Raw genomic sequence first — 57,671 nt, 5'->3', positions numbered from 1 at the left:
GCCACTACCATTCAAACCCTTAACAACGTTTTTCCCGATCTTTCAAGCGGGACAATTTGTAACTAGTACGGCTAAAACAACGATGCCACTCAGCATTACAATCAACCACGCTACAGCGGATGGTTACCATCTCAGTAAATTCTTTAATGATTTACAAACGATGTGGTCGCAACCAGAACAATACTTGAATTAACCTTCTAAGTAGTGATAGGCCACCACAATCAAGCCAAACGAATTGTGGTGGCCTATTACCATTATTTCAAGCAGTCAAACGTATAATCAGGCTTTCTAAGAAAATCTTAGATGCTCCTTATCAAAACCCAGTAGTCCCTCATCCTGTTTCCGACTAAACTTAGGTTATTCAATCAGGAGAGGAACTGATACCATGCAAAAATCATACGAACTCGTTAACACTAATCATCCCCAGACATCAATCCGAACCAACGTCATCAACTATGTTCCAGATAAGCATCCGTACTGGCTCTGGCAACTAACTAATTAGGCTTATTATTAAAATCACGTTTCAAATCGTAGTGGGCTTGTCACGTGACAATATTATCCCGCTTAGATCAGCTATTTAAAGACTGATCTAAGCGGGATAATTTGCTTTTAAACAGGCCCTTCGCTACACTAAAAGTATCTAATACTGGAGGATACGCCAATGACAACTGATTTAACGGACGACTTACAAGTTTTTGCCCCTTTTTTAGCGACCATCGACGATGCAGATCATCAAATCGCTTTTATCACCGTGCTCAACTGGGTGCATACCACGTTTCCACAACTAAAACCGAAGTTAGCCTGGAATCAACCAATGTTCACTGACCACGATACGTTCATCATTGGTTTTAGCGTTGCCAAACCACACTTCAGCGTCGCACTCGAAAAAGTCACGCTCGATCACTTCCATGATCAAATTGTGGCTGCCGGTGATGAAACCACTAAGATGCTTTGGAAAATCAGTTTTACTAAGCCCGTTAACTACCCCTTATTAACACAAGCAATCCAATATAATCTTGATACCAAAATCAATACCACGACGTTTTGGCGTAAGTAATAAAACCGGCTACCCAGCAAAAAGATTGGGTGGCCGGTTTTAATTATTCAATCTAATCAGTTTATGATATAGTCTCGCAGAATCTAGTTTACATAATTTTAATTTTTAACAGTTGTTGCAGTCTCTAGTTGTGGTAAATTATAAATCCCGGCAAACGTGAAGACTCCCGCATCATATTGATATTTCAAGACAGCACAGTTATCCAGCTTAATCCCCTGCTGTTCAATCGCTTCAACTGATAACCAGCGCCGTAAGAACATGAAGCTAGCACCACCATGACTAACCGCCAAAACTTGTTGGTTATCAGGACGTTCCATTACCTTAGTTAGCGTTTCAACCACCCGTTGCTGCACCTGAAGATCATTTTCACCGCCATACTGCAAAAAGAAATCGCCGTGGCTATGACGAACGGGGTCTGGTTGAGGGTTTAGTGTCTCACTCTCACCTTCAAAGATCCCAAAGTTCCATTCCTTGATTCCTTTTAAACGTTCATATGGTTGATCCGTCACTAGTTCCAACGTATCACTAGCACGTTCCTGAGTTGAACAATAAGCATGATCGAAAGTAATCCCCTGTTCATCAAAGTAGGCACCAATCCGTTTAGCATCCGCGATTCCCTTCGCAGTTAAAGGTGAATCACACCAGCCCTGAATCTTTTTTAGCTGATTGAATAAGGTCTGTCCGTGGCGCATCATATATAAGGTTTTAGTCAATGTATTTAGCCAACTTTCTCGATAGTTAATTGCTTAAATAAAGCATAACACACTTGTAAGCGCAAACATAAACTGGAATATAAAAAACTGGTCAACTAAATTTAGTTGGCCAGTTCTTGACATTACACCTATTTAATTCATGATAGCCTAGCTTTGTTCACTTTTTTGACGTTTAAAACCACGTCCCAAAGCAACTACTGCGACACCAATCCACACAAGTATCGAAATCCAAATGCCAAGAATACTGCTCTTGCGTGGTGTATAGACTATTTTCAACGTATTTTTACCATGCTGACTTTTAACTTTAATTGTCCCAAGTTTTGTTGGCTTAAAGCTACTGTGTTTCAGCACCTTACCATTCAAGGTTACTTTAGTCTGCTTGTATGCAACTATCGGAATCTGTTGCCGCTTAGCCCGACCTTTATTCGTCCAAGACATGGTCATGATGCCGCCCTTTTTAACCGTATGCTTGTACTTACGATACTGCTTAACCACATATTTATTGTAACCATTATAGTAAGAATAGTGGTTATCAACTTTTTTGACCGGCACATAATCAGGAGTTGTTCGAGCAACGATCCGAATTAGCGTGGATAAGTTGCTTGTATGGAACGCTGGCTGAATTTGAACAATATTAGTAATTTTTTTACCCTGATAAACGACGCTATTCACATTAGTATCAGTGGTTCCGAGTCCCTGAGATAACTTGACTGAGGGATTCTGGTACATGCCAACCGTATTAGCAGTCGCAATCGCTAATGAGAGTACGGAAGCAATTGCCATTACACTGGCAATTAATCCAACCCGATCATTAAGCTGTTCTTCAGAATCTGTATCTAAAATATCGCGGAATAGGCTTGCCGCACCTAAAATCAAGAATGAGATCCCGATAATTGTAAACCGTCGTGGTAATTGGAGGTAGCGACCTAGCATTGGCCACGAATCATCAATCTGTTGCCAAGGAACTAGCGTCGTCCCCAATACGATATAAATTGTTGCAATGATCAATAGTAATCGTGACATCCAGGTCGCCTTTTTCCAGAAACAAATGAGACCTGCCATCGCAAAATAAAACACTAAACATAGAATTGAAATGCTGAGTGGCGTACTGTGATCAACAAATGGAACAACAAGATTAGTGACACCCAGAACTAAAGGTAGCTTTGTTGGTGGTAATAACGTCTCACCACCAGTAACTGCTAAATATGGCATGACGACGTTCAAACTAAGAATTAACGCTAAGCCAACGGCAACTAATAAGTAACCAAGACTACGAAGTTTGCGTTGTGATTTAACCAATCCGATAACAAAGAATGGCACTAATATTGGTAGTACTAACGCTGTTGTCATGATCTGTGCTTGCGTAATAATCCCCACAATCACACCCAGCGATAGCATTGAGCCTAGTGACCAATCACCCTTATAAAAATCAACAATTGGTCCGATCAATAATGGTAAGAAAGCCAATGCTATTGCTCGCCAGTTAGATCCAAAGATAAAACTATAAATTGAGAAAGACGATAAGTAAACAACGCCTAATGCAATTGAAGTTTTAAACGGTAAGTCTAATCTACGCGCACCATGATACAGTGAATAGCCAGCAATAAAACTGACTAAAACAATCGAGATGATCTGAAAACGAAGCCAGTTACCGGCTAGTAAGAGTATCCCCCCACAAATATACGTGATTAGCGGACTATACAATTGATTGATAATCCGACCTGATTGTTGAAACGAATACAAATTTAAAAAACTAAAGTTATGGTGTCGAATCTGCATTGCTGCTTCATAAATTCGGTTATAGTGGAAGTAACTATCTACACCTAGAACTGCCGTTTTATTTAGTATAATCGGTGAAGCCACAATCAGTGCGGCAATCAATATAATGATTGGTGCCCACACATTCCTTCTTACTCTCATCTGCTAACTCCCTTAAATAATTAATGATTAAAAATCAGTATCCTCATTGCCCGCGTTCAATGCCGCCAAAGCAGCTTTCAATGTTTCCCCATGAGCAATGACTGATCCAGTTGCATGACCTGGTTCTCCCGTAATCTCATTCTCATCATACATCTGTAATTGATTGTACGGAAAAGTATTCGCCTGCACGAAAATCGTCTTCAACTTACTACTATCCGGATAATCATACATCACTTTAGACAATGGTTCGCCCAACTTAACGTGCAACAACAACCGGGTGACACTTGAGCCGCTTGCCTTGCTGATCAAGGCCATCATAGCGATGCTCATTGGTTCAATCGTCGCCAACTTGAGCTGTTCATCAGCAATCGTCAAACGTACGGTATACAGCCCTGGTAGTCCTAACGCTAGTACCCGTTGTTCAATTTCTTTGCTTAAAGCCACAATCGCTTGGTTTTCAGCCTTATCCTGAATTGGAAAGACCTCAATTGATCCTCTAACATTAGCTCGTAGATTATTACCAGCAATAATTTCACTGATCCCAAATATTTGAACCGTGGTTCCATCAGAAATAACCTCTACGGCTGGCGAATCATTAGTCTTAACCTGTTCCCGTGGTAAGCTGTTGTTGATCTGGATCACTTGATAGTCCAATGATTTCAATAACTGCCCCAATCGGTAATCGTGGTACGTCGTCAAGATAATTTCGGGTTTCTCAATATCCAAGACATTCAAAATATCTGAGTACTGTTTAGGTTCCACGTAACGTTTAGTCGCCAATTGTGGTGTCATTGCAACACTGTTAGGATTGGCATTAATGAGGATAGGCTGATAATCCGCTTTTTTTAAGTAGAAAAGCAGTTGCGAAACCATATAGTCATTACCGTGGTTGGTTCCGATGCGGTTTGCACCGGTCCCAATTACAACGGCGCGCCGTCCTGTCTGCTGCTGACTCTCATTATCAAGTTCATAAGTTGAATAGTAGGTGTTGGTTTGTTCGACAAACTCTCCAGCCGTTGATTCAACTTCCTTAAACGTCGGTTGAATCTCATTCTCTAACGCAAACTGCCGGACCTGTTTAGTATCCGTTTGCCAAGCATCAGCCGCATCTTCATCAGTAAAGCCAAAATACTTGGCTCGCCCTAAAGCATGAACGTCAAATGGCCGATCGCGCAAAGCTTGTTCAATCTCTAAAATATGACTTAATTTATAGAAGTAAAATGCATCGATCTTCGTTAGTTCGGCCAACTCATCAATCTGATAACCCCGGTTAAGGGCCTCTAAGAGAACTAACATCCGCCCAGCTTGTGGGTGAATCAAGCGTTGGATCAGTTCACCTTCCGAATAATCCTGTGGTTGGTTGGCAATCACGTGATAACGCGATTCATCAGTTGAACGCAATCCTTTCAATAGGGCTTCTTCTGTCGAACGGCCAATCCCAATCACGGAACCGGTTGACTCCGTAACGGTATCCAATTGATGACTGACTTTATTCAGCACGTTAAATGGCCAGGCTGGAATACGACAAACGATGTGATCCAAAACTGGTTCGATCAACGCCGTTTGCTTACGATAATTTCCTAATAACTTAACTTCAGCCAAACTCATGCCGGCAATCAGATTAGCGACGACTTGTGCTAGCGGATATTCCGTTGCTCGGGCCGCTAACGCCATGGTGCGATCAAAATAAGGCGTGACTTTAATCACGTAATAGTTCTGCGTCGTTGGATCTAACGCAAATTGTACGTGACACGAACCACTCAGATGTAAGTTACGCATAATCTTCAGCGTTGTTACTCGAAATTGTTGATATTCCTGATCAGTAATGGTTTGCGTCGGCGCAAAGACGATTGAATCTGCCGAGTGAATCCCAACCGGATCAAAGTTCTCCATCCCACTGATTAGCAAGGCCGTGTCCTTATGATCGCGCACGGCAACAAATTCAAGTTCCTTATAGCCCACGATACTCTGTTCCACAATACATTGTTTGGTTCCCGAAACTTTAAAGCCCATCGTCAATGCGCGTTGTAGATCGTCCTCGTCTTCACAGAGTTGCCGACTGGCTTCAATACGGGGCGCAACGGATTTTACAATGACAGGGAAACCGACGTTACGTACGACAGCCATTGCCTCGGCTTCACTCGCAACCACTTGTGACGAAATAACAGGTTCGTGCATCGCCTTCAACCGGTTACTCATTAATGCTGGGTTAACGATCATATCAACCGTATTCTGATCCCATTGTAAAAGTCGGACATTATTATTTTTGAGCACATTATTACTAATTAAACTCTGAATCAGATTAACACCCTGAATCCCACCTAATGATGGAATCAGTCCATCCGGTTGTTCAATCTCAATGATCCTTGATAAGGATGCGACCGTCAACGGTTCAATGTAAACCTTATCCGCAAACCGGTTTTCGGCAGCAACTGAATAAGCGTTATTATCAACCAAGACGACCGCAATCCCGAGACGACGAATAGTCGCCCCAATCTGCGTAACAGCAGCATCATGCTGGCCCTCACGACCGATATCATTATGACCCGCACCGATGATTAATACTTTTTGTAGTACCTGATTGTTCACCAGATTGGCCCCCTTGCTTGTTGCATAGATTCAACAAATTCATCGAAGATCCCGCGTGTTTCAGTCGGACCCGGCGCTCCATCTGGAAAGAATTGAACGGAGAATGCTGGAAAATCACGGAAACGTAGTCCTTGAATCGTACCGTCAATTAGATCCACATAAGTTGTGATCAGCTTATTGCGATCAATCGTTGCGGGATCAACCGCAAACCCTTGACCTTGTGACGCATAAATAATCTGATTAGTAATCACTTCACGAATCGGATGATTAGCCCCGTGGTGTTCTGGTGAAAGCTTCATAATTTGAGCACCATTTGCCATAGCAAATAACTCATGTCCGAGACCAATCGCAAACATCGGTACCCGTGTCTGAATACCTTGAATCATTTGAATGACACTTGTCGGCAAATCTTGAGGTTTACCAGGACCAGTTGATAACACGACGCCATCTGGATCAAGGTTGATAATCTCTTCAGTTGTAGCGGTATAAGGTAGCACTGTAACGTTACAGGCCCGCTTACTGAGTTCGCGTAAAATACCGTGTTTGAGACCAAAATCAATCACCACGACGTTGAGTCCAGTTCCTGGATTAGGAAATGGTTTTGGCGTGGCAACTGCTGCAACCTGCTGATTTGTCAGGACGGTTGCACCCAATTGGTCAAAAGCATGCGCATCCGCAACGTCAACGATACTTGCTTTCATCGGCCCGCTTGCTCGTAGTTGTTTGGCTAAGTGCCGGGTATCAATATGACTGATACCCGGAATGTTTTGCTGCTTTAAATACTGGTCTAATGACCAACGCCGCTGCCGATTAGTTGAAATACTTGCAACATCACGGACAACGACTCCCTTAACGGTTGGTAAGATCGACTCATAACTATCATGATTAATGCCGTAACTACCAATGGTTGGCTGAGTAAACGCAATAATCTGGTTATGATAAATCTGATTCGTAATGATTTCTTGATAACCAGTCATACTCGTATTGACCACGATTTCCCCAGTAGAAACCGCTGGTGATCCAAAGCCTTCACCTAAGTAGACGCTGCCATCTTCAAGAATTAAATAACGGTCTGCCATTGCGATCCCTTCTTATCTGCTTTTTTATTCAAGCTAGTTAATAATCTCAATACTATCGTGACCGTCAATCTCTTTAACGGCAACTTTGATACGTTCTTGGCGAGCTGTTGGAATATTCTTACCGATAAAATCCGCACGAATCGGTAATTCTCGGTGACCACGATCAACTAGTACTGCTAATGCAATACTTTGAGGTCGGCCACCACCCATGAGGGCATCTAAAGCCGCGCGGATTGTCCGCCCAGTAAAGAGGACGTCATCAACTAAAATCACACGTTTATTTGCTACCGTAAACGCCAACTGATAACCAGCTGGTGCACTAGCTTGATCCAGCGGCTGATCATCACGAAAAGCCGTAATGTCTAATTCGCCTACCGGAATGACTGTATTTTCAAGCTGTTGTAGTTGGGCCGCAATCCGTTGAGCTAAGTAAACACCCCGCGTTTTAATGCCTACCAATACCACGTTCTTAATCCCTTTATTTTGTTCGATAATTTCGTACGTGATCCGGGTCAATGCCCGTTTCATCGCCATTGAATCAACAACTTCTTTTTGCATGATTGCCTCCCAAGGATGATTTAAGTGTCATTTGAGCCACCAGCATTACAAAGAAAGACGGCCGGACATAGTGTCACGACCGTCGATGAAAAGTCATTGTTAACGTTCACCTTTCAGTCTCTCAGGGCCGGATTAAAGGACGCTCATTACTGTTAGATTAATGATTCAAGTCGGTTTTGTCAAGCTTCGCTAAGGTCGTTGTAAAAATTGACGGTAGCGGTGCTTCAAAGGTTAACTGTTCACCCGTTACTGGGTGTTTAAAACCGAGTAACCGGGCATGCAGAAACTGCCCCCGACCCTTTAATGTTTTCTTAGGGCCATACAACGGATCGCCTACTAACGGATGACCAATTGACTGCAAGTGCACCCGAATTTGGTGCGTCCGACCAGTCTCTAGTCGACAGCTGATCAACGTATAGTGTAAGTAACGTTTTAAAACCTTGAAATGGGTTACTGCAGGTCGGCCGTCCTTAACAATCGCTTGTTTCTTACGATCTTTAGGTGACCGTCCGATAGGTGCATTGATCGTTCCCGTTTCTTCCTTAATCACACCATGTACTAACGCCACGTACTCACGCAGATTAGTCTTGGCTTTTAATTGAGCAGCCAAAGATTGGTGCGCTTGATCATTTTTAGCAACCATCAACAGACCTGATGTATCCTTATCAATCCGGTGCACAATACCCGGTCGGAACTCACCGTTGATCGTTGACAGTGGACTGTGATAAAGCAGCGCGTTGACCAACGTCTGGTCCGGGTGTCCAGGAGCCGGATGAACGACCATTCCCTGTGGCTTATTGACCACAATAACGTCTTCATCCTCGTAAACAATATCCAGTGGAATATTTTCCGGTTCAATCGTCGTATGCTGCACCGTTTGGGCTAGCACGACGATTTGGTCACCAGCCTTAACTGGATACTTGCTGGCTTGAATTTTGCCATTAACGGTTACTTGGTCCGTCTTGATTAATTTATCAACCTGCGAACGCGTCCATACTGATTGAAGACTCGCTAAAACTTTATCCAACCGACCAGTTTGGTCAGTAATTAAAAACTGCTGTTCAGTCGTCGCACCTGCCACGATATCACCTACCCCTTTTTGCTATTTATCAAAACTATCATCCCGTAAAACACCAATTAGAATGACGATCACACCGACAGTTAAACATGAATCGGCAAAGTTAAAAATTGGAAAATTAATGAAATCGAGCTGGAACATGTCTACCACATAACCAATTCTTAATCGGTCAATGAAATTGCCCAGTGTGCCCGCGATCATTAGGGTAATCCCAAGCTCATAGAGCCACTTATCACGCAGGCGCCACAGTAAGTACACCATGACGATCAGTGCAACCACAGAAATAAGGTAAAAGAACCACATTTTACCTTCTAGAATGCTCCATGCAGCTCCGTTATTATGTAAATTAGTTAGTGATAATAGTCCTGGTACTACGGTCGTACTTGCCCCTAGTGCAATATGGCTAACAATGGCTGCCTTGATCACTTGATCAATCGCAACCAGGCCAACCATAACAATCAAATAAATCCACATATCGTGACCCTCACAATTCGCTAAACTTGTTTAAGTATACCAGATTATTAGACATTCGTATTGTTGGTGTGTTAGAAACTTATCCTAACTATCGCTACACTACATTTGATAGTTAACAATAGACTTTCGTATTGAATCTGTCTTTATAATCGAATTCAACATAAAAAAAGTCGATGCGCTTCACATCGACTTTTAACGTATATATTAAAATAACCCAGAAATTCGACCATCATCCGCAATATCCATATCTAAAGCAGCTGGATGTTTTGGTAGCCCTGGCATCGTTAAGACATTGCCAGTCATGGCAACAATAAAGCCGGCACCTAACTTCGGTACAAATTCACTGACGTTAATCGTGAAACCAGTTGGAACACCCAACAATTTAGGATTATCACTCAAGGAATACTGCGTTTTCGCCATACAGATAGGAAGTTTATCCCAGCCCTGCTTAGCAAATGTCTTCAATTGACGTTTAGCCTTAGTTGAGTATTCAACTTGTGCACCACCATAAATCTTCGTGACGATTGCTTGGACCTTGGCTTCAATCGAGTCCTCTACTGAATATAAAGGCTTGAATTCACTAGGTTGATCTGCTAATTCAACAACCGTCTGTGCTAATTCAACGGCCCCATCGCCACCTTGACCCCAGACGTCAGCTAAAATAGCTTTAACCCCTAAGTCAGCACAATAGTCCTTAACTGCTTGAATTTCAGCCGCTGTATCAGCCGTAAATTCGTTGATAGCAACCACGACTGGTACACCGTATTGTTGCATGGCCTGAACGTGGTGACCTAAGTTAGCCATCCCAGCCTTCAGCGCTGCAATATCTTCAGTTCCTAAGTCTGCTAATGCCATGCCACCATGCATCTTCAGAGCACGAATAGTCGCTACGATAACCACAACGTTTGGTGCTTGACCCACAGCCGCCGTGTTGATGTCCATGAACTTTTCGCCACCGAGATCGGCACCGAAGCCAGCTTCGGTTACGGTATAATCAGCTAAATTCAGACTAGCTTGCGTTGCTAACACACTATTACAACCATGTGCGATATTAGCAAATGGCCCGCCGTGCACTAACGCTGGCGTATGTGCTAGTGTTTGGACAAGGTTTGGTCGTAAAGCTTCCTTTAATAGCAGTGCAATCGCACCACCAACTTGTAAATCAGCAACGGTCACTGGTTGGCGATCGTGAGTATAGCCAATCAAAATCTTGTTGATCCGACGTTTTAAGTCCGCAATGTTTTCTGATAAACAAAGAATCGCCATCAATTCACTAGCGACGGTAATATCAAAGCCGTCTTCACGCGGCACACCAGAGGTAGCCCCACCTAGGCCAATCACCACGTGACGAAGAGCGCGGTCATTAATATCTAGTGTCCGTTTCCATTGAATTCGACGTTGATCGATTCCTAAAGCGTTGCCTTGTTGGATATGGTTATCGATCAGCGCAGCCAACGTATTATTAGCAGCAGTTAACGCGTGCATGTCACCCGTAAAATGTAAGTTGATGTCTTCCATAGGGATGACTTGTGAGTAACCACCACCAGTGGCGCCACCCTTCATACCCATGACGGGGCCTAAAGATGGTTCTCGTAGCGCAATCATCGTATTTTGACCATTTTTAGTCAAGGCGTCACCTAAACCGATTGTCACAGTTGACTTACCTTCACCAGCTGGTGTTGGGTTGATTGAAGTTACTAAAATTAACTTACGCTTAGTATCTTTGACAGGTAATGGTAATTTTAGTTTAGCTTTCGTACTACCATATTGATCAATTTCGTCTGCCGTCAGTCCGGCCTTAGCCGCAATTTCAGTGATTGGTGCTGGCTCTACTTGTTGTGCAATTTCAATATCTTTCAATTTAAGTCCGCCCCTTTAATTATGATAGTTTTATTATACCCGTTTTGCTGTAAAAATGAACTTTAAATGTTGATTATGCATTTAAAGTTCGTGTATTTGACGATTTAGACTAATTCAAGTAGTGCTTGACGCGCTTTCTTCAGCATTAAAAATTGATAGCTGTTCCCGTCGATTTGTACTTTGATACCGCCACGGACTGGTTCCATTGATTCCAATTGATCACGGGGAATCACTAACCAAGACCGATTTAAAACCGTACTAAAAATAATCAAATTACGGTCAATAGAAACTCGACGCAACCCAATTTGTGCGACACAAAGGGCAATAAACACAAATCCAATGAGTAAGAACCACCATTCGAATTTTAATATTTCAAGCCAAACAACGATACCGAGAAATAGGATCAGTAGCGTCCATGACCACACAATCATGCTAGAAACTAGATTTGGTTGATATCTAAAGGTATGCTTAGTATTATTCACAGAACTTAAATTCCTTTCATACTGGAGCTAATTATATGCAACTATACACCGATGCTGCCACTGCAGCAGATCACCACAGCGCAGCGGGTATTTTATTAATTAATAATGGCAAACAACAACAATATCACTCACCGTTACCTGTGAGTGATAACCATACCGCTGAATTTTTGGCTGCAATTGCGGGTTTTAAAACCTTAATTGATACTTTTGGTCCGCAACAGACCGTCTTTTTTTACACAGACAGTCAAATCGTAGCTGAAAGTGTCGACAAAGCTTACAGCAGTCACTTCGCTATTGAACTAGCCATACTGCTGAATCTGCAAGATCAGTGCCAACTTGTCGTAACGCAGTGGATTCCAGAAAGTCAGAATCACGGCGCTCACGAACTTGCACAGCAAGGCTTACATTCAAAGAACGACTAATCGGCCTCTTCCAGATAGTTCTCAACTGGTTTCGTGTACCTAGCCCAATCTTGTTGACCCGTTTGGACGTACTCAGCTAACAACTTTCCAATCATTGGCCCCGTTGTTAACCCTGATGAACCCAGTCCACTGGCAACTAAGATATGCGGATTATCTGGTAAGGGACCAAAGAATGGGGCAAAATCACGGGTATAGGCACGTGTGCCCACTTTCACTTGCGTAATTTCATCCTTATTTAGATCTTGGTCAAGTTTTAACCCACTGGCGAATAAGTCATCCTCTATTAAGGAAGAGACTTGCAAATCGTAACCCATATCATCTTCGTGAGTTGCACCAACAACGAGCTTATTGCGCGTAAACGGAATAAAATCACGTTCACCCTCAGGCATCAGTACGGGAACGTTATCACCCCATGTTTCGGGTAACTGCAGTTCAATTAACTGTCCTTTTTGTGGGCGAACATCCGCAACTAGTTTCATTGGCAATAACAGTGGTTTTAACCACGCACCGACAGCCAATATCAAGGTATCATAGCTTTGTTGACCGTGCGTCGTTAATAATTGCCCTTGATCCCCTAGCGTAACCTTCCCCTTATGGCGAACTAAGTTACGTTCTTCAGCGTATTTCAGTAAGTTATGTGCAAATTTATCACCGTCAACCCGAGCTCCACCACTGATGAAGACACCCGGTTGTGGATTAGTTAACAGTGGAATACGATCTTGAACTTCCGCAGCGGTCAACGTTTCAATATGGCCGATTTGAGGTGCTTGTTGCTTACGTTCATTGGCAAGATAATATAATGCCTGTAAGTCATCCGGATTCTCACGAGTCACAATCGTTCCGGCTTGTTGGTAGACTGAATAGCCCATCTGAGTCGCATCAACGATTTCAGGATAGAGTGCAGCGCCATCCTTAGCGAGTTGATACCAGCGCTTATTTCGACGCTTAGAAAGCCAAGGTGAGATAATCCCCGCCGAATTCTTGGTCGCTTGACCGATACCTTCATCATAGATGGTCACATCTAGTGTTGGATCAGCACTCAAATAGTACGCCGTTACGGCTCCTACAATACCACTACCAATAATCGTTACTTGCTTTTTCATTTTAACGCCTCCACACTATTCTGCTTCCATTTTAGCATACTGCGAATTTGTTGCGCAGGCGAACCAATCAGATGTTCTTAAAAAAAAGATACGGTTTTAATCTGACAGTCTGTTAAATCACTCGCTTACGTCACACTTCTAAAACATCCAATTAAAATCTTAATTATTGACCGCGCATAAACTAGTTTATGCGTTGCCTATTTCACCCCTAAAAACTCAATAATTTAAGCGTTATTGCCATAACTAGATAAATAATTAAAATTAATTCGTTTTATCTCAAATAAACTGTTCTAAACAGTTTATTTCCTGACCAAAACAGGTTACAATTGAGTGTAAATCCAAAGGCGTCTCGTACGTCTAAAAAGTGAGGCTTTCTTAATGAAAGATGTTAACGGTAAGCCATTTAACCGAACCTGGTTAATGGTGACCCTGATGTTCGGAACCTTTTGTACTGCACTAACGACCAACATGTTAGTAACTGCCTATCCGACCCTAATGAGCGAGTTCAATATTACGAGCGCAACCGTTCAATGGTTAACGACCGGCTTCTTACTGGTGATGGGGATCATGATTCCTATCAGTGCTTGGTTGATCAATAACTTTAGTCTCCGGTCAATTTATTTGGCTGCACTATCGTTTTTCTTAGTTGGTTTAATTATCAGCTACACCGCTAATAGCTTCTCAATGATCTTTATCGGTCGTTTGATTCAAGCTGTTGGTGTTGGGATTACCTTCCCTACAATTCAAACGGTCCTACTCGTAACCTTCCCAGCTGACAAGCGTGGGGCAATGATGGGACTCGGTGGGATTGTGATTGGATTAGCACCAGCCTTAGGACCTACCTTATCTGGTTGGATCCTAGATAACTCAACTTGGCGTAATATGTTCGGTATTATTATTCCACCAGTTATCTTAGTACTGATTCTTTCTTTGATCTTTGTACGACCAGTTATTCCTGTTAAAAAATCACCAATCGACAAGATTGCCATTATCCTTTCGACAATTGGTTTCGGGAGTTTACTCTTCGGGTTTTCTGAAGTTGGTTCGAACGGCTGGGGTTCACCTTCAGTTATCGGCGGCTTCATCGTTGGTTTGATCTTCATCGGACTCTTTGTTCGTCGCGAATGGCCAGCCAAAGATCCATTCTTAAATGTTCGCTTATTAAAGATTCCATCATTTACCATTGCTTCCCTAATTACGGCATTTTCTAACACGACCATGATTGGGATCCAAGTTGTTCTACCAATGTACTTACAACAAGTTCGTGGCTTATCACCATTCCATTCTGGACTAATGATCTTACCTGGCGCCCTTGTTTTCGGTATTGTCAGTTTAATCAGTGGTAACTTGAATGATCGTATGGGTGGTCAGCGTTTAGCCTTGATTGGGACGTTCCTATTAACCTTAGGAACGTTACCATTCTCCTTACTAACTCAGACAACGCCATACAGCTATATCATCTGTGAATACACGATTCTTATGATTGGGGTCGCACTCGTTACGATGCCCGTTACGGCTGCTAGTTCAGTTGATCTTACCGGACTTCAGTTAAGTCACGGAACGGCTGTTAATAGCACCATGCGCCAAGTAACCACTTCAATGGGGACTGCCGTTTTAGGGAGTGTCTTAGCAAATGTCATGTCAAACGATGCTCCTGCTAAAGCCCTTTTAGCTAGTGCACCCTTAGTCTATCAAAGCCAAAGCTACACTGCCGCTATGAACGGTTTCCACGCCGCTTTCCTAGTTGCAACTGCCTTTGGGATCATTGATTTATGCTTAGCATTCTTCGTTAAAAATCAAAAACAGGAGGCGGCGGCATGATTTTAATCGTTTTATTCATCGGTATCGTCATCTTCGTCTGCGGTTTGCTCTTCTTGGAGACCAAGATGCAACGAAGTATTGTTGGTAGCATTGGTTTCATTATCTTAATCGCCAGTGCTGCACTAATGCTTGGTAACGACAACTGGCATTGGGGCATGCATCAAGGCAGCACCACCAAAACCGTTAAGATTGCTTCTGTTTCAACCAGTAAAGAACTAAGCGTGTTAGTTTATCAGCCTATTAAAAAGGCCAAAACTGAACGCGTCTACGTCTATACTTTAAAAGGTCAATCCAAACAACGTCATACACCAGCTAGTCTTAAGACAACTAATCGCGTGACGTATCGCAACGTTGATCAAGCTAGCATGGCTACCAAGACAACAACTTGGCGCTATGATAACAGTTTTTGGAAGTTCCTCTTCTCTTGGACCGGGACACATCACGAATTAGTGAGTCGTCAAGTTACCTTTACTTTACCTAAGGACTGGGTAACCCTCAGTACAAGCCAAGCTAAGTGGTTAGCCACAACGGCTGCTCAAAAGGAAAAGACTGCTAAGACGGCAATTGCCACAGCTGTTGCTACCGAAGTGAAAACAGCCGTAGCTGCGGACCCAACGATGACAACTGCAGAAATTGCACAAGTAAAATCTAAGGCCGAAGCTGCTGCTGAAAAGCAAGCAGAACAACAAACGGCTTCAACCCTTGCTGCTTTGATCAAACAAGCAAAACAGCGATCAATTTACTAAGTTAGTTACTACAACGAGTATTAACTAACTGTTGAATCAAAAATAAGAGCGCAAAACCAAAATTTGGTTTTGCGCTCTTATTTTCATTTAACTATAAATACTAATGATTCGTTTCTTGAACTGCGGCTGTAATGTAACCACCTGAACTGAGTTTAATACGATATAGCCGCCCTGATTGAACAACCTTCCCGCTAAACTTAGTCCCGTTCTTAATGGTTTTGCCTGATCTATGACTCAACTTAACATCACTGTAAACATTGGCTGTCCCATATTTCATGGTGAATTTTCCAGAAGAACCTAATGGCCAATAGCCACCAATATCTTGAGCAAGTAACCACTTGTTGAGACCTGAAACGTAGACAATCTGTTTAGATCTGGACTTGGTAACCGACTTAACCGCCGTAATTCTGTACATCTTTTGCCGAACCGACTTTGGAATTGCAGCACCACCGTAATAATTAATTGCACCACTTGAAACATACGCAGACTGGCCTACTTTATAGCTGCTGTAGGCATAAACGATTGGTTTCGGTTTTGCCATCGCAGTATAGGTCGATGCTGTTACTAGACCAGTAATATATCCACCGTTATCCAATTTGACTTGATACGTATTGCCGGATTGATGAACAACCGTTCCTTTAACTGAGGCACCCTTAGCAACTTGCTTACCGGTTTTGCTGGTTAACGCTGCATTATTATAAATAGCCGTATTGGCTGTTACCTTAAAAGCACCATACGCCCCATTAGCCCAGTAACCATTGATATCTTGAGCATACAACCATTTATTGAGACCAGCAACATAGACAATTTGTTTTGATTTAAACCTAGTCAATGCCTTTACTGCCGTAATTTTATACATTTTCTGCCGTGCAGAAGTTGGAATTTTTGTAGAACCATAATACCCAGTCGCGCTATTTAACACGTACGCATACTGGCCAACTTTATAGCTACTATAAGCATACGTAACAAGTTTGGCTACTGGCTTAGTCACTGGTTTAGCAGTTGTCGTTGTTGATGCAGATGACGTGCTCAGCCACCAACTCAGTGGATGATAATTAGTCACCGATGAACTATCGGAAAGACTATTATCAACGTTTTGACCCAACGCCTTCAAGTAGTAAGAACTAGTATACTGCCATAATGAATAAGAAATTGTTGGCCGGTTAGAATAGTTTGCAATCCACTGAGCATCAAAAATCTGGCGTGAACTATTGGCATACGTACTAGCAAATGATTGGTAAGAATAGAAGATCAACTTTTTACTCGTCAACGAGCGCATCTCACTGTACCAAGCCTTAACCGCCGCATTTGATGTGCTGCTATTCATCGAAGTGGTTTCAAAGTCCAAGACATAGAAACGCGTGTTTTTATTTGCCCGCGCGTAGAACTTTTGAGCCTCCGCCTTAGCACTTGCCACATTCGTAAACGTTGCAAAATCATACGAGCCAAATGGCACACCGTATTTAACATATAAGTTTTCATTACTAGTGTGATATAAATCTTCATACCCCGAACCATATTGAACCCGGTTGATAACAAAGCTGACCTGCGACTTAAGACTGCTAACCTGGGTACTCGTCAGACGCCCCTGCCATTCTGAAATATCAGGAATAGCTGCTGAAGCTTTCATTGACACACCAAAGGTAAACAACACCCCAACGGTCGCCAATATTAATCCCCATCTTTTTTTTATTTTCACTTTCCATACACCTTTCCGTAATGGATTTAGCACTTAAAACACTCGTAAACAGTCATAATATGTAATTCACTTAAATATTCAACGGAATATCAAGATGACTATACCAATCAATCTAATAACAATGTTTAGACGTATTAACAGTCGGTTCATAAGTATGATTTTTAACATTATTGCTGCTTACAATTATCTTCAATTACTAATCAAAGACTAATGTACCATAGAAAACTGTTACTCACAGTTACAATTCAATTACAAAGAAACCTTAAAGATTTCATCTGTAACTAGACTAACAACAATAATTGCTATATCACCTGTTTTCCATTCGATCGATATCAGTCATGCCATCGAATAAATAGGTTGATTTACGCCGTTAACTTAAGAAACTTCACAAGTTTTAAACTATCGTCACAATTTGACCACAATTGCGTTTTACACTAGTATAAGTAAGCACGACTATATTTTGTTAAAGGACTTATGCCATGTTAATTATTTGTTTGATTCTCCTGGTCCTACTAGGACTCGTTTGTTGGTTAGGTTACCGTAACCTCAACCAGCCCTACGTGAAAGCACCCAAGGCATTGCCATTGAAAGCCCAATTGAAGCTTCAATCGCAAGCACGTCGTCAAATTACGGAACAAGCCCCACACCTCAAATGGTTATACTACTGTCTACAAGCTTGCTGGTGGATCGGTGTACTCTGTTTGCTAGTCAGCAGCTACCTCGTTGCGACTAAGTTACCACTTTTGATCTTCCCAATCTGGGCCGTGGTCACTAGTGTCATCTTGCTAATTGTCGGGATTGTATTATTAATGATTCCAGCATTAGTATGGACAACGCAGAGCTATGATTACCTGATCAGTCATGAATCATCACAAGCGTCATTTACACTTGCAACGACCCATGACTTTCAACGTTACCGTCGCCAACAACTCTGGCAAGTATTAGCACTGGATCTCCTAATCTTAGTTGGTTGGATCAGCTGGGCTTACCGCGTTAGTATGGTTCCCGTTGCTACGATCGAATACCTAGTGATGGTCGCAATCATTGCGATTCCAGTAGTAGCTTTAATCGGCTTGCTGGCACAACTACCTTACTTGTATCAGAATCGTTATTTAACTAGTGACACTGCTCGTTTTGGGACTTTACACTACCAAGCTAACCGTGCATTAATTAAACAACAGCCTGATCTGAAGGTACGTGTCATTACCGTCAATGTTATTCGCATTATTGGTTATCTGTTAGGCTTAACCTCATTCTGGTTACTCTACACTAACATTATTGCACCAGCATTTACGGTCAATACTGCTATCGTATACCCAGCAGGTGTAGTTGCACTGATTGCGCTCGTAATTGTGCAAACCGTTAGCATCTTGTGGCCTACTAAGCTGTATGATTATCTACAATTATTAGACACTAGCAAGCTTTCATTCAAACTTGCTGGTAGCGATCGTTTCCGTAAGTTCCGCTATCATTTAACTTATTTCCAACTAACATTCAGTATTCTCTGGATCGTTCTTTGGGTCATCATTATCGCTTACCATTACTACTTCGGTTAGTGACTAAAACCGCTAGTTCAGATAAATTCTGAATTAGCGGTTTTTTTATTCAGCTTTAAACGCGGTGATAAAAGCCCACTGTTGATTGTCCGAGCGTTCAAACTCACCCTTGGTTAGGGTTGTCATCTGGCGGTCATGTAACCACAACACCCGATAATCATCGAAAGCCTGAATATCACGGACGTCATGCGTAATCATCAAGTAAGTTCGCTGTGGATGGGCCTGCATTACTTCGAATAATAACTGCACATTCTGACGGTCAACCGCAGCAGTTGGTTCATCCAGTACCACCAGTTGCCGATCAACTTGCATAAACAGTAGTAACTGAACCAATTTGCGCTGACCACCCGAAAGCTGACCGTAATGTTGTTCCCAAATGGGCTTCAAAAACCGATAAGTAGGTGCGTCAACCCACGACTCAAACTCTGTTAGCTGAAAGTGTAATCGCCCCCGCTCAATCCCCAACACCAGCTTAGCAACGTCACAAACTCGAATCGACGTTAACATCGGTAACTGTTGGTTCAAGTAAATAGCATCCTGTGGGCAGTCAATCGTTCCAGTCGCTGGCCGTAAACCCGTAATGATATCCACTAAAGTAGTTTTACCCACGCCGTTTTGACCAATCAAAAAGTTCACACCAGGGCTCTGTAATTGAAAGTTTAGATCCGTAAACAGGGCTTGTTTGGCCTTAGGAAATTGATATGATAACTGTGTTACTTGCATCTTACAATCCCTCCGTAGGTAAAATTTTTAAGTGCCGGTAACTCCAAGCGCCCACAATAATCAAAATAACTAAGCAAATTGAATAAGTTAGGATGTACTGACTAGCCGTTCCTACTGTCAGCATTCGAAATAAGTTACTTATCAAGTACAGTGGACTGAGCACATTGCTGAAAATATTACTCATTCCTAGTACAACCAAATTGCTAACCGCTACCGAACCAACAATGATAATCAACGAGATCGCATTCACCATCGTGTTTAGCGTTTTTTGACGCATGTTGACTGCTAGTAGCGGTAAACAGTAACAAATGACAGGAATATAAGCTAGTCCCAAGGTTAGCCAGAGCCAGCCGATTAATTTAAGGAACGGCAACTGAAAGACCAAACTACTCAATCCAGCAATTAACGTTAAAGTTGTTAGTAACAAGATCAGGTTGACTATGGCTTCACTGACAATCAAGACCGATACGTTCACAACCAACGTCCGGTACTGTTTTAAGTAGCCTTGTTCCCGTAGCTCACCAATACTAGCCACCGTTACTAAGCAATTAGTGAAAATCATCCAACCGATGAACGGAATAACTGAATTCGCATACTGCGTTAATGTTAATTGTTGGAAAAAGTGATCCTTAGTATTCAAGATCAAAAACACTAGTGGCAAACAGACCGTATAGATTAACACACCTGGATTATCCCACGCTACCTTTGAAAAATATTGCGTATAGATCAGAACCTGCTGCCAATATTTACGCATGCTATCACTCCCAATAAATAATATGATCGTTTAATCTAAAAAAACATCAAATCTGTTCTGTTATATAAATATTTTTAATCATTCATAAATTGACATTTTAGCAATATACGTCTTATTATTGAAAATTAAAAAGTAAGTTTTGGAGGACTTCACATGATTCGAAAAGTACTACTCAAAGATGCGCCAAACATTCAACGAATAAATAAACTTTCCCTTGGATACGACTACCCAATAACAGCTGCCACACAGCAATTACAGCAGTTATTAAGTGAACCTCAACACCATCTATTGTTAGCCGCTGTTGACGACGATGATCAATTGATAGGATATGTGCATGCGGAGGTTTACCTAGAAACCTATGCACCGAAACTGTTCAATGTTTTAGCACTAGCAGTCGATCAAGACAGCCGCGGACAGGGTCTTGGAAAAGCTTTAATGATTGCATTAGTTGGTAAGGCCTCTGAATTCCAAGTCCATGGTATTCGACTGAACTCCGGTAGTGAACGTACGGCTGCACATCAATTTTATGAACATTTAGGCTATACCACCACTAAAATGCAAAAACGATTCTTTCTAGAATTACCATAAGCTCTACTATATTTTAGTAGAAAACCAATTTAGAATTCACTAAATGACACCGTTTGTTCGACCGCGTCAATCCGTACTTGTGCTCCTAATGGTGTGCTGATCATTGGTACCGTGTGACAGCTATCATAATCGTAAATAATCGGTAGCTCCTGACCATTCAGGACTTCTAATAAAATATCGATTGGCCGCCGATTAGTTCCCTGATCATCGAATAAGGCATGCTTACCTAAAATAATCCCCTTAACTTGTTTAAATATGCCCGCTAACTGTAGCATCACAAAGTTCTTTTCAAGTGTGGCTGCATCTTTCTCCGCGTCTTCAATAAAAAGAATATCATCAGCCGTCAGCTGCGGAAAATAAGGTGATTTCAAAAAGCCGTACATGGTGTTCAAGTTACCACCGATTAACCGCCCCGATAATACTGGTTGCGTCGTATAGTGCCACTCATTAATCTGCATCTGCTTGGGATAATCATAAGTTTCCCAATTAGCTGCTTCGTCGGTCCACTCTGTAGGTGCAGCAACCGTTACCACCTGCTGCATCGGCGTTTGATAAACAGCTAAAAAATTACGCCAGGTCATTTCCACTAGTGGTGACCATTCGCCCAGCGATGCAACCAGTGCTGGACCATAAATAACACGGCAATTAGGTGCTTTAGTCTGCACTGCCAGTAGTAACGCCGTCGCATCTGAATAACCCACAATGGTCTTAGGGTGCTGATTCAAATAGGCATAATCTAAATACGGCAGTACCGCATTGGTATTAGTTCCCCCAATCGTAGCCATAATCACATCAATTGTCTCATCATAAATTAATGTATTCAATTCACTAACGCGTTGCTGGATAAATCCAGAACGGTAGTGATCCTGTTGATTAGTCAAAACACCCGCAACTAATTGAACGTCCTGCGCCTTCAAGAAACGTTTGGCTCTGGCAAAACGCTGCGGTGATATAGCCGTAATTGGCGTTGACGCTGAGTAGTAACCAATTTTCATTGTCGCTCCTCCTAATAATTAAAATTTGATTAAAATTAACTATATCACTTTTCATAATTATCCGCCATTCAAGTTTCAAGGCAGCAAAAAAGCTCCCAATTACGGGAGCTTTTTACATTGTTATTGCGTTACCACTAACGAACGGTTAGCCGTGACATAGTTGCCTTTGTTTGTCCTGTAATAACGTGAGCCACCAGATCTTGAATAGATCGCTGTTACTTTGATTCGGTCACCCGCAGCGTGATAAGCGTTACGGTTCGACTTCACAAAATTGCTGGACTTGTACGTATATAATCCAGTCTTCGTCTTAAGCCACTTACTACTTGGTAAGGACTCATAATACCAATGATCTGACTTCGAAACTTTGGCTGTAATATAGCCACCATTAATTTTAATCCGATAAAAATTACCGCGTTTAACTAACGTTCCGCTATAGATACCATTCTTTTTCAAAGTTGTCCCAGACTTAGTCGTGAGATCAACATCTTTAAACAGAGTACTATCTTCTCGCAGTTTATAGACCCCATGTTGCCCAACCCAATAGCCGGTTACATCCTGTGCCAATACCCACTTATTAAGCCCACTTAGATAAACTAATTGTTTAGAGCGACTCGTCGTTACTGATTTAACAGCCGTGACCTTATAATACTTTTGCTTGGCACTACTTGGGACCGTGGTCTTATCATAATATTTACTAGCACCACTATTCAAATACACGTGTTGCCCAGACGTGTAGCTGCTGTATGCATAACTTGTCGCAGCTGGTGTAGTTGTCGTAGTTGAGTCTGACGTGGAAGCTGAAGTGCCAGACGTCCACCAACTTAATGGGTGATACGTGGTCACTGATGAACTACTATACAAACTATTATCAACATATTGGCCTAATGAAGATAAGTAATAGCTACTAGAATACTGCCAGAGCGAGTATGAAATCGTTGGTTGATATGAATAGTTCGCAATCCATTGGGCATCAAAACTCTGTCGAGCCGTATTGGCATAGGTCGTCGCAAATGATTGATAAGAATAAAAAATCAGTTTTTTATTCGTCAGTGAGCGCATTTCAGTATACCAAGCTTTAACCGCAGCATTAGCGTCCGAGGAGCTCATCGAGGTTGTTTCAAAATCCAAAACATAGAACTTGGTATTCTTATTAGCTCGTGCATACAGCTTTTGTGCCTCCGCTTTGGCTGTAGCCGTGCTTGTAAAGGTTGAATAATCGTATGAACCAAACGGAATCCCATATTTAACGTACAAGCTTTCGTTATTTGTATGATATAAATCCTCATAACTACTACCATATTGTACCCGGTTGATAACAAAGTCCGCTTGACTCTTCAAACTACTAACTTGGGTGCTCGTCAGTTTCCCTTGCCATTCTGAAATGTCAGGTACCGCTGCCTTGGCACTTACGGTCAGTAATAGACCGGCACAACTTCCTAACAGAACTAACCACCGCCACTTTTTACTAATGATCACAATCATCCGCCTTTCATCGTTGTATCAGTATGTATTTTGCTACTGATACCAATAGTACCGATAAAATGTGCAGATACCTTCACAAACTGATGACATTCATTTTACAGTTTGTTTACAATGTGAACTAATGCGATGGGTGTTGTTTCACATTATGCTTAATGCCATTTTTCTAGTCGGTACAGCCCTTCGTCGTCTGGAACCTCCTGATGATTCTTGACTTGATAGCCCATCTTAAGGTAGAAGTTACGCGCAGTTTTAGATGCTGGAATTTCAACTCGCCGTGCTTGGCAAAAATAAACATCATTTTCTAACGTATGAATAATCTGTTGGCCGATTTTGCGTCCCTGATACTCAGGATCAACAAAAATGGTAAATAAACTGTATTCATTAGGTTGATTCCAATACGGCCCAATCGCACCAGTGCCAATCAAACGGGAACCGTCAATAACTACGTAAAAATGCGTTGCCTGTGCCTTTTGTACTAACCAACTAGGTGATATCCGTGCTATTAACTGAGCAATATAAATCGCTGAGTAATCGGCCGCGTTACTTATTTGTATCGTACGACTAATCATTTCGGCAGCTGGGACCGCGTCTGCTACTTGAAAACGGCGAATTTCAACTGACATCATAATCACCTTCCATAATTGATTTACTGCTTAATTTTATTGAGGACCTCTACCAATTGTTTCCGCAGTTGCGCATGCTTACTTGGCTCGTACAAAAATTGCGGATCAGTCCAGTGTCGTTGACTATACAACCAAACCGGCATTGAGCGGTGTTGCTCATCTTCCCACTGATAACGCGGAAAGATGTGGGCGTGTAAAAACTGATCCGTATTCCCCAAGATATCGTAATTGAGTCGTACTGGCTGACATACTTGGATAATGGCATCACCTACAACAGTCATATCCAATAAGAACCGTTGCCGCTCAACAAGTGTTAGCTCATTCAGTGATCCAACTGACCGTTTCGGTAATAGTACACAGTAGCCTGGTAAAAACTGCGTGTCGCCCAGCGCAACAAAGCTTCCCACTAATTCCTTAAGTATCATCGGGTTAGTTCCGTTGATTGCTGCTTCGATACGATTATCTTGCCACGCCATGATCGTCCATCTCCTTCAAATAACTTGTTCAATCAGTGCTGACCACTTTTCTCAGCAAACCAAGGTTCCGTAATCTTCAATGTGACATGATCAAAATCGATTGCCGCCAGTGCGTTGTACGGTAACGCTGTCCGCGGAAAGGCGTGCCCGAAGTTAACGTTGTAAAGAATGGGTAGCGCTAGGTCAGCCGTTTCGCTAATCAGTATTTGACGATAATCATCATAGTAATGCTCATTTTGCGGCTTGCCAACAATGATTGCCGCCACATTAGGTAAAATCCCTACCGCTCGTAACCTTTGTAACATGGTTCGAAATAGGTCTGGTTCAGGTTGTTCATCACTCGTTTCAATAAAGAGCAGTTTGTCTTGCCAATCAGAAGCTGCTGGAACCAACTGATACTTCTGTGCAACAGCCTGTTCATCCGGATAACGGGTCGTGGTTAGTAAATCATAAAAGCTATCCAGACACCCACCAAGCAAACGTCCCCGTACAACGCCATGACCACGTAACACGTCATAACTTCGCCGCTCCTCATGAGCCAGTCGTGGTGTATCCAACGCCTGTGGGCTAAAATCCGTCCGCTCATCATACCAAGTGGGACTACTTAATAAGTCTGTCACCACTGGATTATGGAAGTAATGTTGCCAGGTTGCAGCTGTATACGGCAGCATTTCAGGTCCTAATTCCGCCAAGTCACTCAGAAAATTGGGCCCGTAAAAGGTCTGTAATCCCAGTTGGTAAAACATTAAGTGATTGATTGTCGTGTCAGAGTACCCCGTAAAGAGTTTAGGATGCTCCCGAACTGCCGTGATAAATTCAGGATCATCCATCAAATATGGTAACGTTCGGTAAGTATCGTCACCACCAATGGCCGCAATAACGCCCTTAATAGTAGGATCCATAAATGCAGCTTTCAGATCGGCAGCTCGCAACTCTGGATGTACGGTTATAAAACTGCGACCGGCCAGCGTATTTGGCATCATTACCGGCACTAATCCTAGTTCTTTTAGTCGTTCACAGCCTCGTTGCAACTGATGTTGAACCGCGTTTTCGCCCAAAGTGCCACTGGAAAGACTCACAACGGCAATTCGATCACCACGCTTCAATGCTAAAGGTTTTTGCATGTTATCACCTCAATTGTGTTATTGATTTTTAATATTATCATTATATTTTAATTTATCAACTACTATTTATTTGCTAATCAACAATCAAATAAAAAAACAGTAATCAAAGATTTATTACTTTGGTTACTGTTTTTGAAGGTTATTTAACTTAGCACCTTTGCCATCACTTAGTATGATACGGATAGTAGTGTTCCGCCTTTGACTGGTACTCACGTAGATCATCAATTAAACCGGCCGCATTAAAATGAACCGAGGATAGGCCGTCAAAATGAGTCGTCTCCGTTGTCACAGCCGTAAACGTCCAGCTTACAAAGACAGTCTCATCACTAGCCGCCCACATCTGCTTAATCGGCCATGCGGTAACCGTTTGTACCGTCATTTGGTGTTCAATCCATTTTTGAATCTCTTGTAATGTCAAATATGCTGGTCCATAGCACTCTTGGTAGTGACAATTAGATGCTAATACCGTTGATAATGATAAAAAATCACGGTCTAACCACATCTGGAAATAGCGTCTGATTTGCTCCTGCTGCTTAATCTGATAATCGTCCATTATCCTTATCCCCTTTTTTAATAACCAGTTTGTCATCCATTTATTATTCACATTAATGTATTTATTTATCATTATATGACGTTACCTATCAATTGTATGTAACAAATTAGTTAGTTGTATTTTACGGTTACTTCCAGTGGGTTTATAATTGATGATAATCTTAATAAAGTGAGTATTAAGCTGATGATTAACGTAACCAAGCGCCACATCCAAGATATTCCCGTCCTTGAAGTGGTTGCAGCCACCGAACTAAACACCCCCTTACCACTAGTAATTTTTTATCATGGCTGGCGCTCTAGTAAGGAACTCGTCTTAACCCAGGCCCGCAAACTAGCTCAGAAAAACATCCGGGTCATCTTACCAGACGCTCCTAATCATGGTGAACGCCAACAAGCTGTCAGCAGTCTACCATCGCTAACCTTTTGGGCTAGCATCCAAGGTAATCTAGCTGAATTCGAACTACTAGTCGACACTTATCAGCGTCAGCACCTCATCAAAGACCATCAGATTGGTGTCGGTGGCTATTCCATGGGTGCCATGACCACTGGGGCACTACTGACTCACCATCCAGAGATCAAAGCCGCTACCATTATTATGGGGACACCTGATCTCAATGCGTATGCGCAACTAGTTCGCCAGTATGCCACACAAGAACACCGCTATCTCCCAACGGATACAAACCTAATTACGAATTGGATCGATGACTATGATCTGAATCGACATCCTGAGACAATTGCTCATCGACCACTATTATTCTGGCACGGCACTCAGGATGAACGTATTCCGTATGCACAATCCCGCGACTTCTTCGATCGTATTCATGATCAACCATATGCCGAACAGACCGCATTCATTACTGGTTATCAGGCTAAGCACCTGGTAAAAGTGCCATTAATGGACAAGGTGACCAACTTCTTTGACTACTACTTGAATTAATTATTCGGCTACTACCAGCCATTTAACTGTAAGAACAATCACAAGGATTATAGTATTTTTCTACAAAAAAGGCGTTTAGCTATGAGAGTCTTCTCAAATAGCTAAACGCCTTTGCTAATCGTTATTTAGTTTTCAACCCGCGCTGGGCGAATCCGTTTACCCCAATATTGGAAGTAATCCGTCCGTAACGCCCCATTATAAAGCTTACGACGCTTGGTTGCCTTTTGACCATAGAAGTCTTCAAATTCTAAGTCACTGGTTAAGATATACTTACTCCAGCTTGGTAACTTGCCGTAGACTTGGCCCATTTGACGGTATAAGATCCGAACCGTATCACGATCACTCAAGCGTTCCCCGTATGGTGGGTTGGCCACGATTACACCGTTCAACTTATCAGTTGTAAAGTCCTTAACGGCTAATTGTTTGAAGTTGATATCATGTAATACGCCGGCTTCGCTAGCATTAAGCTTAGCAATATCGATCATCTTACCATCAATATCATAGCCACTGATATCTAATTCCATATCGTAATCAGCGAGACCGTCCGCTTCATCACGTAATTCTTGGCTCAAGCCAGCGGGAACCCAGTCCCACTTCTCGCACGCAAATGAACGGTTGAAACCAGGGGCAATATTACGAGCTAACAATGCAGCTTCGATTGGAATCGTTCCTGAACCACACACAGGATCGATGAATGGGTTATCTGGATACCACTTAGCCAGCATCACTAAAGCAGCCGCCATGTTTTCCTTCAATGGTGCGCCACCTTTTTCGACCCGGTAGCCCCGTTTGAACAGACTTGAACCGGTCGTATCAAGCGTCAACATGACATGGTCCTTATTAATCGCAACTTCTAATGGGAACAAAGCCCCGGTTTCTGGTAAGTGACCACTACGATGGTAAGTACTTGATAACTGGTTAACAATCGCTTTTTTGACGATTGACTGCACATCAGGAACACTGTGCAACTTAGAATTACGTGACTTACCTTCAACTGGGAATTCAGCGTCCATTGGTAATAATTCATCCCAAGGTAAAGCTAACGTCTTTTCGAATAATTCATCGAATGAGTAGGCGTCAAATTCGCCCACGATAATCTTGATCCGATCAGCTGTCCGTAACCACAAGTTCGTTCGTAAAATATCCTTGATGGTGCCGCTGAAGCGTACCCGACCATTTTCTGTTTGACCATGGTAACCCAAGTCACGCAACTCGCGGCCAACTAGTGCTTCGATCCCACTGGCTGCAGTCGCAATTAAATTAAATTCTTGCATAGTATCCTCCTGATAATTTCAACTTATTATTATTTAAATATTCTTCCCGGCAATAACCGAGTTTTATTCATTATCTAGTTTAGCATAGTTTGACAGGACGTCACTTTTTCGTATAAAAAAACTAGGACAAAAGCGAACTTTTGTCCTAGTCTCCTGTCTAAATGTAAATTCCTGTAGGCCATGTTTTGTACCTGATCAAAGTACAGGGTCTGTTGATCAGGCGGTAATCATCTATCTCGAGATAATTAAATCTCCCCCCACATTTAGTTCAATTCCATATGTGAAGCGCCCCTACCGTAGTTTGGGTTGCCCGCTCGTGGGGTTTACCGCGTTCCAACTCGTTCGTTTCCAAGCGAGTATCGTCACTGTGGCACTTTTCAGGAATACTCGGGCATAGCCGAAGCCTTAGCCGTTTTTCCCGCCGTTACCGATAAAATCGGTACCCCGGCTTATTTTTTCACCGAGCACGAACACTACAAGCATCGCAGCTTGTGCGAGCATGGACCTTCCTCAGCCGACATAAGCCGACCGCGATTACCCAGAATTTACATCGAATCACGTTTATAGACGGTGTGATTCATTTTGATCATTATCTAATTGGGCGCCAAAGACGTGACGTTCCAAGTTAGACAAACGTTTCAGAATGTCCATATTCGTAACCGAACTAGTTGGTTGTGAAGAAGGACTGGTTGAACCAACAGCGACTTGCTTAGTAAGCTCGTCAACCTTGGCCCGCAACCGTTCATTTTCATCTGAAAGTTGTTGGTTATCTTTAGTAAATGACTCATAGTCCTTAATGACACTATCCAAGAACCCATCCACGTCAGCAGGATCATAACCCCGCATCTTTGGTTTGAATTCTTTTTGAAGGATGTCTTTTGGAGTAAAATTACGTTTAGCCATATTTAAAAACACCTCATTGTTATTCGCGCAATGTCCATTGGGCATCCGCATTACTTAAAACATTGTAGCAGACTTTATTCAAAATTAAAACCATTATTCTGTTTTTCTGCATATTCATTGGCACTTTCTTGTAACCAATCAAAGTCGATCAGGGTTAACGGGTACGGATGGGACTCGCTAAATGACCGAATCAGATCGTAGTCATAACTAGGTTTACCAGGGTTATCTGGATCATACACTAAAGTCGCTGCATCTGTATGGGTTACCATGAAATCTTGGTAATTTTTTAATTGTTGTGGATTTTCATACGCTTGCTTACTAACCGGCGCCTGAAAATCGACCCGTGCTAATAATGCTTGCAGCTTCGCCTGATTGGTCTCATTCCAGCGCCCACCAAATTCACCATATGGCAGCATCATGGCGACTTTTAACTCCGGATAGGTTTTCTTTAATTCAAGCCCCACTTCTGCGGCCCACTGCTCAATACCAAGCTGTCCGCCCGTGATCAACCAGTCCATCCCATCTTCAATCTGGTTAGTTAGATAATTAGTTAACGCAAACTTAATAACCTTAAGTTTGTCATCCTGATCGCTAAAAACGTTTAATTCATAACCCCGGTAACCACTAAGCCATAGTCGACTCATAGAAAAGTCTCCTTTCAATCACTAAATATGGGTAAAAACTCACAGATATTTCACATTCACGGGTGGTTAATGGTAAAATGAATCATTACTAGGAGGTTGATCAATGTGACGATTCGCTACCCAAACGGTAAAGTTTACCGCCAACCTAGCCATTCAAAATCACCAACTTCTAAATTTGCTAACGTTAACTTTGGCGATCGTGGGATGAGCTTGGAAGAAGAACTCAATGATAGTAATACTTATTATCTTAAAAAGAATATCGCAGTTATCCATAAAAAGCCAACACCCATCCAGATTGTTAAAGTCGACTACCCTAACCGCAGCGCCGCTGTTATCCGTGAAGCCTATTTCAAACACGCTTCTACGACCGATTACAACGGTGTTTATCGTGGCAAATACTTAGACTTTGAAGCAAAGGAGACGAAGAATAAGACGGCCTTTCCATTGAAGAACTTTCATGAGCACCAGATTGAGCATATGCGCCAATGTATCCAGCAAGGTGGCATCTGCTTCGTCGTTATTCGCTTTGCGAGTTTGGGCCGCTTGTTCGTACTAACAGCTACCGACCTATTTACTTATTGGGATCATCAAAGCGATGGTGGTCGCAAATCAATTCCATTAGTGGACATTGAACAACGGGCTACGGAGCTACACTACCATATCAATCCGATCATTCCTTACTTAGATGCGATTGATAACATCATTGATGAAACTTCATCAAATCACTAAAGGAGAACATCATGGCAAGTAACAATGAACAGAACTCACGGGTCGCTCGTAAAAAGAGCCAACCTAAGCCACCTAAAAAACACTGGGTACGACGCATCATTTTATCATTAGTCGCACTGTTTGTTATCGTAGTATTAGCAGGGCTTGGACTATTCTTCTATTATGCGCAAACGTCCCCTTCGATTTCCGCAGGCGATCTCAAGAGTGAAAGTGCCACAAAGGTTTACGATGCTAACAACAAATACGTGACAACTCTCGACTCAAGTAACCGGCAATACGTTAAATCTAGTAATATTCCTGCTACATTGAAGAGCGCGGTTGTTTCCATTGAAGACCGACGCTTCTACAAGCATAACGGTGTTGACTACTATCGGATTTTTGGCGCCTTTCTAGGTAACCTGAAAGGCAGTTCTTTGGGATTGCAAGGTGGGAGTACTTTGACGATGCAGTTGGTTAAACTCTCTGTCTTCTCCACGAACACTTCAGATCGTAATCTTAAAGTTAAGTCCCAGGAAGCTTGGTTAGCCCTTAACCTTGAAAAACACTTCAGTAAAGCACAAATTCTTGAATACTATATTAACAAAGTATACATGGGTAACGGCGTTTATGGGATGGGCACTGCCGCACGCTACTACTACAACAAGCCGTTAAAAGATCTCAACCTCAGTCAACTAGCTTTACTAGCTGGGATGCCGCAATCACCAACTAACTATGACCCAACAACCTATCCGACCTACGCGACAAGTCGTCGTAATTTAGTACTTCAAGCGATGTACGACAATAAAGTCATTACTAAGGCACAGGAAACTGCCGCTATGAACGTCAGCGTCAAAACTGGTTTAAGTTCAGCTGGCCGTTCAAGTATGGCTGCCAAAGCTAACAAAAATAAGGTTCTGGATGCCTACCTCAAAGAAGTCAGTGCTGACCTAATCAAAAAAGGTTACTCTTCAAACACAGGTGGTTTAAAGGTTTACACAAACCTGAATATGAATGCGCAACAACGTCTATATGACATTGCCAATACATCTAAATACGTTACTTACCCTAATAATGGGCAGCAAACGTTCCAATTAGGGGTCTCCGTTGTTGATTCCTACACCGGGAAAGTTTCTGCCATGATTGGTGGTCGTAAAACTGGCGATGTCACATATGGACTCAATCGAGCAGTTCAAACAACCCGTTCCAATGCATCGACAATGAAACCAATTTTGGATTATGGTCCAGCGATTGAATACAAGAGTTGGCCAACCTATAAGACCGTTGCCGATACCAGCTATAAATACGCTGGGACCAATATCAGCGTTCACGATTTTGACAACAAGACACTCGGTAACATGACTATGCGAGCCGCCCTCGTTCAGTCACGTAATATTCCAGCCATTAAGACCTTAGAAGCAGTTGGTCTCAATAAGGCTAAGGGCTTCGCTAACGGTTTGGGCATGGGCCTGAAGACCGTCACAGCGGCAAATGCCATCGGTGCTGATGTCTCCACGCTGCAAGTTGCTGGCGCCTATGCGGCCTTTGCCAACGGTGGTGTTTATCACAAACCTTACTATATCAATAAGGTTGAAACACAAGATGGAAAAACCGTTGACTACAGTAGTACTGGCACTCGGGCTATGAAACGTTCAACAGCTTACATGATTACCGACATGCTCAAGGGTGTTATCAACAGTTCAACCGGGACAGCTACAACCGCTAAAATCAGTGGTGTCTATCAAGCTGGGAAGACTGGGACAGATAACTATTCTTCTGATTCCAAGATTTCCGTTCCATCGGATGCCGTTGTTGATTCTTGGATGGCCGGTTACACTAAGAACTACTCAGTCGCAGTATGGACTGGGTATGATGAATCACAAAAAGCCGGTGGTTATCTCGACTCCACCAATACTAAGGTTTCACAGAATATCTACCGTGAAATGATGAGTTACTTACAAGAATACTCGCCTAACTCAGATTGGACTAAGCCAAGCTCAGTCGGAACGACCAAACGTAACGGGATTGAAGAACTTTACGTCGTTGGTCATCTCTTCTCAAGTAGTGAAGCTTCTTCTGGAACGTCTAGTGCGAATAACACTAGTTCAAGTACTAGCAGTATTATTTCCAGTTCAAGCAGTAGCAGTTCTTCATCTAGCAGCAGTTCAGAATCATCATCTTCTTCTGAATCATCTAGCAGCTCTTCATCATCTTCTTCTGAATCATCAAGTAGTTCAGAAGCAAGTAGTAGCTCGATCGAAAGCTCCAGCTCAGCTGCAAGTTCATCAGCTGCTTCAACAGAAACACCTACTACAAACAACGCGACACAAGGTCAATAGTTTAAGAAATCGCAAAAATGACACCATGCTGAAATTCAGTATGGTGTCATTTTTTAGTCTTATTTTAAAATGTAGCTTGATCACGACTATCTGAGCCTATTCATTACTAGCTTCATTCGCTGCCTTAGCCTGCTCCTGCTCCATTGCGTTATCATTCGGCAGATTGACCACCGTGACATTCGCTGGCGTGTTACGCACCACGTAGGCCGTTGTTGAACCTAAGAACAACCGTGAGATGGCGTTGGTTCCCGTTCGACCAATCACGATCAGATCAATCTTCTGAGCTTCTGGAACATCCACGGCAATCGTCACCTTTGGCACGCCCGTTTTACGAATCACTTCCGCCTCCAGATGATTAGCCTCAACGCGTTCCTGCGCTCGTTCCAATAACTTCTTACTCTGGGCCTGATCAAAGCTCATCATGTCAGGAACCGCTCTAGTGAAAACGTCCGCACTGTACATGCCAAAACGATTAACGTCAATGACGTTTAACAAGTAGAGTTTGGACTCAAACACCTTCGCCAATTCAATGGCGTGATCTAGCGCGTAGTACGAGTTATCGGAACCGTCTAATGGAACTAAAATACGTTTATACATGAGCACGACCTCCTAGTCACTAGCTTCTGTCATTTCTTATTATTATCATAACCAAATAACAAAACACTAGCGACCAATATGCTCAGTGAATATTAATTATCAAAATAACTCAGTGGCTGGTTCACGTTGATCTTTGTGCCGTAATATTTTTGTTTAATATACTTCTGAATATCAGCACGATGGTACAACTTAACTAGCTTCAAATAACTAGCTTTATGTTTGTTCTTAGCCGCTGTAGCTAGAATATTAACGTTATCCTTCGTATCCTTGTTCAGACTCTCGTGGAAGATCGAATCCCGCAAAACGTGTAAATGGCCCTCTAACGCAACCGTATTGGAAATTAGAACGGCATCGACACTCTTAATGATTCGTGGACCAGTCGTATCATCAATCTGCTTAAACTTGAGGTGGCGTGGGTTGCTAGTAATATCCTTCGTCGTCCCCAAGACACCAAAGTTCGCTGCTAATTTAATTAATCCAGCCTTTTGCAGTAACAATAACCCTCGTGATGCTTGCGAGGGGTTATCCGCAATCGCAATCGTGGCGCCGTCAGGAATCTGGTCAATATTCTGATACTTTTTTGAATAGATTCCCATTGGTTCTAAGTAAGTTGTCCCCAGTGCCGCTAATTTGGCCTTAGGATTCTGTTTGTTGTACGTCTCATAATACGACCACGATTCAAACGCGTTGACGTCCACCGAACTCTCGGCCGTTGCTTTATTCAGTTGAACCCCGTCGGTAATCTGCTGCACTTTGATCGTTAATCCTAATTGTTTAGCGTCCCTACTCTTGGCAATGTGCTGCCAGACTTCATAGTCAGAGCCCATGGAACCAACCGTAATCGTGGCACTCTGTTGCTCACGGGCCGAATAACTCGTCAACTCGTGTATGCCGATACAGATACCAACAATCACACCTATGCCTAATAACCACCATGCTAATCGTTTCATCTCTACGCCTCCCTAATCGTGCGTTACGCGTTTGACAAGCCAGTCACCAGCTAGCTGCACAGCGAATACGAGCACTAAGATAATCAGCATTGCCACCAGCGTCACGTCGTTTTCAAAACGAGCGTAACCAATACTGATTGCAATATCACCTAAGCCACCGGCACCAATAGCCCCAGCCATGGTTGTTAGCCCAATCAAACTGATCACCGTGACAATCGATACCCGGATCAGATCAGGCAACCCTTCCTTCAGATAAACGCGGAAGATAATGGCTAGCGGGCTAGAGCCCATCGATTGGGCAGCCTCTACGATACCTTGATCAACATCTAGTAACGCATTTTGAACCTGTCGGGCATAGAATGGAAAAATCCCCAAGACTAGTGGCACTAAAGAGGCGGTCGTCCCAACAGTAGTTCCAATTAAGTAATTAGTTAGTGGCGAGATGACCGCTAATAAAATAATAAAGGGCACCGACCGCAACAAGTTGGTCGCTTTATCTAATAATTGATACGAGGGTTGATCTGATAACAAGCCCCCTGGCTGTGTCACGACTAATAAAATACCTAGTCCAAGTCCCAACACACCCGCAATGATTGCTGAAACTGCGGTCATATAAAGGGTTGCCAGTGTCGCTTGAATGAACTCACTTTTCATCTGTAATACATTTGGAAGTAATGCTGCCATTAGTCACTCAGTCCTTTCACCACTTGTTCATCAATAACTTGCGCATGAACGCCCTCTGACGCCATTTTAGCCACCGCAGGGTTGAATGCCGCTAAATCCCCCGTAATTACCGCAATCATGTCACCGACGTTCTGGCCGTCAATTTGATCAATGTTAGCGAACAAGATATTAACGTCCACTTTGAATTCTTGTGATAATTGCGAAATCACCCCATGTTTAGTGGCCTGACCAATAAACTTAAAAGCAATTAACTCCTGATTGGCTGCTAACTCGCTCAACCTAATCGTCCGAGTAATCCGTTTGATCGCTGCACGCACATTCGTTGCTGCCTCCACGAAGTCTAGCGTTAGTGCCTCTTGCGGTGCGGTGAAGACTTGGGCAACTGGTCCACGTTCAATGATTTGACCGTCTTCCATAACTGCAACGTGGTGGCAAATGCTCTTAATAACCTGCATCTCATGAGTAATTAAAACGATTGTCAGCCCTAATTCCTGATTCAAGCGTTGCAGTAATGACAAGATTGAGGCGGTCGTCTTCGGGTCTAGCGCACTAGTAGCTTCGTCAGAAATAAGCACTTTGGGGTCAGTAATCAATGCTCGCGCAATGGCGACTCGTTGCTTTTGACCACCAGACAGCTTGCTTGGATAAGCTTGAGCATATGCTTCTAATCCCACTAGTTTCAATAACCGCAACGCTTTTGCTTGGCGTTCCTGCTTGCTAATTTTCTGTCCGAGTAATGGGTAGATGACATTACCAAGCACCGTGCGCGATCCCATCAGATTAAAATGTTGAAAGATCATACCGACCTGCCGTCGTGCTTGCCGTAACTTAGCGGGAGACAAGTCTTGTAACGCTTGGTCGTTAACAACCACTCGCCCCTCAGTAGGTGCCTGTAACAGATTAATCACCCGGACCAAGGTACTTTTACCCGCACCAGAATAACCGATGATGCCGTAAACATCTCCTGAATCAATCGCAAGATTTACATCCTGAACCGCTGGAAGCACCTGCTGATCATTATGAAAAGTCACCGTGATATCTTTTAAATCAATAATTGGTTGTGCCATCAATCTCATCCTCCCCATCAAAAAAAGGTCGTCCTTAATCTGAAACTCAGATTAAGGACGACCTTAGCCGTGTTACCACCTTATTTCGATATTCAGTCTCGAACATCGCACTTCAAGTACCACAATCACCCTGATTATGAGACTCTAACTCGATAACGGCAGTAACCGTTAATGCCTAACTATTACGCTCAGCATTAAAAAATACACCTGTCAGACCATCTTCAAGAATGCACCGTCACTACCTTACACCAACCGGTAGCTCGCTATGGATCGGTCGCAATCTTTACTCATCTGACACATTGTTCTTTGATTTCACTTGCTTGGTTGTTATTAGTATCACGCTAGCTAAATGAGAAGTCAAGATGAATTTTAATCTTTTTCTAATATTAGCGTTTATCAAATACATCTTCCACATGCATTTCATTTGTTAAAACTATTGTTACTCGTCTTCTGTGTAATGCTATATATATGGAACTCCCCCTCACGGCTAAGGTGAAATTTAAAAGGTTAATCACATTTTACCTACTTTTAGTTGGACTGATCGGTATTTCAGGCGAAAGTCAGCTGGCAATTTGTTCAATATAGGACTCCTACTATAGCGTTAACGGAGTATATCAATCTTTTACTTTTAGTAAACAGTTAATAAAAAAATAGTCACCGGCAATTTGCCAGTGACTATACAGGTATTACGATTGATCTTCGCCTAATTTAAATAACGGAATCTTAGGGCCCGCGTTATCGCCAGTTTGACGCTGCGGTTGCGGTGCTGAATTCAAACGCTTTTCAATACTACGTTGTCGTTCAGCTTCGACCTGAGATGCCGTCTTCAGGTTACGTTTCTGCCAATTAAGCAGGATGCGATCCATATAAGTCAGATTATAGACTTGACGCAAGACAGCTTCACGCAAGGCTAATTCAATGACTTCTGGTTCATAGTGGTCTTCATCGAACCACTTACTGATACTTTCCATCTCAATTGGTGATAGATCACGGCCAAACTCGGTTTGAATCGCGGTAAATACTTTTTGACGCATGTTTTCAGTCGATGCTGCGGTCGGTTCTTGTGGCTGCTTCTTTAATGCAACCGCCAACTTGTCGTAAAGGCCATCAAAGTTATACCGATCATGAATCTTTTGATCCTCACCGGTAATCGATTCAATAGTCAGTAACTTTTTCGCTAGCATTTCGTGTAACCGTTGGAAAACGGCATTCGTATCTTCACCCAAACTGGTCGCGATCACGGCCGCATCAGGAAACTGATTACCTTGATCCATCAGGCGTTTAAATTGCAAATAAACTAGTAACTCATCATTGGTGACGCCAATCTCACGATAATGCGTGAGTAAGGCGTTGGCAATGGTCGTTTGCCCATCGTTGATCAGGGCAGCTGCTAAGGATTCCATCCCAACGACTCCTTTCACGAAAGAGTGGGACAAAAGCCGGGTAGTTGCTGAGCATAGCGTAGGAAGCCAAATGATTGTGTTTTTCAATCGTTTGGCTTTCATAGCTAGGCGGAAGCAACTGGCTTTCGGCACACGTTTTGGCTAAATATTAAAGGGCCTGCGACTTCTGTCACAGCCCCTTTAATTAATGTTATTTAACTAAATAACTCTTATGGGTAAATGCGGTTTAACAAACGTGGGAACGGAATCGTTTCCCGTACGTGATCTTCAGCGGTGATCCAAGTCAAGAAGCGTTCTAGCCCAAGACCAAAACCAGAGTGAGGAACACTACCATACTTACGTAAGTCCAAATACCAAGCGTAGGCTTCTGGATCTAAGCCGGCTTCCTTGATTTGGTCTAACAAGTAATTGTAATCAGTAGCACGTTCGGAACCACCAATAATTTCACCATAACCTTCAGGTGCCAATAAATCGGCACAGATAACCACATCGTCACGAGTTGGGTGTGGCTTCATGTAGAATGGCTTGATAGCCTTAGGGTAGTTTAAGACAAAGACGGGTTGGTCAAAGTGATCAGCCAAGAAAGTTTCTTCTGGCGAACCAAAATCAACACCCCATTCAACGTCAAAATCATTAGCTTTAAGTAACTCAACAGCTTCATCATAACTGATGCGTGGGTAAGGTAACTTGGTGTACTTCTTCAACGTTTCTACGTCACGACCAAGAATATCTAAAGCATATTGACAATGATCAATCACACCCTGAACAAGGAAGGCAATGTAACGTTCTTGTACTTCTAGGCTTTGTTCTTGGTGCATAAAGGCCATTTCAGGTTCAATCATCCAGAATTCAATCAAATGACGACGCGTCTTTGATTTTTCTGCTCGGAAAGTTGGGCCAAATGTGAAGACCTTACCGTATGCTAAGGCACCGGCTTCAGCGTATAACTGCCCACTCTGTGAAAGGTAAGCGTCACGATCAAAATATTCAGTATGGAATAATTCAGTCGTGCCTTCAGGTGCACTCCCAGTCAAGATTGGTGAGTCCATCTTAGTGAAACCTTCTTGATTGAAGAATTCGTAAGTGGCACGAATCACTTCATTACGAATGTTCATGATAGCCCAAGGTTGTTTTGAACGTAACCATAGATGACGGTGATCAAGTAAGAAATCAACCCCGTGTTCTTTTGGTGTAATTGGATATTCTTCGCTTTCACCGACAAGTTCAATATCTTCTACTTCGATTTCATAACCGAATTTTGAACGACTGTCTTCGTGAATAACACCCGTAATCCACATGCTAGCTTCTTGCTTAACTTCTTTGGCTAAGGCAAAAATTTCTTCGCTAACTTGGCTCTTGACAACGACCCCTTGGAAAAAGGCAGAACCGTCACGTAATTGTAAGAACGCAATCTTACCACTTGAACGTTTGTTTGTGAGCCAGACCCCGATTTTGACCTTTTCGTCAACGTGATTTTTGGCTTCGATAATGCTAATCTGTTGCACCATTTACTTAGATCCTCCAATTAATTTGCTTGTTCAGCAATTTTTTGTGTCATAAATTGTTGTAGCCGACGATGAGCTTCACGTAATGAAGTCATATCAGTCGCGTAGCTGAGTCGCAAGTGCCCGGGCAATCCGAACGCTTCACCTGGAACCAAGCCGACGTGTGCCTCCAGCAGTACTGCCGTGACAAAAGCCGTTGCATCTTGATACCCAGTCAAACGTAACGCTTCAGTGATGTCTGGGAATAAGTAAAACGCACCCGCAGGCTTCCCAGCTGGCAACTTAAACCCTGGCAAACTAGCAATCAACGGATAAAGCTCGTTTAACCGCGCTTCAAAGCCTTGACGCATCGTTTCGACCGATGTCTGATCACCACCGAAAGCTTCAATCGCAGCGTACTGTGAAACAGCGGCTGGATTGCTAGCTGCGTGTCCTAACACCACACCCATCTTAGCCATAACGGCCTTGGGACCGGCTGCATAGCCAATCCGCCAACCAGTCATTGAATATGCTTTAGATACCCCGTTGATTAAAACGACGTGATCCAAATCAATACCTTCTAATTCTAGCACGGATGTGAACTGATTACCGTTATACATTAATTTTTCATAAATTTCATCGGCAATCACTAGAATAGCGTGACTTTCTGCCCAACCGACAATCGCCGTCAATTCCGCACGACTGTAGACTAAACCGGATGGATTCTGTGGTGAGTTCAAAACTAAAGCCTTGGTCTTAGGTGTCCGCTGGGCTTCAAGATCAGCTACCGTAAACCGTAACTGGCGATCTGTACCAACTTCCACCGGCGTCCCACCAGCTAATTTGATCTGTTCTGAATAACTGACCCAGTATGGTACTGGCAACAACACTTCATCATTTGGATTGAGAATGACTTGGAATAACGTAAACAGCGCCATCTTGGCTCCGTCCGTTACCACAATCTGATCCAAATCATAATGATGCTGATGATCAGCCATAATGCGTTGACTAATCGCTTGTTTCAATTCTGGGAGCCCGGTTGCAGGGGTATAAAAGCTTGCCTGACCATTTTGAATACTGTCAATAGCTGCTTGCTTGATATTATCTGGCGTTTGATAATCTGGTTCACCGATCCCCAGATTAATCACGTCGACCCCGTCTGCCATCATTTGCTTAGCGGTCGCACTGATTTTCAGTGTTGCTGACGGCTGGATCTGCATTACTTTACGCGCTAATTCCATTAACATCCGCACTCCCTTAAGCTTTAAATGTTGATAATCGACTTCAACCGACTACCATTTGAATATTGCAAAATCTCATAACACAAATTCTTTTTCTGGTTCAAATAAGTAATTTCCCAGACAACTTCGCCATTATACTTACCCAGCGTCGCCTTGACCACCTTACTAGGATTACGTTTAGACCAGACTTCTTTTAGCGCTTTGGTCCGTGAAACACCAGCTGACTGTTTAATCACGGTCGTTTGGTGTTTTTTATTCGCGTTGATCAAAGCGTAGACCGGCACATCTTTTTTGGAAGTACCGGTGACCACGTAATAACTGCTAGTGCCGTTATATTGGGAAAACCCAGTGGTCGTTTTTAGCTTGCCCTTACTAACCGCTAAACTGTAAGCCGTTTTTTGGGCTTGATGCATCGGCCGTTGTGCGACCCACAACGTGCCGTAAACTGCCACGATAATGACTAAGATCGCAACTAAGACAATCATAATCACCCGCTCTGGGCGCTTTCTACGTTGAACTCGCATATGCTCTTCCTTTCAAAAACAGATAAATTTATTATAGCAAATTTATCTAATTGCGAAACGGTTTCTTACTCAGTTTTGAAAAAACTTTGAAGTTCACTCGTAATCGTGTCTAACGAAGCTTCCGTTGGTGGCAAAGATTTGGGCAAAGCCTTCAAGATTGTCTGACCATAACGTTTCGTTATTAAGCGATCATCAAGGATCACCGCTGCACCCCGATCTTGTTCGGTTCGAATCAATCGACCAAGTCCTTGCCGTAATTTCAAAGCAGCCTTTGGTACGGCCTCATTATAGAACGGATCAACCTTAGCTTGCCGTAATTGCTGATAGCGTACCTTAGTTGTCGTCTGCTCAGGTGAGTCAAACGGTAACTGGGTAATAATCAACAATTCTAATTGCTCTTGCGGAAGGTCAATCCCTTCCCAGAAACTAGCGGCACCTAGCAGAATTGCGTTGTCGCCCTGCATGAAGCGGCGTAACAGCTTTTCACGACTACCGTTGACCCCTTGGGCTAACAATTCCCGATCAGACGGTAGATTTAACTGACGTAAGCCATGGAAGACTGCTTCAATCATATTCAGCGAATTGAATAGAATCAACGTTTGCTTAGGTGCTGCGGTAACAATCTGGTAAATAGCCTGACTCAGGTAAGCAATCCGACGTTTACCACCAGGTTGCTCCGCAGGCTGTGCATCCGTTGCAATCATTAACCGTGCTTGATTTTTCAGGTCAAACGGCGTTGACAGTTGGTGATGCTCAACTGTGGCACTATCAAGATCCAATTGTGAATAGACATAGTGTGACTTACCAGTTGAAAATAGGGTCGCCCCAGTCAGCAATGGTGCGCTAAAGTATGGATACAATTGTTCCTTAAAGTAGCCCTGCGTATCGATCAAACTACCGGATAACGTTAAGCTACCACGATCATGCCACTGATTGAGGCTGATCCAGAAGACCCGTTGCTCCCGTGACGCTGGCACTAGCCATGTCCGTAATAGATCATAGCCCCGTCGAAGCTGTTGCAAGCGATTAGCAAAATCATCGAGCACATGTTGTTCGTTCGGTAAAATCTGTGCCTGATCGTGTTGGTACTGTTCCTCCAACTGCTGATATTGAAGGAAACAATTCTCAATCGCCGTTTGCAATTGTTTGATCAACGGATTGTGGGCGGCAAAGAAGTCCGTCAACTCGTCCGTTGTAATTGACACTTCAACGGGCTGATTATCACCAGTCTGATCCGCGCCAAATGTCCGTGCTAATGCCGCTTGTAATTGTTGCAAATGCAAATCCGTATCACTCAATGAATTGTCTAATAACTTCAATCGATAATCCGCTTGTGGTTGTTCCGCAAACAGTGACCGTAAATTCAGTTGGTGTTCAGAGTCAATCCGACTGATCAAACTGTGACACGCCGCCATGTAGTAATTAAAGTCAAAGGTTTGACGTGAGTCTCTAACTACCCCGTCAGCCAAATGTTGCGCTTCATCCAATACTAGGAACGGCCGTTGTTGCCGACTACCCAATTGGGCAACGTGCTGCATCAAGTAAGCGTGGTTAGTAATAATAAACGTCGCTTGGGCCGTCAATTGATCACGGAAGCGTAAGAAGTCAACTTGGAAGAAAGGATCATCCGCCGTTAACGAAGCGACACCATGATGCGCAATCTCATTGAAGTACGGTGCTTGATAAGTCGTTAAGTGCAACTCATCTAAGTCACCAGTCGTCGTCATCGTTAACCACACTAGGACCCGCAATTTTAATAACTGCGTCTGCTTGGAGTGTTCATGTAAAGTAATCCCATGAGCAAAGCGATTCAGATCCACATAGTGTTGATTACCCTTGATAACGACCGCAGTAACGGGATTAGGTAATAATTTGTTCAGTCGCTGAACACCCTGATCATGTAATTGCGTCTGTAAGACCGTTGTTGCAGTACTGATAATGACCTGCTGATTATTTTGCGCTAAGTAGGCTAAGGGCAACAAGTAGCCCAAGGTCTTCCCGGTTCCAGTTGGCGCCTCAATCAATAATGCCTGTGGCGCCGACAGTTCTTTCGTATAGTGACGATAAATCTGATTCATCATCCGTGCCTGCTGAGGCCGGTATGTCAGCTTATCGTCAAACACTTGCTCTTTTTGTGCTTTAGTTAACGGGTATCGATCAGCTGTGCGCCCAACCGATTGTTGCGGCAAGCGTTGCTTTTGAAGTGCAATCCCGTTATGAATCACTAGATTCTTTGGTAATTGCTGTGGGTGCTGTTTACCCTGCTGTAGTGCATAGGCAAACAGATCCGCCGTTTCACGGGGCAACTCCGGTGTTAATTCCACCATGCGCTGCAACGTGATCAACGGCAACTTAGCTAACCGTTTTTGTAAGTAAATAAACAAGCTAGCTGTCGCCACCGCATCACTATCCGCTGAGTGCGGATGATCGTGATCAATATTCAACTGTTGACTAAGGTCACGCAACCGAAAGCTGGGCGCTGTTGGTAATAGAATCTGGCTAAGTGAAACCGTATCAACTGCTTGAATCGGCAATTCTGGGTAGCCCACGCGTTGTAACTCCGCATTAATAAACGGCAAGTCAAAATTAACGTTATGCGCAACAAAGACCGTCCCCTGCAATAGACTGTAGACTGTCCCCGCCAAATCATCGAAAGGTGGGGCTTTACGTACGCGCGCATTACTAATGCCCGTCAAATTTTCGATTACCTTTGGCACCGTTGTTAACGGGTTAACGTCCGTCGCAAAAGTATTAATAATATGATTATTTTTTATAAACGCACAACCGATCTGAATGATCCGGTCGCCGTCTTTAACACTCGTCCCAGTAGTTTCAATATCTACTACGGCATAGGTTGTGTTTGGTTTCATGGTCATTTCCCCAAATTTTTCATTATCCGGAGCCGTCGAGCCGCGGATTGTGGGACGGACTACAAGCCCGTACACCCTAATTAACAACAGCCATTTTAACGCCGTTGTGTATCAGATTAAATTATAGCATATTCATCCAATTTGGCGGCGTTGATACGACCAGTTAGACTGATGTATTAAGCTAACGATCTCAGTAATATCATGAATACACGTAAGATACCGATTTTTCTAATTTTTTTCTAATCCCAGCATTTTTAGCTAACTAAGCAGCCTTACCAACGTCATAGCTATGCCTAATTATTAGTATTTTCAGGTCAAACTAATTGCTCACTGAGTCCTTACTAATTGATTATAATTCTACTAAAATAGTGGCAGTCGTGGCAAAAATAGCGCTAATAAGGTATTATGAAGCTATTATCAATCTACTTACAGAAAGGCAGCGACACGATTGAAAGATCAAGCTACCGGTACTAGTCATGCCAAAATTATACTAATTGGTGAACACGGGGTCGTTTATGGTCAACCAGCGATCGCCCTCCCAATCTCGACCATTCAAATGCAGGCCGTCATTCACCGCCGTGAAACGACCCAATCCGTTAAAAGTCGATACTTTAATGGAGATTTTAACATGATGTCCGCAAATTTAGGCGGTATTCAAACTTTGATCAAAACCTTATTAACCCGCTTTGACGCTAGTGATCAAGGTTTTGATATTCACATTACTAGCGACATTCCATCTGAACGCGGTATGGGCTCATCCGCCGCTTCCGCAGTTGCAGTGACCCGGGCTTTTTATGATTTCTTTGAGCAACCTTTGTCCCAGCAAACCTTATTGACAACTGCCAACGTGGCTGAAAGCTACACGCATGGTCAGCCAAGCGGACTGGATGTTGCTACCGCGAGTGCTAAGTCACCCGTGTGGTTTGTTAAGGGTCGTGAAAATTATCCGATTCCCGTCAAAATACCGGGCTATTTAGTTATCGCTGATACCGGCATTAAGAGTCAAACCAAGATTGCCGTGGCAACCGTCCGCAATCTCCTAATGGTTGAGGGTGCCACGATTCAGAATCGAATCGACGACTTAGGCCAATTGACCCGTCAAACTCGTGATGCACTCGCTAACGGGGATATGGGGGCTCTAGCAGCTGCTTTAAATAGTGCTCAGGATGATCTCCGGTCACTCGGTGTCAGTCATCCTGCTCTGGAACAGCTCTTAGCCGTAGCACGTCAGAATGGCGCGCTAGCTGCTAAACTGACTGGTAGCGGTCAAGGCGGCTGCCTAATCGCTTTAGCACCAGAGGCTAGCATCGCCAACCAACTATCACAAAAACTCGCGGCCGCGGGGGCTACCGCCACGTGGGTCGAACCACTACTGAACGACGATTAACCTTGGAGGAATTCACATGTCAAAAACCGTTACAGCAAGGGCCCACACCAATATTGCTTTAGTTAAATATTGGGGCAAAAAAGATCCTAAATTAATGCTTCCCCAAAACGGGAGCATTTCATTAACGCTGGATCATTTCTATACCCAGACTAGTGTTACTTTCGACTCTAATCTAAATCGTGATCAAATTTACTTTGACGATCAACTATTACCCGCCACTAAGAGCCGCCGTATCAGTCGCTTTTTGGACTTGGTTCGCCAACAAAGTGGTGCTGAAGCATACGCCGCCGTACATACTGAAAACCACGTGCCAACTTCAGCCGGGCTCGCTTCTTCCGCTTCCGGATTCGCGGCTTTAGCTGGCGCTGCTAGCCGTGCCGCTGGAATGAACCTCGACAACACGGCGCTATCACGTCTAGCTCGACGTGGTTCTGGTTCAGCAACTCGCTCAATCTTCGGTGGATTTGTCGAATGGCATGCCGGTCATGATGACGCGAGTTCCTACGCAGAAGTCTTGCAAGATCCAATCGATTGGGATATTCAAATGATTGCGGTCGTTCTCAAAGCAACCCGAAAACCAATCAGTTCTACTGCAGGTATGGCTCGCGTCGTTAAGACTTCCCCTTACTATCCTGCTTGGGTCAAAACTGCGAAGACTGATCTCAAACGGATGCGTCGTGCGATTACAGCTAAAGATTTGACAACAGTCGGCCAGATTGCTGAAACGAATGCCATGCGGATGCACGCACTCAATTTAAGCGCCCAACCCGCATTCAATTACTTTACAGCCGCAACCTTAACCGCAATCAACGCGGTCACTGACTTGCGTGCACACGGGGTAAACTGTTATTATACTTTGGACGCTGGTCCTAACGTTAAAATCATTTGTGCGGGTAAAGATACCGATGTTATCAAGACTGCACTACAACGACATTTTGCTCCGGAACAATTAATTGTCGCTAAACCTGGGCCAGGCATTACCTTTACAGAAACCGAATAATTAATATAAGTTAAAATAGTCGATTTTCTGACTATGAAAGGACCTGATGGCATGATTACGGTGAAAGCCCCTGGAAAACTTTACATTGCTGGCGAATACGCCGTGGTGGAAAGTGGCTATCCAGCAATTATTGTTGCCCTAGACCAATTCGTCACGGCAACAATTTCACCTAGTGAAACGGTTGGTAGTATCGTTTCCGAACAATACCAAGAAAATTCCATCGTTTGGCGTCGTCAAGGCGACGAGATGGTCTTTGATAATCGTGATAATCCGTTTCACTACATTCTAGCTGCGATTAGTCTTACCGAAAGTTATGCTCATGAGCTTGGTCGTGAACTTGGTGTTTATCATTTAAGTATTAATAGTGATTTGGATAGTGCAGACGGTAAAAAATACGGCTTAGGTTCTTCAGCCGCCGTCACCGTTGCTACGGTTAAAGCACTGTGCCAATACTATGATCTACCGATGACCAGTGAAAAGCTTTTCAAATTAGCAGCTATCGCCCACCTCTCCGTTCAGGGGAACGGTTCTTTGGGTGATATTGCCGCTAGTGTCTACGGTGGTTGGATTGCCTACCATTCATTTGATCGCCAGTGGTTACAGCGTCACCGTACCCAAACCAGCCTAAGCGATTTGTTAGCAATGGACTGGCCAGACATGCAGGTTGACCTGCTGACCCCACCCGCTGCGCTTCGTTTAATCATCGGCTGGACCGGCTCCCCGGCTTCCACGTCCCACCTTGTCGATAAGGTGGCGATGGTTAAAGCCAAGCAGCGTGGTGAGTATCAAACTTTCCTACAAGCTAGCAAGGATTGCCTCAAACGCATGATTGCTGGTTTCCATCAGAATGATCTTGCAGCAATTCAAACAGAGCTTCGGGTCAATCGACAACTCTTACAACAACTAGGTGCTTTTAGTCACGTCACGATTGAAACACCCATTCTCAAACGTATGATTAGTTTAGCAGAAACCGCTGGTGCGGCTGCTAAAACTTCTGGCGCGGGTGGCGGCGACTGCGGGATTGTATTAATCGATAAAGCTTTAGATACTCAGGCTTTATTAACCGCCTGGGCGCATGATGGTATCGAACAGCTAAACTTAAAGGTTCATACCGTCAATGACTAATTCTGACTATTTAAACCTTTTAAAAAGAGTCTAGCGTCCTTGCCAGACTCTTTTTATTATTCTCACTGATATGGAGGTGGCCTCGTGTCACAAAGTCAACAATCACATCGCAAAGACGAACACGTTTCGTTAGCAGAAAAATACTTTCATGGCGAACAGCCTAACGACTTCGATCAGGTGCGCATTCGCCATGATGCTTTACCAGAAACAACTGTAGATCAAGTTGATCTCTCCACAACAGTTGGTCAGTGGCACTGGGACAGCCCACTCTATATCGAAGCTATGACCGGCGGATCCAAGCAAACCGGCGAGCTCAATGCACGACTCGGCAAGATTGCAGCGGCTTGTGGCTTACCCATTGCAACTGGCTCCCAGAGTGTTGCCATCAAAGATCCCACAGTTGCCTCAACCTTTACTAATATCCGCCAATCAAATCCCAATGGTCTAGTCTTTGGGAACCTGGGAGCCGCTCACAGCTTAGCGGCCGCTCACACTGCGATTCAGATGATTGATGCCAATGCCTTGGAACTTCATCTAAATGTCGTGCAAGAAATTGTCATGCCTGAGGGTGATCGCGATTTTAAGTGGTTAGCTAACATTAGTAAACTCGTTGCTGAATTAGACTGTCCCGTCATCGTCAAAGAAGTTGGTTTTGGTATTTCACGACCACCCATGCAGCAACTCTACGCAGCTGGCGTTCGCTATCTTGATCTAGGTGGCCACGGCGGTACTAACTTTGTCGACATTGAAAATCGACGGCGTCCACTACGAGATATGGACTATCTGCACGACTTTGGCTTATCAACGGTTGAATCCTTACTCAGTGTTCAAGGCCATCCTAGCGATTTAACGATTTTTGCCGCGGGCGGTGTTCGCAATCCGCTTGACGTGATCAAAGCGTTGATGTTGGGTGCTGATGCCGTTGGGATCGCGGGCGTGGTTCTTCACGCCTTGCTACACCACACTGATGATGAAGTGATTGCGATGCTGCACGCTTGGCAGAACCAGCTCAAGCTACTGTTAGCCCTAATTGGTGTTACCAATATTGCTGATATCACTAAAGTTGCCGACAAACTGATCTTCTCATCAGAACTTGTTAACTACAAACAATCTTTAAAACAATAAACCAAATGAGTCGTCATCGTATTATGAAAAATTTCATAATGCGATGACGGCTCATTTTTGCTAGTAACAACAATCATTACAATCCGTTCAAGATCCAATCAACCGCACTGACGAAATCCGGTTGTTCTAAACATTGCTGCTTGCCAGCTGGTTCTATCCGGCCCGTTGCAACATGAATGCCTAACATACCCGCATTAACTGCAAGTTGCATATCATAGCGGTAAGAATCCCCAATATAAGCGGTCGTCGCTAAGTCAAAATGATATTGTTTCTGAGCTTCGTAAACTAGCAATGGTTGCGGTTTACGACACTGACAATGTTGCGATGCTTGATGAGGACAAATCCAGCTGTCAGTAATACCCAGTTGCGCTAACCCCTGTCTAACCTCGGTCATTGAAATCTTGCCTGCTGCAATTTGCGTCTGATTAGTAATTGCCAACACTAAAATATGCTGTCGCTTTAGCCGTGAAATTGCAGCTACCACCCCCGGATAAGGCTTGAAGTTTTCAGGTGTCTTAAAATGACCGTCACCACCTAGCGTGCCATCACGATCTACCAATACCGTGCTTATCTCCATTCCAGCTCACCTCCATAACTGTACGATAGCAACTTCAAACACTGACTTCATCCTATCAAATTAAGTTCAGACACTTTCCTAACGATTTTAAACATTCAATTCTCAAATTAGTCTATTTATGGTATCAAAAAAACAATCGACAAGTATCCGCCGATTGTTTCATCAAAATTAACTATAAACTAGCATTTTCATCCGTCGCTAAAAAGCGTAACCCCTTAGGGAAAAAGTTTTTAACGGTTTTACCAACCACTTTCCCAAAGCCAACGGGTAACTCATCGCACGTTAATATCCGGAAGCCATTTTCTGCAGCTTCATCGGCCAGTTGGAAAGTCTCTCCGTGAACGTATTTGGCCCACTGATCATGCGTAATCGCTACCTTTGGCATTGTTAAGTCATCACTCGCCAAGGCCAAGGCGTAACTCGGCTCAAAACGGTTCTTCTTGAACGTACCTAAGAGAATCCCCGTCCGGAAGATCTTCAACTTACGTGTTACTGGCATCAATTCGGGGACACCGTATAACTGATCTCCACGTGCTTGTAATGCTAAATCAGATAAGGTTACGTTCCCCTGTTGTTCCAAGAAGCCCTGCCATAACTGCCGCTGTGTCGCCGTTAATTCGTCGCGAACTGTTTTCTTATCCTTAGCAACAGTTGTGCCGTGATAGACCAATTTAGCAATAAAATGACCCTCACCACGCATTAAGTGTGGGAATAAACGCGCTGCCTTAGCTAGTTCAGGATTACCATCCGCCCATTCTGGCTTAGCATCGACAATTCCTGCCGTTTTCACTAATGGTTCTAATTCAAATTCAGGATAGGTCTTTAACAACCAAGCCATCATCTGTTCGTCTTCTTCAGGCGCGAAGGTACACGTCGAATAAATCAAATGACCACCAGGCTTCAACATCTTCACGGCCGCGGCTAAAATATCGCGTTGGCGATCCGCACATGCGGCTGGATAATCTGGTGTCCAATAGTTAACCGCATCGTGATCCTTACGAAACATCCCTTCGCCTGAGCACGGTGCATCAACTAAGATTCGATCAAAGAATCCTGGTAACTCTTTAGCCAATGCATCCGGGGTTGCGTTAGTAATCACCGTATTGCGAGCACCATAGCGTTCAACGTTATCACCCAGTGCAGTTACCCGCTTAGGATTGATTTCGTTCGTTACCAGTAATCCGGTTTGACGCAAATAGCTGAGTAAATGGGTCGTTTTACCACCCGGAGCCGCACACAGATCGAGAACCCGTTCATTGAGTTCTGGCTTGGCAAACTCACCAACTGTCATCGCGCTAGGCTCTTGACTGTAGACCGCTCCCGCCAAATGTTCCAATGAATTCCCGTTGACCTTCCCGTAGTATCCAATGGGACTGTATGGGACTTCGGCGGTCATCTTAGCCGTCATCGCTGGCGTCACGGCTTTAGTTGGATTCACCCGAAATCCTTTTTCGACTGGTTCGTCAAAAGCAGCAAAAAAAGCGGGTGCCTCGGCACCTAATAATTGTTCATATTTGGTAATAAATTCTGCTGGTAATTGCAACGCGCATCCTCCTCGTTTAAAAGCTTCCTCAAATAGATTACCACACTTTACACGCGCTGTAAGGCCCCCATGATTCGCATTTACCCTCCGATTATGCTAAATTAAAGGGATTAAGAATCAGATAACGGGAGATGTATTGTTGACTATGGAACAAAAATTAATCGCACTAGACTTAGATGGCACCACGCTAAACGCTGAATCTGCCCTTAATTCAGCAACCATTCAAACCATGCAACGCCTGCAAGCTGCTGGTCACGTTGTGAGTATCATTACGGGACGTTCTTATCAGGGCTCTCAAGCCATTTACGATGACTTGCACCTAACGAGTCCCATGGTTAACTTCAATGGCTCCCTTGGGCATTTACCCCATCAAGAATGGGATTCAGAATATCAGTTCACAATCAACAAGTCCGTTGTTTTAGCACTCGTTAAGTATCGTGAACAACTCGGTATTAATGAAATCATTGCTGAAAACAAAAATAGTACTATGACGGCGGGCCAAGATTTGATTGCCGGTAAATTCTTCCCTGAAATTGCTGACAGTCCCCGCCTGACCCCAGCAACATTGACGCGTAATCCCAACTCACTAGTCCTGCTCGTTCAGTTGGATCGGCGAACCGCCATTATTGATTGGATTACCGACCGGTTTGGCGACCAAGTTGATGTTGGCGTTTGGGGTGGTCCTAACGCTATCCTAGAAATCACTTCTAAGGGTGTTCATAAGGCCAAGGGCGTTGCCTACTTAGCTAACTATTTCCAAATACCACGGCGCAATATCATTGCGTTCGGTGATGAACACAACGACTTGGAAATGTTGCAATACGCCGGTCTCGGTGTTGCCATGGCAAACGGAACGGCACCTATCAAGACGATGGCTGATGACGTCACCGCCTATAACAATGATCAAAATGGCGTTGCTCGTTACTTAAACGACTATTTCGCATTAGCTGAATAAGTAAAAGCATCATGACCACGCGGACTTAGGTGTCCGTTGATGGTCATGATGCTTTTTTGATTATTGTTGCCGATCAGTCGCCTTATCGACTGCAGTCACTTGTTTACTATCTGAATGCTCATCGTGTCGATCAGCTAAATAGGAATGATGCATCCCATAGCTAAAGTAGATAATCAACCCAAGTAAGAACCAGATACCCGCGTAAAGTTTTGCTTGAATATCCAACCCCATGAAAACAAGTAATGCGCCTAGAAAAGCAACGGTTGGCAATACTGGATAAAACGGCATTTTAAACGCTGGTTCAGCAATATCGACCCCCTCACGTCGACGTAAGGCATAAATCCCTAACGAAACGAACATGAAGGCAATCAGTGTCCCCGCTGAAATCAGTTGAGCAAGAAACGCAAAGGGACACAACGCCCCAACCACAATTGCCACAATCGTCAATACGATCAACGCGTTATTGGGTTGATTGTGTTTGAGCTTACCGAGCCACTTCGGTAACATCCCATCACGACCGAATGAATAGAGCAACCGTGAACCAGCCAAAGTCATTCCGATCAACGCTGTAAACATTCCTAGAACAGCGACTGCCTGGATAACACTAGCGACAATTGGATGACCGGCTTGACGTAACGCCCAGCCAACGGGTTCCGCATTATTGGCATATGCAGAATACTTGAACATTCCAACTAGCACTAAGGCAACGGCCACAAAGAGGACCACTGCGATGACTAATGAGCCTAAAATCCCACGAGGCATCGTTTTACCAGGATTCTTCGCTTCAGCGGAGTTCGCTGCAATCGAATCAAAACCAATGTACGCTAAGAAGATCATTGAGACCCCGGCATAGATTCCTTGCCAGCCACCAAACGCACTACCATCGGCGTTCAAATGATATTTTGGTACAAATGGCACGTAATTTTTCAAATGAATTGCCGTTGCGCCAACCACAATAAACGTTAAAATAGCTAATACTTTAAGAACCACTAACACATTTTCAACCCGGGAAGCTTTACTAACGCCCCGTGACAATAACCAAGCAACTAATGCGATCACTAATACGGCAACCAAGTCTACAATACCGCCATCCGTCCCAAACGTGTTGGACAACGCTTTTGGTAACGTCAAACCTAATGGCGTTAGCAAACCTCGTAAATTGGCTGATAACCCCGAACCTACAAAGGCCAACGCAATAAAGTATTCCGCTAATAGTGCCCATCCGGCAATCCAACCAAAAAACTCACCGAACATGACGTTGATCCAAGAATACGCTGAACCTGCAAACGGCATGGCCGCTGCCATTTCAGCGTAGGCAAAAGCCACTAACCCAGCTACGATCGCCGCTACGATGAATGAAAAAACCACCGCTGGGCCAGCATGACTGGCCGCAACCACGCCTGGTAAAGTAAAAATCGAGGTCGACACGATCGTCCCCACACCTAGAGCTAAAAAGTCTTTGACCGTTAGCACTCGTACTAAGTGTGAGTCCTTATCCTCATAAATACTAGGATCCTCTTTTAACGTTAACCGTTTCAATAAATGTCGCATTGAATTCCTCCTTCAGATCAACCAACTGCTCTTCTGCCTGATTATTTGGACTGGCAAACATCAATTCCACTGTTTGCTGCTAAATAATGATTAGATTCATTTTAATCATTTTCTAATAAAAAGGCAACTGCTATTTTTCATAAAATCCTTTATTTCAAAGAGGATCCTATCTACATAAGCTTACAGCGAAGTCGTTTTTGTTTTAATTAATAAACTTTAGATTAACAAACGTACTTTAATAATTGCAAAAAAAGAAACGAGATTAGCTTAACCAATCTCGTTTCCTCCATTTCTTACTTGAAGCCGACACTAAATAGCTTCTTGTACTTATGAATACTATGTAATTCATCTAACTAAAGACAATCTTAGTCTGACTAATAATCTCTGGTTGTGCCTGAGCTGGTGGCGCAATGACCTGTGGTGCCAGTTGATCCCAGACTTGGCGCCGGACCACCATTAAGCGCTCCGACGTAACGGGCGTACTACTAATAAGTTGTGCGCGCGGTTCCCCAAATAGCAACCACTGTGATGAACTTAGCGGCAACGGCTTCACAGCTAAATTACCTTCATGAATTTTAAACGTTGCTTGCCGCGTTACTTCGGGAGCTGGTAAGTATACCCACCGGCTGACATCCTGCGCCATCTCGTCACCGCCTTTACTGATATTAGTATTATTATATCATAACAAAAAGACGTTAATGAGGGCAATTGTGCCCCATTAACGTCTCAATATTTAACTTAATTTTTCTTATGACCAGATTTTTCAAGGTGTTTAACCTGTGTCTGTAAATGATCGACCTTATGCGTCAGCAGATCAATCTTAGCTAGCAACTGTTGCATGTCATCTTGACTTTGTTCAGCCGTGTCATCATCACTATTGAGATTCTGATTCGTCTGGTTCGTGAAGAAATCCGTGATTGTACTGGTTAACAAACCAATAAATCCGATCCCGCCAAACATCAGTCCAACGGCAATGATTTTCCCGACGGCCGTGTGCGGCGTATCATCACCGTAACCAACCGTCGTCGCCGTTGTAATCGCCCACCACAATGAATCCGACAAACTTTGATGTTCAAACACCGAAAATAGCAGCGCGCTTAATACAATAATCGCAATACTGATTGAAAATAAGTAAATAAAGCCCGTGCTATAAATAAAACGGTGAAAATCATGCGTCCATTTACCATCTAACCCTAATTTCCAGAACAGATGATGATACTGAACCATCCGTGTCAAGCGGCCCAGTCGAAATAGTGCAAAGACCGGGTGCATCGGGATAATCCCCATCAGATCAAATGCCGAATGAATTAAAAATGTTTTTCTGTCGTGCGCAAAGGCCAGCCGCACAAAATAGTCAATGGCAAAAAACACGAGTAACCCATTACTAATCTGTGATTCAATTCGCCAAGGACCCACGTGAAACGTCAGTAAAAATACGTTGACCACTGACCACAATGTCAGTATTGTCACAATCAGATGATAAAATGCCATCCAACGTTGCTGCTTTGCTTCATTCATGCCTGCTTGCTCCTAATTTTTAAACTGCTATTAATATAATCCACTTTTTACTAATTGACCATCATAACCGCTAAAAATTAAGTTAGCTTTACTTTTGGGCGCTAAAGCCAGGCACCGATTACAAATAGAACCGGATAGATGATGAAGAACAATGATGCACTTTTGACCGTCGCAATAAACGTCTTCTGCTTATCTTGAACTGCAAAGAATGGTCGCATGCCCCGCCAGATAACCGGCAATAATAAAACTGATGCTAGCGTAACCAATGGTGCTAGTCCAAGAACCACGTTAACTAGTGGCCAGAGACCACCAATAATCAAAAAGACTTGAATCAAGCGTACGGAACCCTTTTTCCCTAAGTAATAAGCTAGCGTATAACGATGGTTCGCAATATCCTCATCACGATCAGCCGTATTATTAGCTAACTGAATCGTAAAGAAGATCAGTGTCAACGGTAGACATAGTAAGAACGTTATTCCAACGATCGACCACGTGAGCGGATGCTGACCATACGTTGAAACGACTACACAAGTCAGTTGAATTAAAAATGCAATCGCTAGCGCCACAACCGTTTCACATAACGGTGTCGCGTTGATTGGATGGGGACCCGCTGTATAAAAAATCCCAACAAGGTAACCCAAAATTCCGAGTAGTAAGACCAACCAGCCTGTCCGCATCACCAACCAAATACCAGGTAATAATGCAACGATGTATAAAAAGAGCGCTAAACCGCCCAACACCGGCGACTGGTAATTTTAGCCGACCGATGGGATTGGTATTTTGCGCGTAACCTTCACGATCAACCGCGTGTTGATAATCATAGTAATTATCTGAAACATTAACCGCCAGATCAAAGATAAACACGACAACTAGGCATAAGCCAACGTTGATCCAGTTGACCGTCCCCAGATAAAGCTGGGCAATTGCCACCCCGAGAACAAACCACATAATATTAAGCGGCGCCGTATAAATCTCCGTCAATTCATAAAATACTGGCCATGTTAGCCATTTTTTCATTACTCAAACAACTCCCCCACAGTTTATTAAATCAGTCTATATGGTACCTTTTTCAACGGTCACCGTCTATCACTTTAGCTCTGAACTTTGCTTAGCAAGTATCTGGATAAGCCGTAACTCAAAACAAGCCCACTAAATCCGTACACTTTAGTACGAATTTAGTGGGCTTGCTAGCTGATAAACTTATGCTTTAGTTGTTGTTGGCAATGTTAACGGTTGATCGAGTCGCGTAAGATCAGCGTAACTTTCACGTTGGACAACTAACTGACTACAACCGTCCTCACAAAAGACCACTGCTGGCCGTGGGTTACGATTATAGTTACTAGCCATCGAATAACCATACGCACCGGTATCAAGAACGGCTAAGACATCACCCGGCTCAGTCGCAGGTAATTGCTGATCCTTGATCAACATATCACCGGATTCACAATACTTACCGGCAATCGTCACCACTTGGTCACTTGGCAGCGTGGGATCCTTAGCAAGAACAGCTTCATACTTAGCTTCATATAGTGCTGGGCGAATATTGTCACCCATCCCACCGTCGACCGCTAAATACTTGCGGATGCCAGGAATATCCTTAGAGGCACCCAGTGTATAGAGCGTGGTCCCGGCCGTTGCCACTAGTGACCGCCCTGGCTCAATCCAAATCGCAGGCATTGGTAAATTATACGCTTTCGTTTGCGCAATGGTTTCCTTCACGATGGCATCCACAAATTCCGTTGGTTGTAATGGTTGATCGGCTGCCGTGTACTTAACACCAAAACCGCCACCAACGTTCATGATTTGTGGGTAAAAATCTAATTCTGTTTGCCAACGAGCAAAGACCCCGATGAGCTTGTCAACGATCATCTCAAAGCCGTTGAGTTCAAAAATCTGCGAACCGATGTGACAATGAATCCCAACTAAGTCCAAGTATTCCGCTGCTTGTGCTTGCTTGACCGCTTCGTCCGCCTGACCACTATTCAGATCAAACCCAAATTTCGAGTCTTCCTGTCCAGTCGATATGTAATCATGCGTGTGGGCTTCGATTCCAGGGGCAATTCGCAACATTACAGTGACCCGTTGTTGCCGCGCTGCCGCTAACTGTGACAACTGATCCAACTCGTAAAAGTTATCAATCACAATATTACCAACACCGGCTTCTAACGCCATGGTCAGTTCCGCAACGGATTTATTGTTACCATGAAAAGATACGTTGCCCATTGGAAAATCAGCCTGTTGTGCCGTATAGAGCTCACCACCGGAGACCACGTCACAGTGAATCTGTTCCTGAGCAATCAACTGATACATGGCAATGGTCGCAAAAGCTTTGCTGGCATAACTGATCTGATAATCAACGTGGTTGGCTTCAAAAACTGCCTTAAACGCGTTAATGGTGGTGCGGATGGCACCCGTATCGTAGACGTACAAAGGCGTCTGGTATTGTTTTACTAACGTTAATGTGTCGACACCACCGATCATCAAGTGGTTTTCTTCATTTAAGTCTTCAGCGCTGATTTGTTCGTTCACGATTTAACCTACCTTCTAAAAACGTCACCCAAAGTTCCAAAAAACCGGCCATTTAACTGGACCGGCTTGACGATAAATAAACTATTCAGCTTTTTCGTCGCTCTTAAGTACGCCACCAACACTGTAGCGGTTTTCCTGCATTTCACTCAAAATAACATGAATGTGTTCTGCTGGCGCGCCAGTATTCTTGCTAACCGCAGTCGTCACGTCTTTTACTAGTTTTTTCAACTGTTCCTGTGACCGACCAGCAATTAAATCAATGTGT

General features: G+C 43.5%; 53 protein-coding genes, 1 other RNA gene, 1 pseudogene and 1 other annotated feature (2 of these 56 cut by a window edge). Of the genes and pseudogenes, 15 read left to right on the top strand and 40 right to left on the bottom strand.

What is annotated here, in order from left to right:
• Together ACG95_RS06250 and ACG95_RS06245 are read left to right on the top strand one after the other, a co-directional pair.
• Window positions 1-193: the end of a chloramphenicol acetyltransferase gene (locus ACG95_RS06250; protein ID WP_047999693.1), read on the top strand. 476 nt of this gene lie to the left of the window's left edge; the window shows 193 of its 669 coding nt (coding positions 477-669); its start codon lies off the left edge, out of view; the stop codon is at window positions 191-193.
• 468 nt (window positions 194-661) lie between these two features.
• Window positions 662-1,057 carry an iron chaperone gene (locus ACG95_RS06245; protein WP_047999692.1) on the top strand — a complete coding sequence of 132 codons (396 nt, stop codon included), beginning with the start codon at window positions 662-664 and terminating at the stop codon, window positions 1,055-1,057.
• 98 nt (window positions 1,058-1,155) lie between these two features.
• Here the strand turns inward: ACG95_RS06245 and ACG95_RS06240 are convergent, their stop codons facing one another.
• The 9 genes from ACG95_RS06240 to ACG95_RS06200 form a co-directional block, all read right to left on the bottom strand.
• The gene (locus tag ACG95_RS06240) at window positions 1,156-1,770 is read right to left on the bottom strand and encodes a histidine phosphatase family protein (protein ID WP_047999691.1); all 615 of its coding nucleotides are present in this window, start codon (window positions 1,768-1,770) and stop codon (window positions 1,156-1,158) included.
• A gap of 147 nt (window positions 1,771-1,917) precedes the next feature.
• Window positions 1,918-3,690: a hypothetical protein gene (locus tag ACG95_RS06235; protein ID WP_047999690.1), complete on the bottom strand. Its 1,773-nt coding sequence runs from the start codon at window positions 3,688-3,690 to the stop codon at window positions 1,918-1,920.
• Between the two features lie 27 nt (window positions 3,691-3,717).
• The gene (locus ACG95_RS06230; protein WP_047999689.1) at window positions 3,718-6,279 is read right to left on the bottom strand and encodes an ATP-binding protein; all 2,562 of its coding nucleotides are present in this window, start codon (window positions 6,277-6,279) and stop codon (window positions 3,718-3,720) included.
• Window positions 6,276-7,358, bottom strand: a complete 1,083-nt coding sequence (locus ACG95_RS06225; protein ID WP_047999688.1) for a carbamoyl phosphate synthase small subunit — start codon at window positions 7,356-7,358, stop codon at window positions 6,276-6,278. Before ACG95_RS06225 ends, ACG95_RS06230 begins: the two co-directional genes overlap by 4 nt.
• A 33-nt stretch (window positions 7,359-7,391) precedes the next feature.
• Window positions 7,392-7,916: a bifunctional pyr operon transcriptional regulator/uracil phosphoribosyltransferase PyrR gene (gene pyrR, locus ACG95_RS06220; RefSeq protein ID WP_047999687.1), complete on the bottom strand. Its 525-nt coding sequence runs from the start codon at window positions 7,914-7,916 to the stop codon at window positions 7,392-7,394.
• Window positions 7,917-8,073: 157 nt separating this feature from the next.
• Window positions 8,074-8,997, bottom strand: a complete 924-nt coding sequence (locus ACG95_RS06215) for an RluA family pseudouridine synthase (RefSeq protein ID WP_047999686.1) — start codon at window positions 8,995-8,997, stop codon at window positions 8,074-8,076.
• A 21-nt stretch (window positions 8,998-9,018) separates the two neighbouring features.
• Complete coding sequence (lspA, locus tag ACG95_RS06210) at window positions 9,019-9,468, bottom strand: signal peptidase II (protein WP_047999685.1); 450 nt, start codon at window positions 9,466-9,468, stop codon at window positions 9,019-9,021.
• 204 nt (window positions 9,469-9,672) lie between these two features.
• Window positions 9,673-11,328: a formate--tetrahydrofolate ligase gene (locus tag ACG95_RS06205; RefSeq protein ID WP_047999684.1), complete on the bottom strand. Its 1,656-nt coding sequence runs from the start codon at window positions 11,326-11,328 to the stop codon at window positions 9,673-9,675.
• A gap of 104 nt (window positions 11,329-11,432) precedes the next feature.
• Window positions 11,433-11,810, bottom strand: coding sequence for an EbsA family protein (locus tag ACG95_RS06200; protein WP_047999683.1), 378 nt, complete (start codon window positions 11,808-11,810; stop codon window positions 11,433-11,435).
• 35 nt (window positions 11,811-11,845) lie between these two features.
• On the opposite strand from ACG95_RS06200, the gene ACG95_RS06195 reads away from it, so the two are divergent.
• Entirely contained in the window at window positions 11,846-12,232 is a 387-nt protein-coding gene (locus tag ACG95_RS06195; RefSeq protein ID WP_047999682.1) for a ribonuclease HI family protein, read from the top strand.
• Here the strand turns inward: ACG95_RS06195 and ACG95_RS06190 are convergent.
• A complete protein-coding gene (locus ACG95_RS06190) occupies window positions 12,229-13,335 on the bottom strand; it encodes an NAD(P)/FAD-dependent oxidoreductase (protein ID WP_047999681.1) in 1,107 nt (368 codons plus the stop codon). The two genes, ACG95_RS06195 and ACG95_RS06190, sit on opposite strands and share 4 nt — an antisense overlap.
• A 378-nt stretch (window positions 13,336-13,713) precedes the next feature.
• Between ACG95_RS06190 and ACG95_RS06185 the strand changes: the two genes are divergently transcribed.
• Together ACG95_RS06185 and ACG95_RS06180 are read left to right on the top strand one after the other, a co-directional pair.
• A complete protein-coding gene (locus ACG95_RS06185; protein ID WP_047999680.1) occupies window positions 13,714-15,156 on the top strand; it encodes an MDR family MFS transporter in 1,443 nt (480 codons plus the stop codon).
• The gene (locus tag ACG95_RS06180) at window positions 15,153-15,902 is read left to right on the top strand and encodes a DUF4811 domain-containing protein (protein WP_047999679.1); all 750 of its coding nucleotides are present in this window, start codon (window positions 15,153-15,155) and stop codon (window positions 15,900-15,902) included. The genes ACG95_RS06185 and ACG95_RS06180 overlap by 4 nt, the downstream gene beginning before the upstream one ends.
• A gap of 100 nt (window positions 15,903-16,002) precedes the next feature.
• On the opposite strand, the gene ACG95_RS13980 is transcribed toward ACG95_RS06180, so the two are convergent.
• Window positions 16,003-17,601 carry a GH25 family lysozyme gene (locus tag ACG95_RS13980; RefSeq protein ID WP_237756463.1) on the bottom strand — a complete coding sequence of 533 codons (1,599 nt, stop codon included), beginning with the start codon at window positions 17,599-17,601 and terminating at the stop codon, window positions 16,003-16,005.
• A gap of 479 nt (window positions 17,602-18,080) precedes the next feature.
• Between ACG95_RS13980 and ACG95_RS06170 the strand changes: the two genes are divergently transcribed.
• Window positions 18,081-19,157 carry a hypothetical protein gene (locus tag ACG95_RS06170; RefSeq protein ID WP_047999678.1) on the top strand — a complete coding sequence of 359 codons (1,077 nt, stop codon included), beginning with the start codon at window positions 18,081-18,083 and terminating at the stop codon, window positions 19,155-19,157.
• A 45-nt stretch (window positions 19,158-19,202) separates the two neighbouring features.
• Here ACG95_RS06170 and ACG95_RS06165 read toward each other — a convergent pair whose 3' ends face one another.
• Together ACG95_RS06165 and ACG95_RS06160 are read right to left on the bottom strand one after the other, a co-directional pair.
• Window positions 19,203-19,880 carry an ATP-binding cassette domain-containing protein gene (locus ACG95_RS06165; RefSeq protein ID WP_047999677.1) on the bottom strand — a complete coding sequence of 226 codons (678 nt, stop codon included), beginning with the start codon at window positions 19,878-19,880 and terminating at the stop codon, window positions 19,203-19,205.
• Between the two features lies 1 nt (window position 19,881).
• Window positions 19,882-20,634, bottom strand: a complete 753-nt coding sequence (locus ACG95_RS06160; RefSeq protein WP_047999676.1) for a hypothetical protein — start codon at window positions 20,632-20,634, stop codon at window positions 19,882-19,884.
• Window positions 20,635-20,787: 153 nt separating this feature from the next.
• On the opposite strand from ACG95_RS06160, the gene ACG95_RS06155 reads away from it, so the two are divergent.
• Entirely contained in the window at window positions 20,788-21,222 is a 435-nt protein-coding gene (locus ACG95_RS06155; protein ID WP_047999675.1) for a GNAT family N-acetyltransferase, read from the top strand.
• A 29-nt stretch (window positions 21,223-21,251) separates the two neighbouring features.
• Here ACG95_RS06155 and ACG95_RS06150 read toward each other — a convergent pair whose 3' ends face one another.
• The 6 genes from ACG95_RS06150 to ACG95_RS06125 all read right to left on the bottom strand — a co-directional run bounded on the left by ACG95_RS06150 (window position 21,252) and on the right by ACG95_RS06125 (window position 26,475).
• A complete protein-coding gene (locus ACG95_RS06150) occupies window positions 21,252-22,217 on the bottom strand; it encodes a S66 family peptidase (protein WP_047999674.1) in 966 nt (321 codons plus the stop codon).
• A 120-nt stretch (window positions 22,218-22,337) separates the two neighbouring features.
• Complete coding sequence (locus ACG95_RS06145) at window positions 22,338-23,693, bottom strand: GH25 family lysozyme (protein WP_047999725.1); 1,356 nt, start codon at window positions 23,691-23,693, stop codon at window positions 22,338-22,340.
• A gap of 155 nt (window positions 23,694-23,848) precedes the next feature.
• A complete protein-coding gene (locus ACG95_RS06140; RefSeq protein WP_047999673.1) occupies window positions 23,849-24,322 on the bottom strand; it encodes a GNAT family N-acetyltransferase in 474 nt (157 codons plus the stop codon).
• A gap of 23 nt (window positions 24,323-24,345) precedes the next feature.
• Window positions 24,346-24,798, bottom strand: a complete 453-nt coding sequence (locus ACG95_RS06135; RefSeq protein WP_047999672.1) for an HIT family protein — start codon at window positions 24,796-24,798, stop codon at window positions 24,346-24,348.
• 32 nt (window positions 24,799-24,830) lie between these two features.
• Complete coding sequence (locus ACG95_RS06130) at window positions 24,831-25,922, bottom strand: S66 family peptidase (protein ID WP_047999671.1); 1,092 nt, start codon at window positions 25,920-25,922, stop codon at window positions 24,831-24,833.
• A 163-nt stretch (window positions 25,923-26,085) separates the two neighbouring features.
• Complete coding sequence (locus ACG95_RS06125; RefSeq protein ID WP_047999670.1) at window positions 26,086-26,475, bottom strand: nuclear transport factor 2 family protein; 390 nt, start codon at window positions 26,473-26,475, stop codon at window positions 26,086-26,088.
• Window positions 26,476-26,658: 183 nt separating this feature from the next.
• On the opposite strand from ACG95_RS06125, the gene ACG95_RS06120 reads away from it, so the two are divergent.
• The gene (locus ACG95_RS06120; RefSeq protein WP_047999669.1) at window positions 26,659-27,411 is read left to right on the top strand and encodes an alpha/beta fold hydrolase; all 753 of its coding nucleotides are present in this window, start codon (window positions 26,659-26,661) and stop codon (window positions 27,409-27,411) included.
• Between the two features lie 125 nt (window positions 27,412-27,536).
• On the opposite strand, the gene ACG95_RS06115 is transcribed toward ACG95_RS06120, so the two are convergent.
• The 4 genes from ACG95_RS06115 to ACG95_RS06105 all read right to left on the bottom strand — a co-directional run bounded on the left by ACG95_RS06115 (window position 27,537) and on the right by ACG95_RS06105 (window position 30,232).
• The gene (locus ACG95_RS06115) at window positions 27,537-28,685 is read right to left on the bottom strand and encodes a THUMP domain-containing class I SAM-dependent RNA methyltransferase (RefSeq protein WP_047999668.1); all 1,149 of its coding nucleotides are present in this window, start codon (window positions 28,683-28,685) and stop codon (window positions 27,537-27,539) included.
• Between the two features lie 169 nt (window positions 28,686-28,854).
• Window positions 28,855-29,231, bottom strand: an RNA gene (gene rnpB, locus ACG95_RS14195) — RNase P RNA component class B.
• A 15-nt stretch (window positions 29,232-29,246) separates the two neighbouring features.
• Window positions 29,247-29,588, bottom strand: a complete 342-nt coding sequence (gene gpsB, locus ACG95_RS06110) for a cell division regulator GpsB (RefSeq protein ID WP_047999667.1) — start codon at window positions 29,586-29,588, stop codon at window positions 29,247-29,249.
• 74 nt (window positions 29,589-29,662) lie between these two features.
• The gene (locus ACG95_RS06105) at window positions 29,663-30,232 is read right to left on the bottom strand and encodes an SLOG family protein (RefSeq protein WP_047999666.1); all 570 of its coding nucleotides are present in this window, start codon (window positions 30,230-30,232) and stop codon (window positions 29,663-29,665) included.
• Between the two features lie 105 nt (window positions 30,233-30,337).
• On the opposite strand from ACG95_RS06105, the gene recU reads away from it, so the two are divergent.
• Together recU and ACG95_RS06095 are read left to right on the top strand one after the other, a co-directional pair.
• On the top strand, window positions 30,338-30,961 hold the full coding sequence (gene recU / locus ACG95_RS06100; protein ID WP_047999665.1) for a Holliday junction resolvase RecU: 624 nt from the start codon (window positions 30,338-30,340) through the stop codon (window positions 30,959-30,961).
• A gap of 11 nt (window positions 30,962-30,972) precedes the next feature.
• The gene (locus ACG95_RS06095) at window positions 30,973-33,276 is read left to right on the top strand and encodes a transglycosylase domain-containing protein (RefSeq protein ID WP_047999664.1); all 2,304 of its coding nucleotides are present in this window, start codon (window positions 30,973-30,975) and stop codon (window positions 33,274-33,276) included.
• Between the two features lie 96 nt (window positions 33,277-33,372).
• Here ACG95_RS06095 and ACG95_RS06090 read toward each other — a convergent pair whose 3' ends face one another.
• The 9 genes from ACG95_RS06090 to ACG95_RS06050 form a co-directional block, all read right to left on the bottom strand.
• On the bottom strand, window positions 33,373-33,873 hold the full coding sequence (locus ACG95_RS06090) for a universal stress protein (protein ID WP_047999663.1): 501 nt from the start codon (window positions 33,871-33,873) through the stop codon (window positions 33,373-33,375).
• A 92-nt stretch (window positions 33,874-33,965) separates the two neighbouring features.
• Entirely contained in the window at window positions 33,966-34,823 is an 858-nt protein-coding gene (locus tag ACG95_RS06085) for a MetQ/NlpA family ABC transporter substrate-binding protein (protein ID WP_047999662.1), read from the bottom strand.
• A gap of 12 nt (window positions 34,824-34,835) precedes the next feature.
• The gene (locus ACG95_RS06080) at window positions 34,836-35,507 is read right to left on the bottom strand and encodes a methionine ABC transporter permease (RefSeq protein ID WP_047999661.1); all 672 of its coding nucleotides are present in this window, start codon (window positions 35,505-35,507) and stop codon (window positions 34,836-34,838) included.
• A complete protein-coding gene (locus tag ACG95_RS06075; RefSeq protein WP_053072705.1) occupies window positions 35,507-36,574 on the bottom strand; it encodes a methionine ABC transporter ATP-binding protein in 1,068 nt (355 codons plus the stop codon). Before ACG95_RS06075 ends, ACG95_RS06080 begins: the two co-directional genes overlap by 1 nt.
• Window positions 36,575-36,624: 50 nt before the next feature.
• Window positions 36,625-36,883 (bottom strand) — a binding site (T-box leader).
• 377 nt (window positions 36,884-37,260) lie between these two features.
• Entirely contained in the window at window positions 37,261-37,977 is a 717-nt protein-coding gene (locus ACG95_RS06070) for a DnaD domain-containing protein (protein WP_047999659.1), read from the bottom strand.
• 209 nt (window positions 37,978-38,186) lie between these two features.
• Entirely contained in the window at window positions 38,187-39,482 is a 1,296-nt protein-coding gene (gene asnS / locus ACG95_RS06065) for an asparagine--tRNA ligase (RefSeq protein ID WP_173425510.1), read from the bottom strand.
• Window positions 39,483-39,502: 20 nt separating this feature from the next.
• Complete coding sequence (locus tag ACG95_RS06060) at window positions 39,503-40,702, bottom strand: pyridoxal phosphate-dependent aminotransferase (RefSeq protein WP_047999657.1); 1,200 nt, start codon at window positions 40,700-40,702, stop codon at window positions 39,503-39,505.
• Between the two features lie 23 nt (window positions 40,703-40,725).
• On the bottom strand, window positions 40,726-41,226 hold the full coding sequence (locus ACG95_RS06055) for a cell wall elongation regulator TseB-like domain-containing protein (protein ID WP_152668293.1): 501 nt from the start codon (window positions 41,224-41,226) through the stop codon (window positions 40,726-40,728).
• Window positions 41,227-41,291: 65 nt separating this feature from the next.
• Window positions 41,292-44,096: a helicase C-terminal domain-containing protein gene (locus ACG95_RS06050; protein ID WP_047999656.1), complete on the bottom strand. Its 2,805-nt coding sequence runs from the start codon at window positions 44,094-44,096 to the stop codon at window positions 41,292-41,294.
• A 448-nt stretch (window positions 44,097-44,544) separates the two neighbouring features.
• On the opposite strand from ACG95_RS06050, the gene mvk reads away from it, so the two are divergent.
• The 4 genes from mvk to fni all read left to right on the top strand — a co-directional run bounded on the left by mvk (window position 44,545) and on the right by fni (window position 48,733).
• Window positions 44,545-45,483: a mevalonate kinase gene (gene mvk, locus ACG95_RS06045; RefSeq protein ID WP_047999655.1), complete on the top strand. Its 939-nt coding sequence runs from the start codon at window positions 44,545-44,547 to the stop codon at window positions 45,481-45,483.
• Between the two features lie 16 nt (window positions 45,484-45,499).
• Complete coding sequence (gene mvaD, locus ACG95_RS06040) at window positions 45,500-46,483, top strand: diphosphomevalonate decarboxylase (protein WP_047999654.1); 984 nt, start codon at window positions 45,500-45,502, stop codon at window positions 46,481-46,483.
• A 51-nt stretch (window positions 46,484-46,534) separates the two neighbouring features.
• Complete coding sequence (locus tag ACG95_RS06035) at window positions 46,535-47,608, top strand: phosphomevalonate kinase (RefSeq protein ID WP_047999653.1); 1,074 nt, start codon at window positions 46,535-46,537, stop codon at window positions 47,606-47,608.
• A gap of 84 nt (window positions 47,609-47,692) precedes the next feature.
• On the top strand, window positions 47,693-48,733 hold the full coding sequence (fni, locus tag ACG95_RS06030; RefSeq protein ID WP_047999652.1) for a type 2 isopentenyl-diphosphate Delta-isomerase: 1,041 nt from the start codon (window positions 47,693-47,695) through the stop codon (window positions 48,731-48,733).
• Window positions 48,734-48,809: 76 nt separating this feature from the next.
• On the opposite strand, the gene ACG95_RS06025 is transcribed toward fni, so the two are convergent.
• Both ACG95_RS06025 and ACG95_RS06020 read right to left on the bottom strand, forming a co-directional pair.
• On the bottom strand, window positions 48,810-49,310 hold the full coding sequence (locus ACG95_RS06025) for an HAD-IIIA family hydrolase (protein ID WP_047999651.1): 501 nt from the start codon (window positions 49,308-49,310) through the stop codon (window positions 48,810-48,812).
• 172 nt (window positions 49,311-49,482) lie between these two features.
• The gene (locus ACG95_RS06020) at window positions 49,483-50,853 is read right to left on the bottom strand and encodes an RsmF rRNA methyltransferase first C-terminal domain-containing protein (RefSeq protein WP_047999650.1); all 1,371 of its coding nucleotides are present in this window, start codon (window positions 50,851-50,853) and stop codon (window positions 49,483-49,485) included.
• Window positions 50,854-50,998: 145 nt separating this feature from the next.
• Between ACG95_RS06020 and ACG95_RS06015 the strand changes: the two genes are divergently transcribed.
• On the top strand, window positions 50,999-51,808 hold the full coding sequence (locus ACG95_RS06015; RefSeq protein WP_047999649.1) for a Cof-type HAD-IIB family hydrolase: 810 nt from the start codon (window positions 50,999-51,001) through the stop codon (window positions 51,806-51,808).
• A 60-nt stretch (window positions 51,809-51,868) separates the two neighbouring features.
• Here the strand turns inward: ACG95_RS06015 and ACG95_RS06010 are convergent, their stop codons facing one another.
• From ACG95_RS06010 to ACG95_RS05985, 6 genes and pseudogenes are all read right to left on the bottom strand, one after another.
• Complete coding sequence (locus ACG95_RS06010) at window positions 51,869-53,359, bottom strand: APC family permease (RefSeq protein ID WP_047999648.1); 1,491 nt, start codon at window positions 53,357-53,359, stop codon at window positions 51,869-51,871.
• Between the two features lie 349 nt (window positions 53,360-53,708).
• Window positions 53,709-54,002, bottom strand: coding sequence for a hypothetical protein (locus ACG95_RS06005; RefSeq protein WP_047999647.1), 294 nt, complete (start codon window positions 54,000-54,002; stop codon window positions 53,709-53,711).
• A gap of 95 nt (window positions 54,003-54,097) precedes the next feature.
• Window positions 54,098-54,877: a potassium channel family protein gene (locus ACG95_RS06000; protein WP_047999646.1), complete on the bottom strand. Its 780-nt coding sequence runs from the start codon at window positions 54,875-54,877 to the stop codon at window positions 54,098-54,100.
• 101 nt (window positions 54,878-54,978) lie between these two features.
• Window positions 54,979-55,894: pseudogene (locus ACG95_RS14950) on the bottom strand (prenyltransferase).
• Window positions 55,895-56,077: 183 nt separating this feature from the next.
• Window positions 56,078-57,406, bottom strand: a complete 1,329-nt coding sequence (gene lysA / locus ACG95_RS05990; RefSeq protein WP_047999645.1) for a diaminopimelate decarboxylase — start codon at window positions 57,404-57,406, stop codon at window positions 56,078-56,080.
• A gap of 81 nt (window positions 57,407-57,487) precedes the next feature.
• Window positions 57,488-57,671: the 3' portion of a 2-hydroxymuconate tautomerase gene (locus ACG95_RS05985; RefSeq protein WP_047999644.1), read on the bottom strand. 11 nt of this gene lie beyond the right edge of the window; the window shows 184 of its 195 coding nt (coding positions 12-195); its start codon lies off the right edge, out of view; the stop codon is at window positions 57,488-57,490.

Origin of the sequence: Lactiplantibacillus herbarum (genome assembly GCF_001039045.1) — a bacterium.
Taxonomy (GTDB): domain Bacteria; phylum Bacillota; class Bacilli; order Lactobacillales; family Lactobacillaceae; genus Lactiplantibacillus; species Lactiplantibacillus herbarum.
The sequence above is the reverse complement of the archived record's forward strand: the minus strand, read 5'-3'. Positions and strand labels throughout refer to the sequence as shown.

What these genes read in the sequence shown, in the direction of transcription:
- ACG95_RS06010 (WP_047999648.1), bottom strand. Translation starts at nt 53,359, where the DNA reads ATGCGACATTTATTGAAACGGTTAACGTTAAAAGAGGATCCTAGTATT.
- ACG95_RS06170 (WP_047999678.1), top strand. Translation starts at nt 18,081, where the DNA reads ATGTTAATTATTTGTTTGATTCTCCTGGTCCTACTAGGACTCGTTTGT.
- ACG95_RS06015 (WP_047999649.1), top strand. Translation starts at nt 50,999, where the DNA reads ATGGAACAAAAATTAATCGCACTAGACTTAGATGGCACCACGCTAAAC.
- ACG95_RS06150 (WP_047999674.1), bottom strand. Translation starts at nt 22,217, where the DNA reads ATGAAAATTGGTTACTACTCAGCGTCAACGCCAATTACGGCTATATCA.
- ACG95_RS06095 (WP_047999664.1), top strand. Translation starts at nt 30,973, where the DNA reads ATGGCAAGTAACAATGAACAGAACTCACGGGTCGCTCGTAAAAAGAGC.
- ACG95_RS06135 (WP_047999672.1), bottom strand. Translation starts at nt 24,798, where the DNA reads ATGGCGTGGCAAGATAATCGTATCGAAGCAGCAATCAACGGAACTAAC.
- ACG95_RS06055 (WP_152668293.1), bottom strand. Translation starts at nt 41,226, where the DNA reads ATGCGAGTTCAACGTAGAAAGCGCCCAGAGCGGGTGATTATGATTGTC.
- ACG95_RS06180 (WP_047999679.1), top strand. Translation starts at nt 15,153, where the DNA reads ATGATTTTAATCGTTTTATTCATCGGTATCGTCATCTTCGTCTGCGGT.
- ACG95_RS06060 (WP_047999657.1), bottom strand. Translation starts at nt 40,702, where the DNA reads ATGGAATTAGCGCGTAAAGTAATGCAGATCCAGCCGTCAGCAACACTG.
- ACG95_RS06140 (WP_047999673.1), bottom strand. Translation starts at nt 24,322, where the DNA reads ATGTCAGTTGAAATTCGCCGTTTTCAAGTAGCAGACGCGGTCCCAGCT.
- ACG95_RS06000 (WP_047999646.1), bottom strand. Translation starts at nt 54,877, where the DNA reads ATGAATGAAGCAAAGCAGCAACGTTGGATGGCATTTTATCATCTGATT.
- ACG95_RS06025 (WP_047999651.1), bottom strand. Translation starts at nt 49,310, where the DNA reads ATGGAGATAAGCACGGTATTGGTAGATCGTGATGGCACGCTAGGTGGT.
- ACG95_RS06080 (WP_047999661.1), bottom strand. Translation starts at nt 35,507, where the DNA reads ATGGCAGCATTACTTCCAAATGTATTACAGATGAAAAGTGAGTTCATT.
- ACG95_RS06035 (WP_047999653.1), top strand. Translation starts at nt 46,535, where the DNA reads ATGATTACGGTGAAAGCCCCTGGAAAACTTTACATTGCTGGCGAATAC.
- ACG95_RS06165 (WP_047999677.1), bottom strand. Translation starts at nt 19,880, where the DNA reads ATGCAAGTAACACAGTTATCATATCAATTTCCTAAGGCCAAACAAGCC.
- mvaD (WP_047999654.1), top strand. Translation starts at nt 45,500, where the DNA reads ATGTCAAAAACCGTTACAGCAAGGGCCCACACCAATATTGCTTTAGTT.
- ACG95_RS06105 (WP_047999666.1), bottom strand. Translation starts at nt 30,232, where the DNA reads ATGAGTCGACTATGGCTTAGTGGTTACCGGGGTTATGAATTAAACGTT.
- ACG95_RS06115 (WP_047999668.1), bottom strand. Translation starts at nt 28,685, where the DNA reads ATGCAAGAATTTAATTTAATTGCGACTGCAGCCAGTGGGATCGAAGCA.
- ACG95_RS06235 (WP_047999690.1), bottom strand. Translation starts at nt 3,690, where the DNA reads ATGAGAGTAAGAAGGAATGTGTGGGCACCAATCATTATATTGATTGCC.
- ACG95_RS06245 (WP_047999692.1), top strand. Translation starts at nt 662, where the DNA reads ATGACAACTGATTTAACGGACGACTTACAAGTTTTTGCCCCTTTTTTA.
- ACG95_RS06195 (WP_047999682.1), top strand. Translation starts at nt 11,846, where the DNA reads ATGCAACTATACACCGATGCTGCCACTGCAGCAGATCACCACAGCGCA.
- ACG95_RS06155 (WP_047999675.1), top strand. Translation starts at nt 20,788, where the DNA reads ATGATTCGAAAAGTACTACTCAAAGATGCGCCAAACATTCAACGAATA.
- ACG95_RS06120 (WP_047999669.1), top strand. Translation starts at nt 26,659, where the DNA reads ATGATTAACGTAACCAAGCGCCACATCCAAGATATTCCCGTCCTTGAA.
- ACG95_RS06160 (WP_047999676.1), bottom strand. Translation starts at nt 20,634, where the DNA reads ATGCGTAAATATTGGCAGCAGGTTCTGATCTATACGCAATATTTTTCA.
- ACG95_RS06050 (WP_047999656.1), bottom strand. Translation starts at nt 44,096, where the DNA reads ATGAAACCAAACACAACCTATGCCGTAGTAGATATTGAAACTACTGGG.
- pyrR (WP_047999687.1), bottom strand. Translation starts at nt 7,916, where the DNA reads ATGCAAAAAGAAGTTGTTGATTCAATGGCGATGAAACGGGCATTGACC.
- ACG95_RS06190 (WP_047999681.1), bottom strand. Translation starts at nt 13,335, where the DNA reads ATGAAAAAGCAAGTAACGATTATTGGTAGTGGTATTGTAGGAGCCGTA.
- ACG95_RS06070 (WP_047999659.1), bottom strand. Translation starts at nt 37,977, where the DNA reads ATGGAATCCTTAGCAGCTGCCCTGATCAACGATGGGCAAACGACCATT.
- gpsB (WP_047999667.1), bottom strand. Translation starts at nt 29,588, where the DNA reads ATGGCTAAACGTAATTTTACTCCAAAAGACATCCTTCAAAAAGAATTC.
- ACG95_RS06225 (WP_047999688.1), bottom strand. Translation starts at nt 7,358, where the DNA reads ATGGCAGACCGTTATTTAATTCTTGAAGATGGCAGCGTCTACTTAGGT.
- ACG95_RS06090 (WP_047999663.1), bottom strand. Translation starts at nt 33,873, where the DNA reads ATGTATAAACGTATTTTAGTTCCATTAGACGGTTCCGATAACTCGTAC.
- ACG95_RS06075 (WP_053072705.1), bottom strand. Translation starts at nt 36,574, where the DNA reads ATGGCACAACCAATTATTGATTTAAAAGATATCACGGTGACTTTTCAT.
- ACG95_RS06130 (WP_047999671.1), bottom strand. Translation starts at nt 25,922, where the DNA reads ATGCAAAAACCTTTAGCATTGAAGCGTGGTGATCGAATTGCCGTTGTG.
- ACG95_RS06185 (WP_047999680.1), top strand. Translation starts at nt 13,714, where the DNA reads ATGAAAGATGTTAACGGTAAGCCATTTAACCGAACCTGGTTAATGGTG.
- lspA (WP_047999685.1), bottom strand. Translation starts at nt 9,468, where the DNA reads ATGTGGATTTATTTGATTGTTATGGTTGGCCTGGTTGCGATTGATCAA.
- ACG95_RS06005 (WP_047999647.1), bottom strand. Translation starts at nt 54,002, where the DNA reads ATGGCGCAGGATGTCAGCCGGTGGGTATACTTACCAGCTCCCGAAGTA.
- ACG95_RS06085 (WP_047999662.1), bottom strand. Translation starts at nt 34,823, where the DNA reads ATGAAACGATTAGCATGGTGGTTATTAGGCATAGGTGTGATTGTTGGT.
- ACG95_RS06125 (WP_047999670.1), bottom strand. Translation starts at nt 26,475, where the DNA reads ATGGACGATTATCAGATTAAGCAGCAGGAGCAAATCAGACGCTATTTC.